Annotated in this window: 50 protein-coding genes and 1 pseudogene (1 of these 51 running past the window's edge); 29 read left to right on the plus strand and 22 right to left on the minus strand. The window is 53.7% G+C overall.

The genetic code is table 11. The features are described from left to right. The coding region (locus WCC56_RS02160; protein WP_424690802.1) for an MFS transporter at positions 1–1,259 on the plus strand (1,259 nt) is incomplete at its 5' end. Positions 1,260–1,513: 254 nt separating this feature from the next. Continuing rightward, the gene (locus WCC56_RS02165) at positions 1,514–2,701 is read left to right on the plus strand and encodes a sugar transporter (protein WP_424690803.1); all 1,188 of its coding nucleotides are present in this window, start codon (positions 1,514–1,516) and stop codon (positions 2,699–2,701) included. Between the two features lie 51 nt (positions 2,702–2,752). Here WCC56_RS02165 and rhaM read toward each other — a convergent pair whose 3' ends face one another. The 4 genes from rhaM to rhaB are packed head-to-tail and all read right to left on the minus strand — an operon-like array spanning position 2,753 to position 6,634. Beyond that, entirely contained in the window at positions 2,753–3,067 is a 315-nt protein-coding gene (rhaM, locus tag WCC56_RS02170) for an L-rhamnose mutarotase (RefSeq protein ID WP_424690804.1), read from the minus strand. Beyond that, positions 3,057–3,899 carry a rhamnulose-1-phosphate aldolase gene (gene rhaD, locus WCC56_RS02175; protein WP_424690805.1) on the minus strand — a complete coding sequence of 281 codons (843 nt, stop codon included), beginning with the start codon at positions 3,897–3,899 and terminating at the stop codon, positions 3,057–3,059. The genes rhaM and rhaD overlap by 11 nt, the downstream gene beginning before the upstream one ends. Positions 3,900–3,908: 9 nt before the next feature. Beyond that, positions 3,909–5,165 carry an L-rhamnose isomerase gene (locus WCC56_RS02180; protein ID WP_424690806.1) on the minus strand — a complete coding sequence of 419 codons (1,257 nt, stop codon included), beginning with the start codon at positions 5,163–5,165 and terminating at the stop codon, positions 3,909–3,911. After that, entirely contained in the window at positions 5,162–6,634 is a 1,473-nt protein-coding gene (rhaB, locus tag WCC56_RS02185) for a rhamnulokinase (protein WP_424690807.1), read from the minus strand. Before rhaB ends, WCC56_RS02180 begins: the two co-directional genes overlap by 4 nt. A gap of 299 nt (positions 6,635–6,933) precedes the next feature. On the opposite strand from rhaB, the gene rhaS reads away from it, so the two are divergent. Together rhaS and rhaR are read left to right on the plus strand one after the other, a co-directional pair. Further along, entirely contained in the window at positions 6,934–7,761 is an 828-nt protein-coding gene (rhaS, locus tag WCC56_RS02190; protein ID WP_424690808.1) for an HTH-type transcriptional activator RhaS, read from the plus strand. A gap of 8 nt (positions 7,762–7,769) precedes the next feature. Beyond that, positions 7,770–8,639 (plus strand): HTH-type transcriptional activator RhaR, encoded by an 870-nt coding sequence (gene rhaR / locus WCC56_RS02195; protein WP_424690809.1) that lies wholly within the window; start codon positions 7,770–7,772, stop codon positions 8,637–8,639. Between the two features lie 81 nt (positions 8,640–8,720). Here rhaR and rhaT read toward each other — a convergent pair whose 3' ends face one another. After that, complete coding sequence (rhaT, locus tag WCC56_RS02200; RefSeq protein WP_424690810.1) at positions 8,721–9,755, minus strand: L-rhamnose/proton symporter RhaT; 1,035 nt, start codon at positions 9,753–9,755, stop codon at positions 8,721–8,723. A 369-nt stretch (positions 9,756–10,124) separates the two neighbouring features. On the opposite strand from rhaT, the gene aldA reads away from it, so the two are divergent. After that, on the plus strand, positions 10,125–11,564 hold the full coding sequence (gene aldA / locus WCC56_RS02205) for an aldehyde dehydrogenase (RefSeq protein WP_424690811.1): 1,440 nt from the start codon (positions 10,125–10,127) through the stop codon (positions 11,562–11,564). Positions 11,565–12,147: 583 nt separating this feature from the next. Next, the gene (locus WCC56_RS02210; protein WP_424690812.1) at positions 12,148–13,191 is read left to right on the plus strand and encodes an acyltransferase family protein; all 1,044 of its coding nucleotides are present in this window, start codon (positions 12,148–12,150) and stop codon (positions 13,189–13,191) included. Between the two features lie 64 nt (positions 13,192–13,255). On the opposite strand, the gene WCC56_RS02215 is transcribed toward WCC56_RS02210, so the two are convergent. Then, positions 13,256–14,542, minus strand: a complete 1,287-nt coding sequence (locus WCC56_RS02215) for an MFS transporter (protein ID WP_424690813.1) — start codon at positions 14,540–14,542, stop codon at positions 13,256–13,258. Next, positions 14,539–15,966 (minus strand): M20 family metallopeptidase, encoded by a 1,428-nt coding sequence (locus WCC56_RS02220; RefSeq protein WP_424690814.1) that lies wholly within the window; start codon positions 15,964–15,966, stop codon positions 14,539–14,541. The genes WCC56_RS02215 and WCC56_RS02220 overlap by 4 nt, the downstream gene beginning before the upstream one ends. A gap of 159 nt (positions 15,967–16,125) precedes the next feature. Here WCC56_RS02220 and WCC56_RS02225 point away from each other — a divergent pair, with 159 nt between their 5' ends. Next, on the plus strand, positions 16,126–17,049 hold the full coding sequence (locus tag WCC56_RS02225) for a LysR family transcriptional regulator (RefSeq protein WP_424690815.1): 924 nt from the start codon (positions 16,126–16,128) through the stop codon (positions 17,047–17,049). A gap of 40 nt (positions 17,050–17,089) precedes the next feature. Here the strand turns inward: WCC56_RS02225 and WCC56_RS02230 are convergent, their stop codons facing one another. Continuing rightward, the gene (locus WCC56_RS02230) at positions 17,090–17,863 is read right to left on the minus strand and encodes a GntR family transcriptional regulator (RefSeq protein ID WP_424690816.1); all 774 of its coding nucleotides are present in this window, start codon (positions 17,861–17,863) and stop codon (positions 17,090–17,092) included. A 75-nt stretch (positions 17,864–17,938) separates the two neighbouring features. Between WCC56_RS02230 and WCC56_RS02235 the strand changes: the two genes are divergently transcribed. Genes WCC56_RS02235 through WCC56_RS02260 form a run of 6 tightly spaced genes read left to right on the plus strand, consistent with a single transcriptional unit; the run spans position 17,939 to position 25,507 of the window. Continuing rightward, positions 17,939–19,231, plus strand: a complete 1,293-nt coding sequence (locus WCC56_RS02235) for a M20 family metallopeptidase (RefSeq protein ID WP_424690817.1) — start codon at positions 17,939–17,941, stop codon at positions 19,229–19,231. 10 nt (positions 19,232–19,241) lie between these two features. Next, complete coding sequence (locus WCC56_RS02240; protein WP_424690818.1) at positions 19,242–20,837, plus strand: ABC transporter substrate-binding protein; 1,596 nt, start codon at positions 19,242–19,244, stop codon at positions 20,835–20,837. A 9-nt stretch (positions 20,838–20,846) separates the two neighbouring features. Next, a complete protein-coding gene (locus tag WCC56_RS02245) occupies positions 20,847–21,794 on the plus strand; it encodes an ABC transporter permease (RefSeq protein ID WP_424690819.1) in 948 nt (315 codons plus the stop codon). After that, positions 21,787–22,614 (plus strand): ABC transporter permease, encoded by an 828-nt coding sequence (locus tag WCC56_RS02250; protein ID WP_424690820.1) that lies wholly within the window; start codon positions 21,787–21,789, stop codon positions 22,612–22,614. The genes WCC56_RS02245 and WCC56_RS02250 overlap by 8 nt, the downstream gene beginning before the upstream one ends. Next, positions 22,614–24,278: a dipeptide ABC transporter ATP-binding protein gene (locus WCC56_RS02255; protein WP_424690821.1), complete on the plus strand. Its 1,665-nt coding sequence runs from the start codon at positions 22,614–22,616 to the stop codon at positions 24,276–24,278. The genes WCC56_RS02250 and WCC56_RS02255 overlap by 1 nt, the downstream gene beginning before the upstream one ends. Positions 24,279–24,280: 2 nt before the next feature. After that, entirely contained in the window at positions 24,281–25,507 is a 1,227-nt protein-coding gene (locus tag WCC56_RS02260) for a M20 family metallopeptidase (protein ID WP_424690822.1), read from the plus strand. A gap of 123 nt (positions 25,508–25,630) precedes the next feature. On the opposite strand, the gene WCC56_RS02265 is transcribed toward WCC56_RS02260, so the two are convergent. Beyond that, complete coding sequence (locus WCC56_RS02265; RefSeq protein ID WP_424690823.1) at positions 25,631–27,223, minus strand: ABC transporter substrate-binding protein; 1,593 nt, start codon at positions 27,221–27,223, stop codon at positions 25,631–25,633. 271 nt (positions 27,224–27,494) lie between these two features. Continuing rightward, positions 27,495–27,923, minus strand: a complete 429-nt coding sequence (locus WCC56_RS02270; RefSeq protein ID WP_424690824.1) for an OsmC family protein — start codon at positions 27,921–27,923, stop codon at positions 27,495–27,497. 194 nt (positions 27,924–28,117) lie between these two features. Here WCC56_RS02270 and pepT point away from each other — a divergent pair, with 194 nt between their 5' ends. Next, entirely contained in the window at positions 28,118–29,350 is a 1,233-nt protein-coding gene (pepT, locus tag WCC56_RS02275; protein ID WP_424690825.1) for a peptidase T, read from the plus strand. 74 nt (positions 29,351–29,424) lie between these two features. Here pepT and WCC56_RS02280 read toward each other — a convergent pair whose 3' ends face one another. Both WCC56_RS02280 and WCC56_RS02285 read right to left on the minus strand, forming a co-directional pair. Next, positions 29,425–30,204: a transporter substrate-binding domain-containing protein gene (locus WCC56_RS02280; RefSeq protein WP_424690826.1), complete on the minus strand. Its 780-nt coding sequence runs from the start codon at positions 30,202–30,204 to the stop codon at positions 29,425–29,427. Positions 30,205–30,226: 22 nt separating this feature from the next. Further along, the gene (locus WCC56_RS02285; RefSeq protein ID WP_424690827.1) at positions 30,227–31,396 is read right to left on the minus strand and encodes a methionine aminotransferase; all 1,170 of its coding nucleotides are present in this window, start codon (positions 31,394–31,396) and stop codon (positions 30,227–30,229) included. Positions 31,397–31,514: 118 nt separating this feature from the next. Here WCC56_RS02285 and WCC56_RS02290 point away from each other — a divergent pair, with 118 nt between their 5' ends. Beyond that, complete coding sequence (locus tag WCC56_RS02290; protein WP_424690828.1) at positions 31,515–32,363, plus strand: LysR substrate-binding domain-containing protein; 849 nt, start codon at positions 31,515–31,517, stop codon at positions 32,361–32,363. 14 nt (positions 32,364–32,377) lie between these two features. Here the strand turns inward: WCC56_RS02290 and WCC56_RS02295 are convergent, their stop codons facing one another. Both WCC56_RS02295 and WCC56_RS02300 read right to left on the minus strand, forming a co-directional pair. Next, positions 32,378–34,045, minus strand: a complete 1,668-nt coding sequence (locus WCC56_RS02295) for a methyl-accepting chemotaxis protein (protein WP_424690829.1) — start codon at positions 34,043–34,045, stop codon at positions 32,378–32,380. Positions 34,046–34,262: 217 nt separating this feature from the next. Next, positions 34,263–35,795 carry a carboxylesterase/lipase family protein gene (locus tag WCC56_RS02300; RefSeq protein ID WP_424690872.1) on the minus strand — a complete coding sequence of 511 codons (1,533 nt, stop codon included), beginning with the start codon at positions 35,793–35,795 and terminating at the stop codon, positions 34,263–34,265. A gap of 190 nt (positions 35,796–35,985) precedes the next feature. Here WCC56_RS02300 and WCC56_RS02305 point away from each other — a divergent pair, with 190 nt between their 5' ends. Then, complete coding sequence (locus WCC56_RS02305; RefSeq protein WP_424690830.1) at positions 35,986–36,420, plus strand: DoxX family protein; 435 nt, start codon at positions 35,986–35,988, stop codon at positions 36,418–36,420. A gap of 34 nt (positions 36,421–36,454) precedes the next feature. Here the strand turns inward: WCC56_RS02305 and hglS are convergent, their stop codons facing one another. Further along, a complete protein-coding gene (gene hglS / locus WCC56_RS02310) occupies positions 36,455–37,807 on the minus strand; it encodes a 2-oxoadipate dioxygenase/decarboxylase HglS (protein WP_424690831.1) in 1,353 nt (450 codons plus the stop codon). A gap of 97 nt (positions 37,808–37,904) precedes the next feature. Further along, positions 37,905–39,224, minus strand: coding sequence for an MFS transporter (locus WCC56_RS02315; protein ID WP_424690832.1), 1,320 nt, complete (start codon positions 39,222–39,224; stop codon positions 37,905–37,907). A gap of 287 nt (positions 39,225–39,511) precedes the next feature. Here WCC56_RS02315 and WCC56_RS02320 point away from each other — a divergent pair, with 287 nt between their 5' ends. Beyond that, entirely contained in the window at positions 39,512–40,435 is a 924-nt protein-coding gene (locus WCC56_RS02320) for a LysR substrate-binding domain-containing protein (RefSeq protein WP_424690833.1), read from the plus strand. A 12-nt stretch (positions 40,436–40,447) separates the two neighbouring features. Here the strand turns inward: WCC56_RS02320 and smrA are convergent, their stop codons facing one another. Next, on the minus strand, positions 40,448–41,020 hold the full coding sequence (gene smrA / locus WCC56_RS02325; RefSeq protein WP_424690834.1) for a DNA endonuclease SmrA: 573 nt from the start codon (positions 41,018–41,020) through the stop codon (positions 40,448–40,450). A 104-nt stretch (positions 41,021–41,124) separates the two neighbouring features. Here smrA and WCC56_RS02330 point away from each other — a divergent pair. From WCC56_RS02330 to uspE, 3 genes and pseudogenes are all read left to right on the plus strand, one after another. Next, positions 41,125–41,318: pseudogene (locus WCC56_RS02330) on the plus strand (cytochrome C biogenesis protein CcdA); the annotation flags it as partial. Positions 41,319–41,514: 196 nt separating this feature from the next. Beyond that, the gene (locus WCC56_RS02335) at positions 41,515–42,270 is read left to right on the plus strand and encodes an FNR family transcription factor (RefSeq protein WP_013202029.1); all 756 of its coding nucleotides are present in this window, start codon (positions 41,515–41,517) and stop codon (positions 42,268–42,270) included. Positions 42,271–42,557: 287 nt separating this feature from the next. Further along, complete coding sequence (uspE, locus tag WCC56_RS02340) at positions 42,558–43,508, plus strand: universal stress protein UspE (protein WP_424690835.1); 951 nt, start codon at positions 42,558–42,560, stop codon at positions 43,506–43,508. Positions 43,509–43,587: 79 nt separating this feature from the next. Here uspE and pntB read toward each other — a convergent pair whose 3' ends face one another. Together pntB and pntA are read right to left on the minus strand one after the other, a co-directional pair. Beyond that, the gene (pntB, locus tag WCC56_RS02345; protein ID WP_424690836.1) at positions 43,588–44,976 is read right to left on the minus strand and encodes a Re/Si-specific NAD(P)(+) transhydrogenase subunit beta; all 1,389 of its coding nucleotides are present in this window, start codon (positions 44,974–44,976) and stop codon (positions 43,588–43,590) included. Between the two features lie 10 nt (positions 44,977–44,986). Then, entirely contained in the window at positions 44,987–46,516 is a 1,530-nt protein-coding gene (pntA, locus tag WCC56_RS02350) for a Re/Si-specific NAD(P)(+) transhydrogenase subunit alpha (protein WP_424690837.1), read from the minus strand. A gap of 518 nt (positions 46,517–47,034) precedes the next feature. On the opposite strand from pntA, the gene ydgH reads away from it, so the two are divergent. Together ydgH and WCC56_RS02360 are read left to right on the plus strand one after the other, a co-directional pair. After that, complete coding sequence (gene ydgH, locus WCC56_RS02355) at positions 47,035–47,985, plus strand: DUF1471 family protein YdgH (protein WP_424690838.1); 951 nt, start codon at positions 47,035–47,037, stop codon at positions 47,983–47,985. Between the two features lie 227 nt (positions 47,986–48,212). After that, positions 48,213–49,604: an amino acid permease gene (locus tag WCC56_RS02360; RefSeq protein ID WP_424690839.1), complete on the plus strand. Its 1,392-nt coding sequence runs from the start codon at positions 48,213–48,215 to the stop codon at positions 49,602–49,604. Here WCC56_RS02360 and WCC56_RS02365 read toward each other — a convergent pair. Further along, positions 49,601–50,014, minus strand: coding sequence for a hypothetical protein (locus tag WCC56_RS02365; protein ID WP_424690840.1), 414 nt, complete (start codon positions 50,012–50,014; stop codon positions 49,601–49,603). The two genes, WCC56_RS02360 and WCC56_RS02365, sit on opposite strands and share 4 nt — an antisense overlap. Positions 50,015–50,188: 174 nt before the next feature. Between WCC56_RS02365 and rstA the strand changes: the two genes are divergently transcribed. From rstA to WCC56_RS02390, 5 genes are all read left to right on the plus strand, one after another. Then, on the plus strand, positions 50,189–50,917 hold the full coding sequence (rstA, locus tag WCC56_RS02370) for a two-component system response regulator RstA (protein WP_424690841.1): 729 nt from the start codon (positions 50,189–50,191) through the stop codon (positions 50,915–50,917). Beyond that, positions 50,914–52,215 carry a two-component system sensor histidine kinase RstB gene (rstB, locus tag WCC56_RS02375; protein ID WP_424690842.1) on the plus strand — a complete coding sequence of 434 codons (1,302 nt, stop codon included), beginning with the start codon at positions 50,914–50,916 and terminating at the stop codon, positions 52,213–52,215. The genes rstA and rstB overlap by 4 nt, the downstream gene beginning before the upstream one ends. Before the next feature lie 29 nt (positions 52,216–52,244). Beyond that, the gene (locus WCC56_RS02380) at positions 52,245–53,735 is read left to right on the plus strand and encodes a carboxypeptidase M32 (protein ID WP_424690843.1); all 1,491 of its coding nucleotides are present in this window, start codon (positions 52,245–52,247) and stop codon (positions 53,733–53,735) included. A 161-nt stretch (positions 53,736–53,896) separates the two neighbouring features. Continuing rightward, complete coding sequence (gene asr, locus WCC56_RS02385) at positions 53,897–54,361, plus strand: acid resistance repetitive basic protein Asr (protein ID WP_424690844.1); 465 nt, start codon at positions 53,897–53,899, stop codon at positions 54,359–54,361. A 285-nt stretch (positions 54,362–54,646) separates the two neighbouring features. After that, a complete protein-coding gene (locus WCC56_RS02390) occupies positions 54,647–55,462 on the plus strand; it encodes a trypsin-like serine peptidase (protein ID WP_424690845.1) in 816 nt (271 codons plus the stop codon). Between the two features lie 54 nt (positions 55,463–55,516). Here the strand turns inward: WCC56_RS02390 and WCC56_RS02395 are convergent, their stop codons facing one another. Next, entirely contained in the window at positions 55,517–55,849 is a 333-nt protein-coding gene (locus WCC56_RS02395; protein WP_424690846.1) for a YnfA family protein, read from the minus strand. A gap of 129 nt (positions 55,850–55,978) precedes the next feature. Here WCC56_RS02395 and WCC56_RS02400 point away from each other — a divergent pair, with 129 nt between their 5' ends. Both WCC56_RS02400 and WCC56_RS02405 read left to right on the plus strand, forming a co-directional pair. Continuing rightward, positions 55,979–56,329, plus strand: coding sequence for a DUF1283 family protein (locus WCC56_RS02400; protein ID WP_424690847.1), 351 nt, complete (start codon positions 55,979–55,981; stop codon positions 56,327–56,329). A 56-nt stretch (positions 56,330–56,385) separates the two neighbouring features. Further along, positions 56,386–56,679 (plus strand): DUF1161 domain-containing protein, encoded by a 294-nt coding sequence (locus WCC56_RS02405; protein WP_424690848.1) that lies wholly within the window; start codon positions 56,386–56,388, stop codon positions 56,677–56,679. A 59-nt stretch (positions 56,680–56,738) separates the two neighbouring features. On the opposite strand, the gene WCC56_RS02410 is transcribed toward WCC56_RS02405, so the two are convergent. Beyond that, positions 56,739–57,671: the 3' portion of an MDR family MFS transporter gene (locus tag WCC56_RS02410; protein WP_424690849.1), read on the minus strand. Its footprint extends 522 nt past the window's final position; 933 of the gene's 1,455 nt are visible here — the last part of the coding sequence; the start codon falls outside the window, past its right edge — the gene reads right to left on this strand; its stop codon occupies positions 56,739–56,741.

The following is a 57,671-nucleotide window of genomic DNA, read 5'->3' on the forward strand; positions in this document are numbered from 1 at the left end:
TCGCCGTCTATGGCATTGCCTTTGCCGTGAGTCTGGCGATGGGCGGAAGAATGGGTGACAACTATGGTCGCCGCCGGGTATTTACGCTTGGCGTGGTGGTTTTTGGCCTTGCTTCGCTGTTATGCGGTGTGGCGGATTCTGTCTGGCTGCTGCTTGTTGCCCGTGGCCTGCAGGGCATCGGCGCGGCAATGGTGGTACCGCAAATTCTCGCCACGCTGCACGTTTGCCTGCACGGTCGCGCTCATGCCCGCGCCATCGGCCTTTACGGTGGAATTGGCGGACTGGCCTTTATTATCGGCCAGGTTCTGGGGGGGTTTCTGATTGCGGCTAACCTCGGTGGCTATGGCTGGCGCAGCGTTTTCCTGATCAATATCCCGCTCTGTGTGTTGATTGTGCTGTTTGCCGCTAAGAGCATCCCGGAAACCCAAAAATCGCAAAAGGTTTCCATCGATATGGCCGGAACGGTCTTGCTCGCCAGCGCCATTGGCTGTTTGTTAATAGCGTTAGCACTGGGGCCTCTGCTGCACTGGTCGTGGCCTTGCATCCTGCTGCTGGCCGCTTTCCCCATACTGCTGCACCGTTTGTGGCGGGTGGAAGTGAAGCTGGAACAGCAGAACGGGCATCCGCTGTTGCCACCAAGCCTGATGCGCCTGAACGGCGTGCGCTTTGGGCTTTCTATCGCCGTGCTGTTCTTCTCCTGCTGGAGCGGCTTTATGTTTGCCGTGGCGTTAACGCTTCAGTCCGGCCTGGGAATGACGCCCTTCCAGTCTGGTAATGCCTTTATTGCTTTAGGCGTGGCGTATTTTATTGGGTCACTCTGCACAACGCGGCTGGCAGACAAAACAGGCAAGCTCGCCATGCTGCTGACCGGTTGTGGGATTCAAATGACCGGGCTGCTGGCCTTGGTGGCCACGTTCAAATTCGGCTGGCCAGAGGTTGGGGTTTATGCGCTGATCCCGGCAACGGCGTTAATAGGTTTCGGCCAGTCATTTATCGTCAGCTGCTTCTATCGAATTGGCCTGTCCGATGTTCCCAAGGATCATGCTGGCGCAGGCAGTGCGATGCTTTCAACCGTTCAACAGGCCGCGTTCGGTCTGGGCCCAATGCTGTTGGGAACCGTTTACAGCCAGGTGTTGCAGCAACATGGCAGTTATCAGGATGCCGTATTGATGACGCTGGCCGCGGAATGGATCGTAATGTTGCTGCTGGTGGTCAGGGCGGTGGCAACCCGACGGAGTTTGCAGGTTCAACCAGGCTAGAGATCGCACCGACGTAGAATGAACAACATAAAGAGCCCTGAGGGCTCTTTTTCGTTCCAGATAAGACGTTATCCGCGCAGGTAAAAGACCTTTGCTGCCTTTTTATTGGCGATGAGTCCGACTATTATTCTGATTTACAAAAAAGGGCACTTTTTCAGTGTCTTCTGTCGGATAAATAAAACACAATACGCAGGTAACTTCTTTGATTCCGCCCGATGTGGAATTAACTTTCCATCAACATGTCGTTAACTCCAATGCAATCAACCAATCCTGTTTCACGCAAAACAGCGTGGCTGCGTGTTTTCATGTTAGCCATTGCCGCGTTTATTTTTAATACCACCGAGTTTGCTCCGGTAGGTCTGCTGTCCGATATTGCGGCCAGTTATTCCATGAACACGGCACAGGTCGGGTTGATGCTGACCATCTATGCCTGGGTCGTGGCTTTGCTGTCCCTGCCGATGATGCTGTTGACGCGAAATGTTGAGCGGCGCTTCCTGCTGATTGCGATTTTCACCCTGTTTATCGCCAGCCACGTGCTCTCTACTTTTGCCTGGAGTTTCAACATTCTGGTGTTGTCACGTATCGGGATAGCCTTGTCCCATGCCATTTTCTGGTCAATCACCGCTTCGCTGGCGATCCGCGTTGCGCCCGCAGGGAAAAAGACTCAGGCATTAAGTATGCTGGCGACAGGAACCGCGCTGGCAATGGTATTAGGCCTGCCAATTGGCCGCCTGATTGGCCAGTATCTCGGCTGGCGTATTACCTTCGGCGTGATTGGACTGGTGGCATTGATAACCCTGCTGTGCCTGGCAAAATTATTGCCTAAGTTGCCGAGTGAGCACACCGGCTCACTGAAAAGTGTGCCGATGTTATTTAAGCGCCCTGCTCTGGTTTCGCTTTATTTGCTGATTGCAGTGGTGGTTACCGCGCATTATACGGCCTATAGCTACATTGAACCCTTTATTCAAAGCGTGGCTTCGATGGGCGCCAACTTTACCACCTTCCTGCTGTTGATCTTTGGCGCAGCCGGTATTGTCGGCAGCATCCTGTTCAGTACGCTTGGCAATAAATATCCGGCGGCATTCTTACTGGGTGCCATTGCGCTTATCACGTTATGCATGCTGTCACTCTATGTGTCGGCAACCCACTCGCTGGCGATATCAACGCTGTGTATTTTCTGGGGAATGGGCATCATGATTATTGGCCTGGCAGTGCAGGTTCGCGTGCTGGCGCTGGCCCCGGATGCGACTGACGTAGCCATGTCGTTACTCTCAGGAATTTATAACATTGGCATTGGCGGCGGCGCTCTGCTGGGGAATCAGGTCAGTTTGCATCTGGACATGCAGAATATTGGTTATGCTGGCGGCGCGATTGGCCTGTTATCTCTGGCCTGGTGTGCCTGGAGTATGCGGCGCTATCCGCAGTTGAGAATCAATGGCTAAGCTGTTTTGCAGGCAAAAAAAAACCACCTTTTCAGGTGGTTTTTTGTTTTGTTATTCCAGATAAAACACCGATTTGAGTTCGGCGCTGACCGGGCTGCCATCCGCGTTAGAAGGCATCAGTTGGCACATCGATTGCCACCAGCGCTGGCACACCTCGGTTTGTGCCACTGCATTCCAGCGTGCTTCTGATTCTATCTCCACCACGCCAAAAAGCAGATTGCGGGGGGCATCAAGAAAAATGCTGTAATGATGCGCGCCATGCTCCTTCAGGGTTTGTGCCAGTTCAGGCCAAATCGGATTGTGCCGCTGCTGGTACTCCTGATGTTTATCCGGATGAACCTGCATCACGAACGCTTTACGCAACATGAGAATGCGTTGCCTCCAGTGCCGCCTGCCACGGTTTGACGTTGAAACGTTCGCCCAGCGCTATCAGCTCTGCCGTGGTGATGCTCTGCTTCATCCCGCCCATCGACAGCACTTTCACCACCACCTCTGAGGATTTCTCAGCGGTATCAATCAGACCAAACGTCTCGTCCAGCGTTGGGCCTGCGCCGAAGATGCCATGGAAGGGCCACATCACCAGGCTGTGGGACGCCATCTGTTCTGCGGTTTTTTCGCCGATACCATCGGTGCCCGGCACCATCCAGGGCACAATGCCAACGCCATCAGGGAACACCACCAGACATTCGGTACTGCCTTCCCACAACAGGCGGGTGAAGCTGGCAGACTCCAGCTCGACCACATAACTCAGTGACATAAAGTGAGTGGCGTGGCAGTGCATAATCACGCGGTCTGCCCCGTTAGTGGCTTTGATGCGCACGCTGTGTGACTGGAAGTGTGAAGCCAGTTCAGAGGTTGGTAATCCGCCGTTGGTCAGTCCCCAGTAAATGCTGTAGGCACGGCCATCTTCGCTTACCCGCAGCAGCACCAGACTGTCGGCAGGATCAAGCTGAACGTTACGGAAGAATTTGCCAGAACCGGTGACCAGGAACCAGCAGTTCGCCAGCCCCGGCGCGGGTTGGGTCAGTTCTACGGTGCGGGGTTCACGATCGAAATCCTGAGCAAAAGGTTTCACCTCTTCGTCCAGCAAACGCAGGCTGACGTTACCGCCATTACGCTCATCCCAGCCCTTCAGCCACATGTCACTTGTTGCTTTAACCATGTCCTGCACAAACCAGGAATTCAGAATATTTTGCATGTTACGTCCTTAACGTTTGCTGAGAACTTGTTGTTCATAATGGCGGACATCGCCTAACCAACCGGCACCGGCTGGCACATCGTGACGCAGACAGTAGGCTTCCCATACGGCCTGCCACGGCAGAGATTTTTGCTCTTCATACAGCGCCATGCGAGTGGTGTAATCCCCTTCCAGCTCGAGCTTTTTCAGGGTGTCTACCGGCTCCAGCAAGGCACGCAACAGGGCTTTTTTCGCATTACGCGTTCCGATAACCCAGGCCGCGATGCGGTTGATGGAGGCATCGAAGAAGTCCAGGCCGATATGCACTTTGTCGAACAGACGCTGGCGAACAATCTCATTAGCAATCGCCTGGGTTTCATCATCCAGCGCCACGACGTGATCGCTGTCCCAACGGACCGGGCGGCTTACATGCAGTAGCAAGCGAGGGACATACAGCATGGCGGTGGAGATTTTGTCAGACACCTGCTCGGTTGGATGGAAGTGACCGGCATCCAGCGTCAGCGCCGTCTGGCGGCTGCTGGCGTAGCCGAGGCAGAATTCATTGGAGCCCACGGTGTAGCTCTCTGCCCCGATGCCGAACAACTTACTTTCTACCGCATCGTAGTGATGCGCAGGGTTCAGCTTTTCGCTGATGATGTCATCCAGCGAGTTCATCAGACGTTCACGAGGCCCGAAGCGGTCAATCGTTTGATCCTTCATGCCATCCGGCACCCAGATATTCATGATCGAAGGGGTTCCCAGCTGTTCACCGAAGGAAGCGGAAATTTTCCGGCTGGCCTTACAGTGATCGATCCAGTACTGGCGGATTTCCGGATTACTGTGTGCCAGGGTAAAGCCATCCTCACTCAACGGATGCGAGAAACAGGTTGGGTTGAAGTCCAGCCCCAGCTTGTTTTTCTTCGCCCACTCAACCCACTGGCTGAAATGCACTGGTTTGATGTCGATACGATCGACCGGGCTTTCTGCATCCAGATAAATAGCATGAAGATTCAGACGCTTTGGACCCGGGATCAGCGCCATCGCCTGATCTAAGTCGGCACGCAGCTCGGTGGCCGAAGTGGCTTTGCCCGGATAGTTACCGGTCGCCTGGATACCACCTGTCAACGCGCCCTGTGGGTTTTCAAAGCCTCTAACATCGTCCCCCTGCCAGCAATGCATGGAAACGGGCAGCTTATCCAGCTGGGCCATCGCGGCGTTGACATCAATGCCGATTTCAGCGAAACGCTGCTTCGCCAGCTCAAACGCCTGTTCGATTGCTCGGGTCATATACATAGCTCCTTTGCCTTGTGTGTCAGTGACTGGAAACGCGGCCAACTGCGGCGATAAACGTCACTGGCGTGAGGGGTGTAAGTTTTCAGAGAGAAGTTTTGTTTGATCAGTTTGCGCAGATGCGTGACATCATCGATGTCGCCGCTGGCAATCAGCTGGCTGCCAATGTTGCCCAGCGTAGAGGCTTCAATGGGCCCGGCGATAACCGGGATCCCGCAGGCATCAGCACACAGCTGGTTGAGCAACGGGTTCTGACAGCCGCCGCCCACGATATGTAGCCAGCTAAAGGCACTGCCACGCAGATCCTGAAGTTCGTGTAAAACCTGGCGATAAAACAGCGCCAGACTGTCAAAAATGCAGCGGGCAAGCGCCGCTGCGTCGGCTGGTGCAGGCATGCCTTGTTCAACGCAGGCATCCTGAATTTCCCGCACCATATTGGTTGGATTAATAAAGCGGTCGTCGTTGGGGTTAATTAATGAACGGCAGGCTGGCTGGCGCTCTGCGTCTTCGATCAGCGAACACAAGTCTTCAATGACCAGCTCACTGCACACGCGCTGGAGCAGCCACAGCCCCATGATATTTTTCAGCACCCGATAGCGCCCTTCGGCCCCGCCTTCGTTGGTGATATTCATCGCCAGAGCGGCTTCATCGGTGAAGGGTTGGAAGCTTTCAAACCCCATCAGCGACCAGGTTCCCGAACTCATCCACGCGGCATTGGTCCCGGCAACCGGCGCGGCCAGCACCGCACTGGCGGTGTCGTGGGTGGCTACAGCAATGACTGGCACTTGTTGCCCGCTGTTGCTGGTCCAGTGGCCGATTGGCGTACCAGGCTGCGAAGGCTTGCCAAACCAGTTGGCTTTCGCGCCCGTCCAGCGCAATAACGTTTCATCCCACTCGCCGCTATGGATGTTCAACAGCTGGGTGGTCGTGGCGTTGGTGTATTCCCAGTTCAGCTTGCCGGTCAGGCGATAGTGAAGGTAATCGGGGATCATCAGCGCATGCTGAACCTGTTCCAGCCACTCAGGTTGCGACTCTGTCAGGGCGCGTAACTGATATAACGTATTAAAAGGCAGGAACTGAATACCGGTACGTTGATAAATAACCGCGCGGGTTAACTCATCACAGGCTTGTTGCATCACGCCCTGTGTACGTCCATCCCGGTAGGCAACCGGCAAGCCCACTCTTTCACCCTGTTTATCCAGCAGAACATAGTCCACGCCCCAGGTATCAATGCCGATGCTGTCCGGCACAATCCCCTGTTCAACCAGCTTATTCAGCGAGGTGAGGATAAATGTTTCCAGCGCATCCACATCCCAGCACTGCCACTGATCCACCGTCACCAGACGGTTTACGCAGCGGGCAACCTCTTCCAGCTGAAGCTCGCCCGTGTGGGCATCAAAGCGGGCCAGCATCACACGGCCACTAGAGGCACCAAGGTCGATGGCAACACAATTTCGCAGGGTCATAACATGGGCTTCCTTTCAGTTCGATAGCCCCAGTCTAAAAGCCTGACAATCTGGCACCTTCCCGTAACTGCCAGCCGCTGTCGGCCGCTGGCAATCTGGCAAAGGTGAACGTGAATCAGCTCACACTTTTGTTTTTCCCTCGCTTTAGCCCCCAATGTGACACGCCGCGCAATTCTGCTATTCCCCTGCGTAATTCTTAGAAAAACAGCGCATTTACAGTTAATTACTGTCGAAAATTCAAGGTCAACGCCCAGCTGCGGACAGTAGACTTGCCCGATTACTGGCAAAGAGGACTGTTCATGACCGTATTACACAGCGTGGATTTTTTCCCGAGCGGCGGACTGCCGATAGCCATAGAACCGCGTGCCCCTCAGGGCGCTTTCCCTGAACACCACCATGATGATTTCCATGAAATCGTCATTGTCGAACAGGGTGCGGGTATCCATATCTTTAATGGCGAGCCCCGCCCTTTATGCGGTGGCTGCGTCTGCTTTGTTCGCAATCACGATCGGCACTTGTACGAAAATACCGACAAGCTGATCCTGACTAATGTGCTTTATCGTGGGCCGGAGGCCTTTCGCTTCGTAACAGGCTTCCAACATCTTCTGCCGCAGGAATCCGGCGGCAATTACCCCTCGCACTGGCGCATTGGCAATAAAGTGCTGGCACAGGCGAAAACGGTGATTGAGGCGTTGGCCAAGTCGTCAGACCCAACCAGTCTGGAAACTCAGGCAGAGCAAGAGATGCGCTTTATGCAGCTGCTGGTGTTGCTCCGCCGGGGATGCAGCGAATTACCGGATGACGATCAGGACAGCAGGATGCGAGGATTGCTTAACTGGCTCGCTGAACATTTCAGTGAGGAGGTTGACTGGGAAACACTGGCAAGCCGTTTCTCGCTGTCGCTAAGAACACTTCATCGCCAGTTAAAACAGCAAACGGGCAGCACGCCGCAACGCTATCTGAACCAACTGCGTCTGTTGCAGGCGCGTCATCTGCTGCGTCACAGTGAAATGCGCATTACCGATATTGCTTATCAGTGTGGATTTGGTGACAGCAATCACTTTTCTACACTGTTCAAGCGCGAGTTTGGCACCTCTCCGCGTACCATCAGACAAAATGATCTGTGAGGTGACCCTTGACTGCACCCCTTCGCCTGGCGAAAGCCGACTATTTCCCTTCTGAGCTAATGCCGGTGGCGGTCGCTGACCGCGCGCCGCAGCCCAGCTTCCCGCCGCATATTCATGAATTCAGCGAACTGGTGATCGTCTGGCGGGGTAATGGCCTGCATGTGATGAATGATAAGCCGTGGTTGATTACCTGCGGCGATCTGTTTTACCTGCGACCCGATGATTGCCACAGCTTTCAGTCGGTTAACGACCTGGTGCTGGACAACATCATCTACTGCCCGGAGCGGTTCAGTCTCGGCTTCGAGTGGAACAATTTCCTGCCGGAGAATGACGGAGCAGCCTGGCGACTGACTACACGCGGCATGGCGTTAGCACGGGGAGTGATTCAGCAGCTGACGCAGGAGAGCCGTAAAAGCGATCAGCTTTCCAGGCAACTCACTGAAACCTTGTTTTTGCAGCTGGTGCTTACGTTACAACGTCACCGTTATGCGGCAGACAGTGCCTGGCAGTTACCAGAAGGCGAGCAGTTAGATCTGTTAATGTCTGCTATTCAGGGACAGATTGCCACCCACTTTGACCTCAGTGCATTTTGCCATCAGCATCACCTTTCTGAACGCGCCTTGAAACAGCTGTTCCGCCAGCAAACCGGCATGACGCCGGGCCACTATATTCGTCAGCTGCAATTATGCAGGGCGAAGTATTTGTTGCGCAGCAGCGATTGTCTGATCGGGGAAGTGGCAGCGCGATGCGGCTTTGATGACAGCAACTATTTTTCGGCGGTGTTTACGCGTGAAACGGGGTTAACGCCCAGCGCTTTCAGACAGCAGTTTGAACAGGAACATCAACGTAAGACGCATTTTGCCCGACACGAAGAGTAAAATCCGCCGTTACAGACACCACTTCCCTGTGGTGCTGTAACTACTCAGAGCCTCCTTGCTCTGAGTTCCTCAGGATGCTCCTCAGGACATCAGGCCCATTCCCACGATATTGGCTGCCAGGATAATCACCGCACAGCCGCCGCAAAGTACGCTGACAGGACGACGACCCACGTTTTTCCACTCCTTCAATACCAGCCCTACCAGACCGCCACAAAGAACGTAGAAGCTCATGTGTAGCATCCAGCTGATGAAGTCATACTCAGCTGGAATGCTGGCGTGCCCCCAGGCATAGAAGAAGAACTGCAGATACCACATGATGCCACCCAGAACCGAGAGCAGCACGTTGCTGATCAGCAGGGATTTCGCCACAGAGAAATCTTTTTTGACCGACAGGTTCGATTTGGTTGCCAGACGAATGAAACAGTAGCCCAGGTTGACGATTGCGCCGCCGCCCATGATCACCACATAGCTTGGTAAGGCAGTATAAAGAGGGTCGATTCCCAGAGCAGCTGCCGCATCGTGCATGGGCTTTGCCGCATTCATCGCAAAGGACATCCCGGCCGAGAAGAAGCCGCACATCACCGCCAGAATCAGCCCCTTTTTCAGGTTGAACTCCTCGGCAGTAATGCCCATCGCACGCTCTTTTAATAAGCCAGCGCGTGAGACGATTATCACACCAATCAAAGCGACGAACACACCCAGCAGCGTCAATCTGCCGCCTTCAGAACCAAACAACTCAACGAAGCGGCCCTGCAGCAGCGGCGTCATGAGTGTACCCACTACCAACGTGATACCGATGGCAATGCCAATCCCCATCGACATGCCCAGATAGCGCATGGTCAGACCGTAATTGATATTCCCTATGCCCCACATGGCACCGAAGAGAAAGACAGGCAGTAGCTGAGAGAGAGAAAAGCTACTGTAATACCCCCAGAAGTTTGGCAGCAGTATTGCGCTTACAGCCCAGGGGAGAACGATCCAGGAAACGATACCGCCAACTGACCACATGGTTTCCCATGACCAGTGACGCACTTTTTTTAACGGAGCATAGAAGCAGGCAGCACTGGCCGCGCCCACCAGATGCCACAGGATGCCTGAAAGGATTGCTTGATTCATTATTATTTCCTTCGTAGGAGGGTGAGGTTCCCGGTATACGCAGTCTACGAAGGATCGAACCGCTGCCACCTTAGGCTGATTGCCCGCGCGGGTGAAAACCTGGCAAAATTCAGCGCCTCCTGCCGACCGCGATCACAAATCCCGTTTCTGATGTCCTTACGTGAAAATCCCCTCACCACCTGATAATCCCCTCATTTTTAAGCGTAAATTTGTTTTTACCCGATCCGTTACCGGGTTCTTTTTGATTCTGCCAACCCTGGCGGCTCAATGGCAGCCAGAGAAAGGTCATCGCGTGTTTCCTGCGGCAGTATTTTATAACGCAACATTTCATTAACCTCACCATAAAATAGTGTTTACGGAGAATTTGCCATGACCGCACGCCAACATCGCCTTTATATCAATGGCCAGTTTGTAGAAAACCGCAGCGGACGCTGGATTGATGTCATTAACCCCGCCACGGAAGAGTTGCTCTCTCAGGTGCCGGAAGGCAACCGTGAAGATGCCGATCGCGCAATTGAAGCCGCAGAGTCTGCGCAGGCTGGCTGGGAAGCTTTGCCAGCGGTTGAGCGTGGTCACTGGTTGCGTAAAATTTCTGCCGGCATTCGCCGCCGTGAAGCGGAAATTACCGCCACGATAGTGGCTGAAGGCGGCAAAACGCAGCAGCTGGCCCAAACGGAAGTGCTGTTTACCGCCGATTATCTCGACTATATGGCTGAATGGGCGCGCCGTTACGAAGGGGAGATTGTGCAGAGCGACCGGGTTAATGAAACCATCATGGTATTTAAAAAAGCCATCGGCGTGACCACCGGTATTCTGCCGTGGAACTTCCCGTTCTTTTTGATTGCCCGTAAAGCCGCTCCAGCGTTGATCACTGGCAACACTATCGTGATCAAGCCGAGCGAGCTGACGCCTAATAACGCCATGCTGTTTGCCGAGATTGTTGATGAGATCGGCCTGCCTGCCGGGGTATTTAACCTGGTCACAGGTTATGGACCGGAGGTGGGACAAGCGCTGGCCGCAAATCCTAAGGTTGGCATGGTCAGTCTGACCGGTAGCGTTAACGCTGGTATTGCCACGTTGAAAGCAGCGGCGCCTAATATCACTAAAGTTTCTCTTGAACTGGGTGGAAAAGCCCCTGCGATTGTGATGAATGATGCCGATCTTGAACTGGCAGTGAAAGCCATCGTCAGCTCCCGAATGATCAATACCGGACAAGTTTGCAACTGTGCGGAACGGCTCTATGTGCAGCAGGATGTTTATGACGAGGTGGTGGCTCGTCTGGCTAAGGCGTTTGCCGAAGTGACCAGCGGTGATCCTGCAATAAGGGACGACATCGATATGGGCCCATTAATTTCCGCTGATGCCCTGCTACGGGTTGAACAAAAAGTCGCGTTGGCAGTAGAACAAGGTGCGAAAATCGTGACCGGCGGCAAACGCAGCGGTGACCGGGGCTTCTTCTTCGAACCGACGCTATTGACCAACGTCACGCAGAAAATGACGATTGTGCAGGAAGAGACGTTCGGCCCCGTTCTGCCGGTTATCCCCTTCAGCACGCTTGAAGAGGCCATTGAAATGGCTAACGACAGCGAGTACGGCCTGACCTCTTCCATTTTCACCCGTGATTTGAACACCACTATGCAGGCGCTGAAACAGCTGAAATTTGGTGAGACCTATGTCAACCGTGAGCACTTTGAGGCGATGCAGGGCTTCCATGCTGGCTGGCGTAAATCCGGCATTGGTGGCGCAGATGGTCGCCACGGTCTTGAGGAGTATTTACAGACCCACGTGGCCTATCTGCAATCTCATTAATTCAGATTGTGTTTCCAGTAAAGAAGCAGCCGGTAGCGTTATACCGGCTGCAACCTGTCGTATCAGGCCATCCCGCATACATTCAGCCCCCTTATACCGCACTCCAGGAATAGTCCTATAGTTAAGCTGCGCTAACTATTCTTGATGATCGGGTGTGATCCCGCTTATTTTACCCTGTATTGCTTATCAATTACCCCCCCATAAAAGCCAGTCTTCGCGCCATGTTGCCTGAAATGGGGCCTCTGAAGCGGGAAAAGAAAAAAGCAATTATTAGCACCATTTATTACTTGCACGATTTATCCAAAATTAATTAAAGATACAGGTACAGGAAATTCCTAAACTAATTAATGTTGTATTTTACATATGGCAATAAATGATTAAATCGGGTTAATGTATCACCTCACACAGAGCACATTTGAGCTTATGTGTTGAAAGAAAGACGCACACAGCAATTTCATTACAGAGAGGCCAATAAAGGCCCAATGATTAAATCCATCAATAAAATATTCTAAAAATGGATATGCTCCCTGCCCCTCACCGTTCTGCGGTGAGGGGTTTCCTCCACAGCATCGGGGTCATTTACATGAAAAACAATTTACTCTCTATTACCTGGCTGCATGCTGCAGCCTGTTTGCTGATAGTACTCTGCAATGCAGAAAGTTTTGCCGGTAAATTAAGTGAAGTGAAATTTTCAGGTCTTGCCGGTTATGGTTCTTCTATTGGTCAATTAGGTGTATTTCTTTTTTTTATGAGCAGCGGCTATCTGATTTCAAGTTTGCACTGGAATGATTTTGCTGAAGGGAAAGTTATTCCTTTTATCAAAAAAAGGCTGGTTAAAATATTACCGGTGTATTATTTATTCACCTTAATAACAATTATCTTCTGGATTATTCAACCCGCCTGGTTTCCCTCTACTACCATAGGGCCTGTTGATAACCTTCTGTCACTCCTCTTTATTCCGTCAGTGTATATCAAAGAGCTGGGTTCGCTGACCCCTGTGCTCTCGGCGGGCTGGATACTGTGCTATGAAATGCTATTTTATCTCATCTTTTCAGTAGGATTGCTGCTGGCGCGCCGTGCCGGACTGACCTTCATTTTTCTCAGCGTGATCGTGCTTGCCGCCACCAGTTTATTGCTGAAGAGCGACAACCTTTGGGTCCATTTTTATACTAACCCGATTATGCTTTATTTTCTGAGTGGCGTTTTCTGTTACGCCTTACAGCCAAGGCTGAGTACACCCTGGTTCCACAGTGGCTACTCCCTGCTGATGGTCGGCTTCCTGGTAATCGTTTCTACCCTGCTGTTGCAAGGCTTCACGCAGCTTATCGTGTTGACCCTGAGTTTCTTTATCCTGACGTTTTTCAGCTTCCGTATCGGCAAGTCCTCTTCCACTGGGAAAGTATTAACCGCTGTGGGCATGGCTTCCTATTCAATTTATGTCTGTCATCGACTGTTAATGGGCGCGCTTGAAGAGATTCTTCATTTCTTCATTCCGGTAAGCAGCGGTCAAATAATGCTTTACCTGGCGATGGCCATTTTACTGGTTGGCTCAGTCGGGGTGGGTTACCTGGTCTACTGGATAATTGAACGCCGTGCTTCAGTGATCCTTCAGGTAAAAGCCGGATAAAAATCCATAAAAGTGCACCTCCAATTGCTCGTTTACCAGCGGGCAATAGAGGTGCATTTGATCGTTATGCCCTGATGCTTTTCAGGGACTGGGTTTTAAACAGCGCCCAGCCGCTCACCAACGCCAACACCATCAAATAATAGCTGGGTGCTAAACTCGTCCCGGTGGCGGTAATCAACAAGGTACAAATCAAAGGGGCAAACCCACCAAATACGGTCACAGCGATGTTATAGCTGATGGCCATACCGCTGGCTCTGGTGGTCATCGGGAACAGATCGGCCATCATTGAAGGCACCGTTGAGAAGTAAATCGACTTCAGCAATGCCATCCAGCCCACCAACAGCAGCAGCATCCCCGCAGTAGGACGATTAACCACCAGCAGGAAGGCCGGATAAATCGTCAGGATCAGCAGCCCAAGCGATCCCCACATCAGCGGCCTGCGCCCTATTTTCTCGGCCCAAAGCCCCATGATCGGCGTCACCACCGTCAGGATCACTCCGGCCAACAAGGTGGCACTGAAAGCCGCCGTTCCCGAAAGGTGCAGGCTTTTAGTGGCGTAAGTTGGCACATAATTCAGCATGTAATTGATCCCTGTCGAGATCACCATCAGGCCGATCGCCATCAGCATTAAACTCTTTTGCTGGCCAGCCAACATTTTCAGCGGCGAATGAGTTTTCTCCAGCGCAACGAAACTGGCTGGTTCATGCACATGGCGGCGTATATAGAGCCCGACCGGGCCAATCAATAGTCCAAAGGCAAAAGGAATGCGCCATCCCCAATCCTGGATCTGCGCTTCACTCAGCCACTGAGTCAGCCCCAGGCCAAACGCCGAAGCCAGCAACGTACTCGCTCCCTGGGTGGCAAACTGCCAGCTGGCAATAAACGCGCGGCGATGGGGGAAATGCTCCACCAGAAACGCGGTAGAACTGCCAAACTCGCCACCAGCAGAGAAGCCCTGAATCAGGCGAGCCAGCAGGATCATGATCGGCGCAATCATACCGAGGGTGCCATAAGAAGGCATCAGTACAATGATCAGCCCGCCAACCATCATCAGCGTCATCGACAGCATCAGCGCTTTTTTCCGGCCTGCGCGGTCAGCATAGGCACCCAATACAATCGCCCCTAATGGCCGGATCAAAAATGACACGCCAAAGCTGCCGAACGTCAGCAACAGCGAGACGGCAGGATCCTGGGTTGGGAAAAAGGCATGGGCGATGTAACTGGCAAAGAAACCGTAAACCGCGATATCAAACCATTCGAGTGCATTACCCACGCAGGTGGCAAACAAGGTTTTATACAGGTTAGGCGTAGTGCTCAGGGTTTCAGCCTGTGGCTGAGTGAGGCTGCTCATACCTTCCCCTCCCGCTGCTGATACTGATGATGACTGGCCAGCAGCTGCGCGCCCTTCTCGCCCAGTTCCCAGAACAGCTGAGTCATCATTTGCAGCCCTTCGCGGGCGATGGATTTCAGCATGTGTTCATCCACCGCATGTTGTCCGCAGGAGGGATAAGAGTGTGGGACCCATAACGTCGGCAAGCCGAGGACATTCGCGAAGACATCATTTGGCAGCGAGCCGCCCAGATTGGGTAACAGCGCCGGTTTTTTGCCGCTGGTGGTCGCCATCGCCTCAAGTGCCCAATTAACCAAAGGATCCTGCGGGTTTAACCTTGTGGCTGGGGACCCTCTCAGGACCTCAACCTCAACCTGTGGGAACCCATGGAGGTCAAGATGCTCGCGCAGATGCTGAGCGATATTTTCCCAGTCGGTCCCGACCACAAAGCGCAGCTGGCAAACCGCAGTGGCTTTCGCTGGAATGGCATTCATCGGGCGCGCCGGGTTACCGGTCAGGAAAGAGAGCACTTCAAACGTGTTCCAGCCATATAAACGCTCGGTCGGCGTCAGACCGGCTTCCCCCCAGTTCACCTCAATCTGCGGGCCATCAGTGCTGTCCAGCACATCGATATCGCTGAGGATTTTCCGCACTTCGGCTGAAATGGCCGGAGGCTTAAGGGCCGCAACCTGAAGCTGCCCGTGTTGATTGACCAGACAGGCCAATGCGTTAGCAAGCTGAGTGCCTGGATTAGTCAGCAATCCTCCCCAGTTGCCTGAATGATAGTCGCGGTCACGCGCAGTGATATTCAGCCTGACGTTAACCGCGCCACGGGAGCCAAGGAACAGCGTTGGACGTTCCGCATTCAGTCTTGGGCCATCAGAAGCGATAAAAATATCGGCGCTCAGCAACTCAGGGTTTTCAGCACAAATTTGCGCCAGCCCAGGCGAGCTGATCTCTTCCCCCATTTCAAACAGAAACTTGCAGTTAAAGCCTAAATTACCGCCACGCGCGGCAGAGATCTGCTCCAGGGCGGCGATGTTTACCGAGTGCTGCCCTTTATTATCCGCGCTGCCACGACCATACCAGCGATCGCCCTCTTCCGTTAGCCGCCACGGATCGAGCCCTTCGCGCCAGTTTTCATCATCCCCAAACACCACATCACCATGCCCGTAGCAAAGCAGCGTAGGTAATGAGGCATTTTCAATTCTGCTGGCCAGCAAAAATGGCCTTGCCTCTGCCTGAGGATTCTCAAGCTGGGTTAGCGTAAAACCCAGCGATTGCATCGCCGGGGCGATCTCCTCGTCATAATAGCGTTGCAGCTCAGGATCTCGATCGTTTCGTTGGCTCTCTGAGCGGAAGGCCACGCGCCTGGCCAGCACCTGTTTAAATTCGCCGCTGTCGAAATACGCTGTAGCCTGCGCCACCGCCTGTTCACCCGTCATATTCCCGCCCGTTGTGTTTGCTGATTTGTTGTTATGTTCTGCTTCCATCTAAGCTAAAATCGGGGTTTGCTACAATCATCAAAATATCAAACTAGCTTTGCTTTAAAAGCAAAGCTACCTTGCACAACCAGGCGGCATGCACCATCAGAAGGCAAAACGATGCACAGTACTGAAATCCGGTATTTTCTGGCCGTTGTGAATAGCGGTTCGTTAAGCGCGGCCAGCCAACAACTGTTTGTTGCCGTCTCGGCTATCAGTCGCCAGATCCAGAAACTGGAAGCCGAAATTGGGGCACCGCTGTTTGATCGTCATGCTCGTGGCATGGTGCTGAACGACGCCGGTAAGATCTTTGAACATCATGTGCGCAGAAGCCTCATGGGCATGGAACATGCGATGGCGGAGATCAAAGGCCTGAAAGCCGTCAGACGCACAGCGCTGCGCATCGCCTGTACAGATGGCATGGCTTTCAGTCTGCTGCCCACGCTTTGTTCGCAGTTTCGCCACCTTCATCCTTCGGTCAGTTTTAATCTGACGGTTGGCAGCGCGCTTGAAGTGGCCGAGTTCCTTCGCCAGGGTGAGTGTGACGTGGCTTTTCAGTTCAGTCTGCATCCTGAACGTGGCGTTGATGTGGTGGCGTCTTTCCCAGCGCCGGTGTTAATTGTGATGCACCAGTCACATCCGCTGGCTAAACAGGCTTTCACCCTGAAGGATTTGCAGGCTTACCCGGTGGCATTGCCCGATCAGGGCACCACGGTCCGACAGTTGTTTGAGCTCTCCTGCCAGATGAGCGGAACGTTTATCGAGCCGGCAATCACCTGCAATAATTTCAGCACGCTCTACTTTTTCCTGCAGCAGAACCCGCAAGCGGTCACCATCTGTAGCCAGTTTACCGTGCTGTATCAGGCGAAGGAGCACGGTCTGGCGTTACGTTCCATCGGTATCGATCAGCTCACTCAACGCACGCTTCAGGTACAAACGGTGAATGGCCGCCAGCGTTCTGCTGCCCTGAATTTGTTTCTCTCTTATGTCAGTGAACAACTGCAGCAGCAGAACGCTGTTTTCCGCAGCGAGTATGGCTTCTGAGGGGTAAGTTATTTTCATACTGGCGGCAACAGCAAAGCCTCTAGCGAATCTCATTAACGTACATAAAATGCTCGGTACTGAAGCGATGATGAGCGAGGATTACCGGAACCGCGCTCTGGTCGAAGGAGATTTCATCAATGACCATAATCGCGTGCGGTGCCTTCAGTTCCAGCAGGCTTAGATCTTCTTCTGTCGCTAAGGTCGCGGTAATTTGCTCTCTGACCGCTGCAACCCGCAAATCGTAGCGCTCAAGCAGAAAGCGGTATAACAATGGGGGCAGTTTATCCGCTGGCGGGAAGTCGACTAGCCGCGCTGCAGGCAAGACCAACGTTTCATGCATCGCCGCAATCCCTTCCACTCTGCGCACACGTTTCAGTCGGATAACTGCCGCTAACGGTTCAATCTGCAATTTTTCCGCTTCGTTTACGGTTGCCTCGCTCTGCTGATAGTCCAGCACCTGAGTGAGCGAGTGCAACAGACCCCCCTCTTTCCCATGCAGCCGGAAATACTGAAAGAAATAACTCAAATTATGCAGCGGAGCCCAACCTGTTACCACGGTGCCAGTTTTTCTTCTGCGCATCAGCATTCCCTCCGTGGTCAACGCGGCCAGAGCTTTGCGGATGGTACCCACAGAGACGCCAAAGTCTGCGGCAAGGGCATTCTCGCTTGGCAAGACCGTGCCCGGAGCCAGTTCGCCCAACAGTATCGATTCGCTGATATGCCGCTTAACCACTTCGTACAGCGGCGCCCCTTCTCCCTCCGATAATCGGCTGAAATTGCTCATTCCCTGTTCGTCCTTTGCTTTACCTGTCATAGGAATTCCTTTGTTGACCTGCGTCGTTAACTGCATTATCTATAAACTATATAGAAATACAACAAGGCAAATGCGATGCACAATAATTCCTCCTTTTCAGCTGCGCTGGCGTCAATAGCCGCGGATTCAGCCACTCTGCTCTCTGAGATGGATCAGATGTTGGCTGTGGATACCTGCTTCCCTCCGGGAGCGGGTTACGGGGAATTTGCCGATTTAATGGAAAACCTGCTCGCTCCCTTGGGCTTTTCCTTTCAACGCATCTCGGTTCCTGAACCACTTTGGCAAACACCGGATGGCAGCGCTCAGGGAGAACGCATAAACCTGCTCGCCAGTTTGCCTGGTGACGCGCCAGAGAGCTGTAATCTCTACTTTCATGTTGATACTGTTCCGCCAGGCGATGGCTGGACTGTTCCCCCGCTGGCATTAACTCAGCAGGACGGGAAGTTGCTGGGCCGTGGCAGTGCAGACATGAAAGGCACAATCGTAGCAACGTTAGCTGCCCTGCGCGCTGCGCAAAAACACCAGCTCAAACTGCGGTTTAATCCGGTGCTGTTACTTTGTACTGATGAAGAAGGCGGGCTTTATCCCGGCATTCGCTATCTGGCGGAACAACAGCTGTTTAGCGGCCACATGTTGAGTTTCAATGGCGGCGCAGTGCCACGCATCTGGTCAGGCTGTTTTGGCAGTATTGATGTACTGATTGACATCACCGGTCGATCTGCTCACTCCGGTGATCCTGTTGGCGGTATCAATGCCATTGAAGAGAGTTTGCCGCTGCTGAATGCGCTTAACAGCTTGAAACAGCAGGTTGAGCAGCGCCAGTCAGCGATGCCTTCGCCACCGCATTATCAAGGCAAGCCTTTGACCTCACGCCTGACGATGGCTTCAGCGCGCGGTGGCAGCAAAGGCTCGACAATTCCAGCCCGGTTCGAGCTGCTGGTAAACCGCCGTTATGCTCCAGAAGAACCTTTTGAACAAGTCTGGCAGGAGCTGAATGAGTGCATCAACAGCGCCATGACAGACAGTAACGCACTCAACGTCGCAACCCATTTGATCGGCCATCTTGCGCCGGTAAGCGATCCGACCGGGCCTCACTGGCCGCGCTGGCAGTCTGCACTGAGCCTCGGTTTTGGCTTTGACGCAAACGATTTCGCTGCCTGGGGATCGTCCACCAGTTCCGATATGGGCTGGGTGCAACAGGCCGGCGTTCAGGAAATTTTACTCGGCGGGCTTGCCCGACCAGATAACCGGATCCATGCCGCTGATGAGTTCACCACGCTGGCCGATGTTGTCGCCCTTTCGCAGTCCATTCTGGCCTATCTGGCCATTGATTTTTCGCCAACCCAGGGTTCTTCCACTTTGCCGTGAGGAAAAGAGTATGTGTGCAATGAAAGAGATTAACCGCCGTCAGTTTATCGCCAGCTCAACCGCTCTGACTGGAGCAGCACTGGTTCCCTGGTCTTTTACCGCTTCGGCGGCTACGGCCAGCAGTGAAACGCCGGGCGGCACCCCGCGTAAAGGGGGCATTTTGCGCATCAGCGTTGACCAGGCTGTCAGTATGCTCAATCCACAGCAGGCCAGGGTCAACCCTGAGTATCTGTTAAGCGAGTTGCTGTACAGCGGCCTTACTCGCCTGACCCAGCAGATGAAAGCAGAAGCGGATTTAGCCGAGTCATGGCAGGCCAGCGCTGACCTGACCGAGTGGACGTTCAAACTGCGCAGCGGGTTGAAGTTCAGCGACGGTTCTCCGCTGACCGCGAAAGATGTGGTTGCCAGCATTCAGGCGATCCTCGACCCGAAAAATGCTTCTCCTGGGCAGCACAACATCGGGCCAATTAAGAGCATCAGCGCCAATGGCGACAGCTCGGTGCTGATTGTCACTGAAGCCCCGTATGCCGATTTGCCGGTGATGCTGGCTTATCCCGATGCAAAAGTTTTACCTGCGGCAGTGGCGTCAGGTCAGTTGGATAAGCTGAATAAAGAAGCCTTCGGGGCCGGGCCTTTCAAGCTGGTCTCGTTCGACCCTGAACGAAAAATTGTCGTTAGCCGCAATCCGCATTATTACGATCCAGCGCGCCCTTATCTCGATGGCGTGGAGATAGTGGTTTATCCCGATGCCCTTGCCGAAGGCTCTGCCTTGATTGCCGGAGACACGGACTTAATGCTGTCCGCACAGGCCAGTGAATTTGATCGCCTGTCTAAGGCATCGGGTGTGTTGACTCTGCGAGTCTCTTCTGGACAGTTCCTTAACATCAATTTGGGCTGCGACCAGAAACCTTTTAACGATGTTCGCGTTCGTCAGGCTCTGGCGCTTTGTGTTGACCGTTCAGCAACCGTCGACTTTGTAGCGAACAGCTACGGGACGCCGGGGAATGACACGCCAATCAACGCGGCTTATCCCTTCTATAAAGAATTGCCTTTAAAAACGCCTGATTATGCCAAAGCGAAAGCGCTACTGGCTGAAGCTGGGTATCCTGGCGGCCTGGACCTGACCCTGGTGGCCTCTGATAAACCGTCATCGCGTACCCAGTTGGGGATTGCCCTGCGTGAAATGGTGAAACCCGCAGGTTTCCGCGTCAATGTGCAGACTATGGCCCACAGCACCTATCTGGATCAGGTGTGGAAAAAGGGTAACTTCTACGTCGGTTTCTACAACATGCAGCCAACGCCTGATGCCGTGTTCTCGCTGCTTTATACCTCCACGGCCTCATGGAATGAGACCCGCTGGAACAATGAAGCTTTCGATAAGGCTGTAGCTGCTGCGCGTGAAACCAATGATGAAGCCAAACGCGGCCAGTTATACGGCCAGGCACAGCAACTGATGCACGATGAAGTGCCTTCCGTTATCCCGGCCTTCTTCGACCTGCTCGCTGCCAGCCGCGACTACGTGGGCGGCTATCATTTGCATCCGCGTGGCGCCGTGTTCCGTCTGGATCACACCTGGCTGACCGCCAAAGCCCCAGTGCGTAAGTAAGGAGTTGCTGTGACCGCAAGTTATCTGCTGAAACGTTTGCTGCTGGTGGGCTACACGTTACTGATTGTGTCGCTGCTGGTGTTTGGCATCACCCAATTGCTGCCCGCCGATGCGGCTGTGACGTTGCTGGGACAAAATGCCACGCCAGAAGCGTTAGCTGCCGTGCGGGCACGACTTGGTCTGGATGCGCCAGCCTGGCTGCAATACTGGCACTGGCTCTCCGCCGCCTTGCATGGCGATCTTGGGAGGTCCATGCGCAACGGAATGCCTGTCGCGCCGACATTGCTTACCGCCCTTTCCCGATCGCTACTGCTGGCAGTCTGTGCACTGGTGCTGATGCTGGTCATTGCCATTCCTCTGGGGATTTGGGCCGCGGTCCGTCGCGGTAAAATGGCCGATGTGCTGGTCAGCGTGCTCTCTTATATAGGCATCTCTTTCCCGGAATTTGTTACCGCAACCCTGATGCTGTTGCTGTTTGCCGACGTCTGGCAACTGCTACCCGCCACCGGATATGTGCCGCTAACTGAAGATTTCTGGGGAGGCGTCAGTCATCTGATTTTACCTTCACTCACCGTGGCCCTGATCCTGGTCGCGCATGTTTCCCGCATGGTGCGTTCTGAAATGGTCGATGTGCTGCAAACCGACTATATCCGCGCGGCCTGGCTGAAGGGGCTGCCAAGAAAGCGCATCCTCTGGCGTCATGCCTTACGCAACGGCCTGCTGCCCACCATCACCATTGTGGCGCTGGATGTGGGATATCTGCTGGGTGGCATCGTGGTGGTCGAAGAGATCTTCGCCATTCCTGGGATAGGTCGCGAATTGATTGTCGCCGTTCAGGCCCGCGATCTTCCCACCATCCAGGGCGGCGTGCTGCTGCTGGCCGCTACCTACTCGATAGTGAATTTCCTGGCCGATCTGGCCTATGTAACTCTGGATAAGCGGATCTCCTATGCCTGATTTACTCAAGCGGCTTTTACGTTCACCGCAGGGCGCGGCTGGCCTGTTTATTCTGCTGTTAGCTCTGCTGATGGTGTGTGGCGGCTCGCATATTGCTCCTTATGACCCGGAAGCGATCTCCATTTTGGCTCGCTACAAAGCCCCAAGTCTGACGCACTGGTTTGGTACCGATCAGCTGGGCCGGGACCTGTTCAGCCGGGTAATGGTCGGGGCTCGCGCCACAATTTTATTGTCGGTTCTGGCGACCGTGCTGGCGATGGTAATTGGCTCTGTTGTTGGCACGGCAAGCGCCTATCTGGGCGGAAAAATCGATGAATTTTTGATGCGTACCATGGATGCAGTGATGTCGATCCCCAGCCTGCTTTTCGCCCTGTTAATTGTCAGCACGCTTGGGCAGAGCAGCCTGAACGCGGTGCTGGCTATAACCATCGCTTTTATTCCAGGCATGGTACGCATCGCTCGTAGCGTAGCGCTTGCCTCCCGCCAACAGGATTATATCCATGCGGCTACGGCTCGCGGAGAAGCTGCGCACTACATCATTCTGCGGGAAATGTTGCCAAATATTGTGGCGCCCATCGTGGTGGAAGCCACCATCCGTGTGGCCTTTGCCATCATGCTGTTTGCCACGCTCAGCTTTCTTGGGTTGGGCGCGCAACCTCCGCAGCCAGAATGGGGCCTGATGGTGTCAGAGGCGCGAGCCTGGTTCTTTAACGCGCCGTGGATGATGTTGATACCTGGACTGGCGATTGCTCTGGTCGCCATTGGTTTTAACCTGCTGGGCGATGGCCTGCGCGATGTGCTGAACCCAAGGAGCCATTGATGACTCTTCCTACTGCTGATGCGGTCCTTTCAATTGACCATTACAGCCTGGATTACCTGCTGCCTGGCGGAAAACTGCTGCATGTTTTGCAGGACATTTCACTGCAAGTAGGACGCGGCGAAGTGCTTGGGCTGGTGGGTGAGTCCGGTTCCGGCAAAACCACGCTGGGTTGGGCAATTATGCGCTGGCTGGCGGCCAATGCTCGCGAAAGACAAGGCAGCATTACCTTATCTGGCGTCGATTTACGGACGCTTTCCGCGCCAGGGTTGGCCGGGTTGCGCGGCGGCAAACTGGGGATGATTTTTCAGGATCCCAGCGCTTCATTAAACCCCACGCTGACGCTGGGCGAACAGGTTACGGAAGTGCTCAGACGCCATCGCCAGTTAACGGCGAAAGAGGCCCAGCAACTCGGTGAAACGTTATTAAGTGACGTGGATTTAAAGAACCCGGCACAGATGATGAAACGCTATCCTCACGAAGTGTCAGGCGGGGAAAAGCAACGCATTCTGATTGCGACAGCTTTTGCCTGCCAGCCGGAATGCCTGATTTTTGATGAACCCACCACAGCGCTGGATGCCATCAGTTCGGCACAAATTCTGAAGTTGTTCGCCCGCCTGCGAGAAGAAACGGGTGTCGCCTCGTTATATATTTCTCACGACCTTGCGCTGGTTTCCCAGGTAGCTGACCGTGTCTGCGTGCTGGAGCAAGGCAGAATTGTTGAACAGGCCGAGGCTTCTCAGCTATTTCATTCACCGCAGCATGAGTACACACGCAAGTTGATTGCCGCGGTGCCTGACCCGACTCAACGGTTAATCGCTGCCGAAAAAACCGCTGTTCACCCTTTGCTGTCGCTGGAGAAGGTCACCATTGATTATGGTCGTCACGGCTTGCTGGAAAAGCTTCTGCGCCGGAAAGCCAATACCACACGAGCCGCTTCTGACGTTTCCCTTACCGTTCATCAGGGCGAAATCGTCGGCGTTATTGGCGAGTCAGGTTCGGGTAAATCCTCCCTTGCCAGGGCGCTAACTGGATTGGTGCCCTTCAGCGGTCAGGTCGATTTTAGTGGCTATACGATCTATGGCCGCCAGCAGATGGATAAAGAGTACCGCCGTCGGGTGCAGATGATCTTCCAACATCCCGATGCCTCACTGAATCCCCGGATGCGCATTGGCGAAATCATCGCCCGGCCATTGCGACTGTATGGCTTGCCTGAGGGGGAAAGTGAGGCTCAGGCTGTCGCTCGCTTGCTGGAAGAAGTTCGCCTTCCTGCGGCTTTCGCCAGTCGCTATCCGCATGAGTTATCAGGTGGGCAAAAACAACGCGTGGCGATCGCCAGAGCCTTCGCTCATCCGCCCGATTTAGTGATCTGCGATGAAATTACCGCAGCCCTTGATGTATCAGTGCAGGCCACGGTTATTGAGTTGTTGCTTGATTTGCGCCGCCGTTACGGCACAGCGTATCTGTTTATCACCCATGACCTGAACCTGATCCGCCAGATTGCCCACCGCGTGGCGGTGATGTATCGCGGCGATCTGCTGGAAGTCCTGCCTGGTGATGCGATGGTCGAACAGGCTAAACACCCTTATACCCGTGCATTGCTGGCTGCTGTTCACACGCCATCGGCGGTGCAATCCGTATGCCCTCTTGCTAATCAGATGAGTTGATCATGACACCAGAACAGTTACTTAAGCGCATTGACCCGGAATTCTGCCTGAATTTCCTGGCAAAAATGGTTCAGCAAAAAAGCTACAGCGCCACCGAAGGAGAGCGTCAGCTGGCGGAATATATGGCCGGACAAATGCGGGAATTGGGGCTGGAATCTCAGCTACAGCCTGTACCAGGCAACCGACTGAATGCAATAGGTATTTTACGCGGCCAGGGCGATGGCGGTAACAGCCTGCTGTTCAATGGCCACCTTGATACCAATCCGGTGACTGAAGGCTGGACCGTCGATCCCTGGGAAGGCAAGATCGACGATGAGTTTATCTATGGCATCGGCGTATCGAATATGAAAGCTGGCGATGCGGCGTATTTCTGTGCGCTGAAAACCCTAATCGATGCTGGGGTAAAACTGAAAGGCGACGTGGTGCTGACCTATGTGGTCGGTGAACTTCAAGGTGGCATTGGCTCGATTGCCGCCATTGATCAAGGCATCAAAGCTGACTACTTTATAAACTCTGAGCCCACGGATCTGCAGGCGCTGACCCTGCACGCCGGTTCACTGATGTTTACCATTGAACTGACCGGGGATACGCGCCACCTCTCCAAACGTGAGCAGGCAGTGGATGCGATTATGGCCGCTGTAGAGCTTATTCCACAGATCAATGGCATGACGTTCAGCGGCGCGCAGAGTGACGAACACCTGAAGGTTAACCGGGGTCACATCGGGACGGTTCACGGGGCGCTTGGCCGCGAGCTTGAAGAGTGGCGACCGCCACAGGTAGCTGATTTTGTCCGTATGAAGGGATCCGCGCGATTCGCACCGGGACAAACTATTGCCGGTGTTCTTGCCGATATCCAGGCTGTATTGGATGCACTTTGCCTGAAACATCCGGGATTAAAAGCAACACTGTTTGATGACGGCGAGCGGGATAAACCCACCATGCTGCCCTTTGAAGTGTCACCAGAGTCACGCATTGTTAAGGCGATGAATCAGGCTTATCTGACCGTTCGTCAGCAGCCGCAGCCAACCGGCGTGATTACCCCACCAGCCTTTTATGGCACCGATGCCGCGCACTTCTATCAGCGTGCCGGGATGGAAGGCGTGGTCTGTGGGCCAGGCGGTAAATTCAATACCATGCCAGACGAGCGAGTCCACATTGTCGATTATCTGGATATGGTGCGGGTGTATCTTTTGGCCATCCTCGATATCTGTCAGCCAGTGGAGGAATAGACGCTGATGAACCTGCAAGCGCTAAACCGGTTACGCCAGAGGAGGGGAAGCGTTTTGGCAACCTGCCGGGGAAGTTGCAGGCTCTAAAATGGCGGCCCTTCTGAATAGAGGGCCGCACAGGTCTTACTTCAGATCAACCTGATAGAAGATGTGTTTGCCAAACGGATCGATCTCATAGCCGGTCACTTCTTTGCGTACCGGTTCAAAGATGGTCGAGTGGGCAATCATTACCGCAGGCGCCTGATCGTGCATGATTTGCTGTGCCTGGCGGTACAGCTGAATGCGTTTGTTATGATCCTGCTCGCTGCGGGCTTCGGTGATCAGCGTATCAAATGGCTTGTAGCACCATTTCGAGGAGTTCGAGCCACCATTGGCTGAGGTGCAGCTGAATAACGGACCGAAGAAGTTATCCGGATCGCCCGTGGCGGTCGTCCAGCCCATCAGCGCCGCCTGATGCTCACCGTCTTTCACCCGCTTCAGGTATTCACCCCATTCGAAACTGACGATTTTGGCCTGGATGCCCACTTTCGCCCAGTCGGCCTGAATCATCTCCGCCATGCGGCGCGCGTTCGGATTGTAAGGACGTTGAACCGGCATCGCCCAGAGTTCGATAGTTGTGCCCGGCTTAATCCCGGCTTCCTGCAACAGGGCTTTGGCTTTCTCTGGATCGTAGTCGTAATCCTTCAGATCCTGATCGGCACTCCAGACGCCTGGTGGCAGCAGATTCTTGGCCGCTGTTCCTGTTCCCTGGAATACGGCTTTGATGATCGCCGGTTTATTGATCGCCATTGTCAGCGCCTGGCGGACTTTCACGTTATCCGTAGGCGGCTTTTGCGTATTGAAGGCCAGGAATCCGGTGTTCAGACCCGCCTTCTGCATCAGAGTCAGATCGGTGTTTTCTTTCATACGTGGCAAATCGGCTGGATTTGGGAACGGCATCACCTGACACTCGTTCTTCTCCAGCTTGGCCAGACGCACCGAAGCATCAGGCGTGATAGAGAACACCAGACGATCCAGCTTTGCTTTGCCCTGCCAGTACTCAGGGAAGGATTTGAACAGGATGCGGGAATCTTTCTGATACTGCACCAGCTCAAAAGGTCCGGTCCCGATCGGCACCTGATCAACCTTCTCTGGCGTGCCCGCTTTTAACATCGCGTCGGCATATTCAGCCGAGAGAATGGAAGCAAAGTACCAGCCCAAATCGGCCAGGAACGGGGCCTCTGCATGGGCCAGCGTAAAGCGCACGGTATTGTCGTCCACTTTCTCGATATTCTGGATCAGAGAGCCGAATTCAAGGCTTTCAAAGTTGGCGTAGGTGCCGTTAGAGACGTTGTGGTAAGGGTTTTTCGGGTCTTTCTGCCGCATAAACGAGAAGATCACGTCATCAGCGTTGAAATCACGGCTGGGTTTGAAGGCTTTATTGCTCTGAAACTTCACCCCTTTGCGCAGGTGGAACGTGTAGGTTTTGCCATCGGGGCTGATTTCCCAGCGCTCTGCCAGACTTGGGATCAGCTCTGTCGTACCAACCTTGAAATCAACCAACCGGTTATAAACAGGTACGGCGCTGGCATCCACGCTGGTCCCTGAAGTATAGAGCTGCGGATTGAAGTTTTCCGGCGAGCCTTCCGAGCAGAACACCAGAGTTTTCGCCGCGGCCCCAGAAGCCACAACCAGCGTCAACGCGGCAACTGCCGTCCTTAGTACTGATTTTCTCATCTCCATCCTCGCTTTAGAGTGCTTTTTTGTCTGTCCTGAACAGCTAACAATCTAATCGCTAACTCTTTGGGGAGCCAGTAAAAGACGACTTTTTAACCATAATATTTGGTTATATTTCAGATAATTGAAATTTATTACCCGACAGGATCGACGAAATCCCGGCGTGGGAGGCCAGCGTGGCTTGAGAGATTGCAGGGAGAGAGGAACGGTGGCCGTTCCCTGCCGGGTGACAGGGAACAGAGAGTGGCGCAAACGCCAGCTGACTAACTTATCAGTTCAGCTTGTACTCAAGGGTGATCTCAGCATTTAACACCTGAGAGACCGGACAACCGGCCTTCGCCTGGTTGATGATTTCATCAAATTTACTGCTATCAATGCCCGGCAGTTTTACCTGGCTTTGCAGGGCGATTTTGGTGATCTTAAAGCCATCACCCGCCTTGTCCAGTGACACATCGGCCACGGTATCAATACTTTCCGGCGTGAAACCTGCATTGCCTAACATCAGCGACAGCGCCATAGAGAAACAAGCCGAATGGGCCGCGCCAATCAGTTCTTCCGGGTTGGTGCCTGGTTTGCCTTCAAAACGGGTATTAAAGCCATACGGCTGATCTTTCAGCGCGCCGCTTTCGGTACTGATAGTGCCTTTACCCTGCTTAATATCGCCTTCCCAGTGTGCCTGCCCTTTCTTATGAATGGTCATGACTGTCCTCCTGTTTGTTTATCATGAACATTCAGTATAGTGGCTTCTCAGCGCTTCGCCGGAGGAAGTGCCTTAACAGGTCATTTTCCGTACAGCGCCTTAAGCCCTTTCCGGCTGAGGGCTTTGACCTCAGCCTGACTCTCTGATAATTATAACAAATCCGTTTTACCCCCTCACAGACACAGGAAGACAGGATGACCCAGCAACTGGCCCGCCAGCTCAGCACCCGTTTTTATCGCTATCTTGCCGTCACCAGCCAGAGCGATGCCGCAGCGAAAGTCTTACCCAGCACGCCTGAACAACACGACATGGCGAAGATGCTGGCCGAAGAACTGCGTGAGCTTGGCTTACAGGACGTAGTGATTGATGAATTCGCCACCGTTACGGCGGTAAAACCGGGCAATCGCCCTGCTGCGCCTCGCATAGGTTTTATTACCCATATCGATACCGTGGACGTTGGCCTTTCTCCCCATATTCATCCGCAGACGTTGCGCTTCGAAGGCAAAGATCTGTGTCTGAATCAGCAGGAAGATATCTGGCTGCGCACCGCTGAGCATCCTGAGATCAACGCCTATCAGGGACAGGATGTGATTTTCAGCGATGGCACCAGCGTATTGGGAGCGGATAATAAAGCCGCTGTCACCGTGGTGATGACGCTGATGGAAAACCTGACACACGACACGCCACACGGCGATATCGTGGTGGCGTTTGTGCCAGATGAAGAAATTGGCCTGCGTGGTGCGAAAGCCCTCGACCTGAAGTCCCGCTTTGATGTCGACTTTGCTTACACCATCGACTGCTGTGAGCTGGGTGAAGTGGTCTATGAAAACTTTAATGCTGCGGCTGCTGAAGTCCGTCTGACGGGGGTTACCGCGCACCCGATGTCCGGCAAAGGCGTGCTGGTCAATCCGCTGCTGATGGCGATGGATTTTGTTGGCGAGTTCGACCGGTTCGAAACGCCTGAACATACCGAAGGCCGCGAAGGCTATGTCTGGTTTAACGATATGACCGCCAACTCGAACGAGGCGCGGTTGAAGGCTTCAATCCGTGACTTTGACCTGGCCTCTTTTGAGCAACGTAAGCAGAAAATCGCTGATGTGGCGGCTAAAATCCGCGAACAGTATCCGACTGGTAAAGTAGAATTTACCGTCACGGATACCTACAGCAATATCAGCAATGCGATCGGCGAAGATCGTCGTGCCATTGATTTGATCTTTGCTGCGCTGGAAGAGCTGGCTATTACGCCGAAGGTGACCCCGATGCGTGGCGGTACTGATGGCGCTGCGCTTTCCGCTAAAGGGTTACTGACGCCAAACTTCTTTACCGGTGCGCATAACTTCCACTCAAAGTTTGAGTTCCTGCCGGTTGATTCGTTTGTGAAGTCCTACCTCGTTGCAGAAAAACTCTGCCTGCTGGCGGCTAAATAAGTTGAAAAGCAAAAGGGGCGAATTGCTTCGCCCCTTCTCAATCTGCCCTTCTGCGTTATTTCACGCTCTGGCGATTACTCTTTAACGGCTACGTCAATGCCTGGGAAGAACTTCGCGGCCAGTTTGGTCACGGTGCCATCAGCCTGAACTTTAGTGATAGCGGTGTCCAGTTCCTGCTTCAGCTTGGCGTCATCTTTACGCAAGCCAAAACCGATCCCCACGCCCAGGATCTGCGTGTCGTCTACCGCACCACCCGCAAAGGCAAAGCCTTTACCCTGCGGCTTTTCCAGGAAGCCAGACTGACCAGCAGCCGACATCACCAGCGTGCCATCAAGACGGCCAGCAACCATGTCGTTGTAGACCTGGTTCTGATCCTGATAGGAGGTGATGGTGACACCCTGTGGTTCCCAGTGCTTCTTGGCATAGGTTTCCTGCACTGAACCCTGCAACACGCCGAGGGTTTTGCCTTTTAAAGACGCCACGGTAGGCTGCAGTCCGGAGCCGGTTTTGCCGATCAGCTGGCTTGGAATACGGTAAATAGGTTTGGTGAAGCCAATGCTTTTCATGCGCGCTTCGGTGATGTTCATCGCCGAGTTGATCGCATCAAATTTCTTCGCGGCCAGCGCCGGGATCAGCGCATCAAAGCTGCTTTCAACCCAGCTGCATTTGAAATTGCCCGCCTGGCAAATCGCTTTGCCCAGTTCGATATCAAACCCTTCCAGATCACCGGACGCGTTGCGGCTTTCGAATGGCGGATATTGCGACTCCAGACCATAACGCAGCGTTTCCTGCGCCAGAGCAGACATGGAAGACAGCAAGCCAACAGCCACAAACAGTGCATTCAGTTTCTTCATCAACTTCCCCTCAGGAGTATTATTAGCGAGGCTTCACCTGGCAGAGCGCCTGCGCGCCAGCCTTGAGTGTGGCCTCGTCTTTTGCGAAAGAGAGACGGATCAATTTATTGTCAGTACCGTCCGTGTAGAACGCCGAAAGTGGGATAGTTGCTACACCGTGGTCAACAATCAAACGTTTTACCATTTCGCTGTCGGATTCGTCACTGAAATCTGCATAGCTGGCCAACATAAAGAACGATCCGGAAGAAGGCAGCAGCTTAAACGGTGACTCTTTCATCAATTCCACCAGCAGATCGCGCTTGTGCTGATAAAACTCTCCCAGTCCCAGATAGTTAGCTGGTTCACGCAGGTACTCCGCAAACGCCACCTGCATCGGCGTATCGGCGGCATACATCATAAACTGGTGGACCTTAACCATCTCTTCCATTAACTCTGCAGGTGCCAGGCAATAGCCGACACGCCAGCCCGTCACATGGAAGGTTTTACCGAAGGAAGAGACGATAACGCTGCGTTGCGCCAGTTCTGGATGCGTAGCCATGCCCTGATGCTGACGCCCATCAAACAGGATGTGTTCATAGACTTCGTCGGACAGCACCACGATGTCGGTGTGACGGGTGATGGCCGCCAGTTCATCCAAATCGGCCCGTGACAACACCTGAGCGCTTGGATTATGCGGGGTGTTGATGATAATCATCCGCGTGCGGGAAGTTATTGCCGCGCGGACTTCATCCCAATTAATAGCGAAATCGGGCACCTGCAACTTCAGTCCAACCGGGACACCGCCCTGCAGACGAATCACCGGTGCATAGCTGTCAAAGGCCGGTTCAAAGAAGATCACCTCATCGCCGGTGTGTACCAGGCCGCCAATTGCCGCATAAATTCCCTGACTGGCACTGCCGGTAATCAGCACTTCGCTGCCTGCATCATAGTGCTGTCCATACAGCGTATGCACCTTGCTGGCTAACACGTCTTTCAGTGCGCCAAGCCCGGTCATCGGTGCGTACTGGTTATAGCCCTGCTCCATAGCTTTGGTGACGCCATTGATCAGCGCCACGTCACAAGGGAAGTTGGGCGCGCCCTGAGACAGGTTGATGGCGTTGTGCTGGGCTGAAAGCTGCCCGATAACGGCGAAAATGGTGGTGCCCACATCCGGTAATTTTGAACGCTGCTGTACAGAGGATTTGAGGGTCATGCTGTCTCCGTTGGAGGTGAAATGCGCAATCTCTCTATTCAACGTGAGCGCACTTGAGCCGACAAGCGAATTGTTGTCATAATAGCTATGACTTTTAAACATAGCTCAGAGGCTAACAATGTCACGGCGCTCGCTCCCGCTCAATGCAATCCATGCCTTCATTGTCACCGCCCGGCACCTTAATTTGACCCGCGCCGCCGGGGAACTTTGCATCACACAGGGTGCGGTCAGCCGCAAAATTGCTGCGCTGGAGAGCTGGCTGGGCTTTGCCCTGTTTGATCGCCATGCGCGCGGGTTAAGCCTCACCGCTCAGGGTGCTAGCTTACTTCCAGCCATGAAAACCTCTTTCGAGCAGATGATGCAAGCCGCCGAGCAGGCCAGTAAAACCCATGGCGTGATCCGCCTGAAAGCGCCGACCTGCGCCATGCGCTGGCTGGTACCCAGACTGGTAGCGCTGGAGCAGGCGCAACCCGATCTGCATGTCTCGCTGACCAGTACGGTCGACCACAGCACGCAGCTGGACAATCATGACGTGGCGATCCTTTACGGCAGCGCACCGGCGGGCAGCTCGCGATTATTTGATGAAGAGCTGACCCCGGTGATGGCCACCAGCCTGCAGCCTGAAGAGCCGATGGCGATCGGCGACCTGTCGCGCTTTACCTTTTTACACCCTACCGCAGATAGCCGTGACTGGCAGCTGTGGCTAAGCCAACAGCAGGCAGCCGTTTCACAGAAACGGAATCAGCATTTCGATACCATGGATTTAGCGATCAGTGCGGCTATTCAGGGGTTTGGCGTGACGGTGGCCGATGTGACGTTGATTGAGGCGGATCTGGCGATGAAGAGGCTGATTGCCCCGTTCAGTGAAACGGTGAAAACGGGCGCGGTCTACAGTCTGATCCAGCGCCCGTCTGAAGAAGCGCCACCGCAGCTTGCGGCTTTAGTGGCGTGGCTGTGTCGGCGGTGATAACCGCCAGGCTTTTAGAAGGAAACCCACTCATCTGCCGAAGCAGCAGCAGGCTTGGCCGCCAGCGAGCGAGTGACACCGGCTGCTGGTTTCACATAAGCCGCTGGTGATGGTGTGGAAGCAGAAGCTGGTGACAGGCGGAATTTAGACACCGACAACGTCAGTTCTTCCGTCTGGCGTTCCAGCTGGCTTGCCGCCGCCGACACCTGTTCCACCAGCGAGGCGTTTTGCTGCGTCACGCTGTCCATTTCCGTGATAGCGGTTCCCACCTGCGAGATGCCTTTGCTCTGCTCTTCAGAAGCGGAGGCGATCTGCTTCATGATTTCGGTGACTTCCTGTACGCCGCTGAGGATCTCGTTCATGGTGCTGCCAGCGTCACCCACCAACTGCGACCCTTTATCCACGCGGGACACCGAATCAGCAATCAGGGTTTCAATCTCTTTCGCTGCACCGGCGCTGCGCTGCGCCAAATTACGCACTTCGCTGGCTACCACGGCAAATCCACGACCCTGCTCTCCGGCGCGTGCAGCTTCTACCGCCGCGTTCAACGCCAGAATGTTGGTCTGAAAAGCAATGCTGTTGATCACGCTGGTGATCTCGGCAATTTTCTTCGAGCTGCCCGCAATGCCCTGCATGGTGGTGACCACATCGCTCACCAGCTTGCCGCCTTTGCTGGCTGTCACTGAGGCCGTCTGCGCCAATTCACTTGCCTGACGAGCGTTATCGGCGTTGAATTTCACCGTTGCGGTCAGCTGTTCCATGCTGGCCGCCGTTTCTTCCAGTGCCGCAGCCTGCTCTTCCGTCCGCGAGGAGAGGTCGTTATTACCGGAGGAGATTTCTGCCGCGCCACGGTAAATATTGTCTGTGCCGCTGCGGATGGCACTCACCGCTTCACGCAGGCTGTCCTGCATGGCTCGTAGCAGAGGAACCAGTTTACCCACGCAGTTACGCCCAATATCTTCCAGCGGATGGCTCAGGTCACCGTCAGCAATCAGGCGGAAGTGTTCACGCATTCCATCCAGCGGACGAACCAGCATTTTCACCAGATAGCGGTCGGTGAACAGAAGAATGACCAGACCGGCGATCACTGCCAGCACAATCACAATTTTGGTGACATCGGTCAGATGGTCAACGGTGACTCGCGTGCTATCCAGCTTTACGCCCGCAGCCTGATTGAATTTATCAACCGTGCTACCGAAATCCCGGCTTAATGCAGGTGTAACGGTCGTCGCCTGACGGCGGAAATCATCGAGATTACTTTGCTGCGCCAGCTGCATCTGCGGCTGTACGCCGTTATCGAGCAGCTTTTGCCAACTGTCGATCACCGCAGCTGAATAGCCAGGCTCCATCGGGCCGGGTGACTGAGCTTTAAAATCAGCCAGCAACTTAGACATGTTATCCAGTGCCTTCTGCACAGAAGCCATATCAGCCGCCGCCGTAGCGCTGCCCGACTGGCGGGACTCCACTGCGCGGGTCAGACGGGTGATCACACGGAAATACTGATCGTTTCCTTTGCTCAGGGTGGTCATTTGGTTGACCAGGTCACGATCAACCTCATTGCCTTTGCCCAGGGCATTCAGGGAATAAACGCTGTACATGCCTACGGCAGACCACATCAGGCAAAACAGCCCGAGGATCCAGAGCATCACGCTGCGGATGGTAAAGTTTCTTAACAGGTTCATAACTACTCCGTAACGGTATAAATGCGGATTTCATCGCCTGCACTAGCGGGCGCTTATCCGGTGTTATCGGCACGGAGTGAGAAAGTCTGAGGGGATAAACCCGGCTATTCAAAAACTTACACTGACATCCAGTTCAGTTAAGTCTTTGCTGCTTAAGCCATTTCGGGTAAATCGACGGGGATTATAGATTTACCCTGGAAATTATTTTGTTACGCAATTAGTCTTTTAACCGCACCATCCCCTTCATTAACAGACGGAATAACTGAGTGCGGCGGCGCATAAAGCGTTTTTCCAGCTTGACTGCCGCTTGTCCCTTCACGCCAAATCGCATGACTTTGTCTTCCCAGGGACGCCAGGCGGGCCAGTTTATTTCCCCTTCGAGTTGGTGAGTAAAGGCACTCGCATCCCGGGCAAAACTCAGCCAATAGTCGCTGACTGTTTTAGCAAATGCATGATCGTTCTCGGTAAACGGCCGATCGCTCATCTCTTCCCCAAAGGCATTCAGCGTGTCCATTGTGTAAGGAATTTCGTTACCATGCCAGGTGCCGTTCACATAGAGATCGCGCGCATTTTCAGAAACATAATCAAAATAGTAGCGCCAGGCAGGCATGCCGTTACGGTGCTGCGCCAGTGCGGCGATGTACCCCATCGTGGTGAAGGTCATGTCTCTGGCCACCTGGCGGCCCAGCTCACGATCATCGTAGATGCCGTCGTACAGCATGCGGATCATTTTCAGCCGCAGCCCGAGTCGCTGAGTCTGACGCACCCCGGCAATCACTTTTGCTGGGTCAACGCCGAAGTAACTGAGTACGCTAGCCTCATCGCTGTTGCTGCCAATCATCAGCGGCAACTTTAGCTGCTTAGCCGCGGTAAATACGCTGAGCATGGGTTCAGGTAATACACAGTCTCCTGAAATAGCGACCGGCCCGGTAGACAAGGATTTATCGAGCGGCCAGAAAGCTTCAGCGGGTAACGCTCGCAGCTGCTCCGCCGTCGCCTCTTCCAGCTTAAAATGAGAGGCAAGCTTCACCCCGGTTTCGAGCGCTTTTTGGCGAGGAACATCAGGCAGCGTATAAGCACTTTGAGCGATGCCCTTGTGAAACAGCCCGGCGGCTAGAGGCGAGGCGAAAAGCGAAAGGACACTTCTGGCCCCGGAGGATTCGCCAAAAATGGTGACATTACTGCTGTCACCACCAAAACTGGCGATGTTGCGCTGCACCCATTGCAGAGCGGCAATCTGGTCGAGCAAAGCGAAATTATTCACTACTTCACCCGGCGGATACTCTTTGTCCAACGCTGGATGAGCAAAAAAGCCCATATGACCCAGACGGTAGTTGAGCGTCACCAGCACCACACCGCGCGAAGCCAGCGGCAAACCGTTATAAGGAGCCAGACCGCCTGCCCCCATCACAAACCCACCGCCATGGATCCAGACCATCACCGGGAGAGGACGCGCAGGTTCAAGCTCGGGGGTCCAGACGTTCAGATAAAGACAGTCTTCACTAAAGTTACCCGGATCGCCACCGCCTACGGCCAGACAATATTCCCGGTTCTGCCAGCTGGCATTTCCCCAGGCGGTGGCATCACGCTCCCCCTGCCAGGGGGCAATGGGTTTTGGCGGTTGCCAGCGTAAAGCGCCAACGGGAGGTGAAGCATAGGGAACGCCTCTGAAAACAAAAATGCCGTCTTCAAGACTTCCGCGAAGCCGTCCCTCCGCTGTGCTGGTCCTTAATAAACGATCGTGTTTCATCATCTCATCCTGAAATAGCCTGCTAACCATTATTTGCAGCCATGAGACGAAAGTCCAATCTTTGCGGCCATTTGCAGATTATGCTGAACGGGCCACAAGAGAAGAAAAAGAGAGTTTCAGAGAAGTTGAGTTTCATCGTTTACCGTTTTTGATTATGTTTTCCTCTCCCCTTATTTGAAAGGATTTGACCATGTTTTCGGCCCTGAATACTGGATTTTCCCGTCTGACCGACCATCCTGACCTGGGCAAATTGGTGCTGCGCCTGACCTTTGGTATTTTGCTGCTGTTTCATGGCGAATTCAAAGTGATCCATGGCGTAGGCTGGATTGCCACTCTGCTGAAAGCGCATGGCCTACCCGGCTTCGTCGCTTATGGTGCCTATATTGGCGAAATTGTTGCCCCGATCATGATAATCATTGGCCTGATGACTCGTCCTGCCGCTTTTGTGATTGCGGTGAATCTGGTGGTCGCCACGCTGCTGGTAAAAACTGGCGCGATTTGGGGCCGGACCAACGTAGGGGCCTGGGCACTGGAAGGCGAAGCGCTTTACCTGTTTGGTGCGGTGGCGATTATGTTCCTTGGCGCGGGTAAATATGCGCTAATAAAAAATCCTCGTTTACAGTAAAAAAAGTCGGGGCAAGACTTTTTGCCCCTCTTTATCAGTTCATCTGCGTCACACCGCATCTCGCCAGACTGGCTTTTTGCCTCTGTGCATACAGCGCAATTTCATCCTGCACTGTCGCTCCTAACGCTTTTTCAAACTCGGCCTTGCTGCTGTGGCCCTGAGTTCTGGGTTGATTTTCACTGCCCAGATTGGACTGGAAGATCCCTGCGGCACTGACCGGCAGGAAATCTTCATAAATCATCGGCGTTGCGACGATCAGTCCCTCTGCAAGCAGCGACTCAACAGGCAGCTGTGCAATTCTCTCTGGAGTGGATCTGCCCTTTTCGCTCAGGCGGTAAGTAAACCAGGCAAGCTGTTGCTCTCTTAAGCTTCTGGCATCATCTGGAAAATCCCGAAAAACTTCGCCCAGTTTCTGTTGGTGAATGGGGTTCTCACTGCCGGTTTCACTCACTTGCAGCAAGCGATCGTACAGTTCACGGCCTTTGGCGGTGAGTGCGATGCCACGCTGCTCGATTTCTCCAAATCTGGCGGTGTGTGTTCCCTGCTGAGCGTCCCGGAAACGCACAACCTCATCAAGCGCTTTGAAACTGGTCTGTCGCAGCAGGATCGGGACTTCACGACGAGGCGGGCCTTCAATAATCACCTTCGGCGTGATCCCGGCTTCGGGCATCAGCGATTGCACGCGATCGATATCCAGCGTCCGTGGCGTCAGGTGATTGATATGGCAACCGGGAAAACAAACCACATCAGCAATCAGACGGTGCTGCTGAAGCAGAGCCTGATAGGTAGCTTGATCAACGGTGGTTTGCTGATGCCAGCGGAACGTTTCCAGCACTTCAGGAATAAACTCTTCGGCCTGCTGTGCGGTCAATCCGCCCTGCTGCTGATGCAGATTGACCAATTCGCGGCAACGCGGCGTGAAGATATCACGTGCGGCTAAAATTTCAGCGGCCTGCTGCTGCAAAGCGGGATCGTCAATCAGCTCTAAACGGAGTAAGGAGGTAAACAGGCGGAAAGGGTTAGCGTTCAGCGCTTCATCCTCTACCGGACGAAAGGCGGTGGAATGGACCGGCACACCGGCCTGCGAGAGGTCATAATAGCCGACGGGATACATGCCCATAATGGCAAAAACCTGCCGCAACAGGGACAGTTCAGCTGCCGTGCCAACGCGAATCGCGCCGTGACGTTCCACGCTGAGCCTTGAGAGCTCATTGTCACGTTCCAGCTGCTGCTTCAGGGTCGGATTTTGCGCCAAAACCTCTGCATTGACCTGCGAAACCAGCTTCAGCAGCGTGCCATATTGCGGCACTTCCTGCTGATACATCTCCGACATTGCACTGGCAAACCCTGCGCGAAGGCTGTCGGCGGATACCCATGAACTTTCCATTTTCTGACCCTTATTGCAGTGATGCAGTCAGAGTACTGGAAAGCGCCGGAGCCGGAAAAAATTATTGTTAAACTGTGATCCTGTCCGACATTGGCAGCTAACGAAGGTAGCCGTAACGGTATTTTGCCACCAGCAGCAAGGAGGTCAGCACCGCTGGGATCGCCAGGCTTGAGAACACGTCGGTGATATTCCAGCCCATCGACAGCATCTGCGCGCCAGCAAAAGCACTGAGAATGGCTCCAATTCGCCCTACGCCATGCATCCAGCTGGAGCCCGTAGCGCGGGCGTGAGTGGGATAATAGCTGGCCGAAAGGGCATTCATGCCGGTATTGGCCCCGTTCAGGCAAAATCCGCTGCAGAAAGCAACCAGGCTGAGGATCAGCGTGTGGGCCGGAGCAAAACCAATGGCTACGGTGGCGATAGCGCCGGTGAAGTAGATTGCCGCCAGCGCCAGGTTGGCATTAAACCGATCCATCATCCAGCCGGCAAAAAGCGACCCTACCGTGCCGCCAGCCTGATACATCGCGGTGACCAACGCCGCCTGTGTGACCGTCATCCCCATATCTTTCACCAGCGAAGGTAACCAGCTGCCGATCAGGTAGACGAGGAACAAGCCCATAAAATAAGCGCCCCACAACAAGGTGCTGCCCAGCAGGTAAGGACGGCTTAATACCAGACGGGCCGCGCCTTGATGTTGTGGCTTTTCAGGCAGGACGAACTGGCGTCCGCTCAGCGGTTGGTCCGGCGCCATTTTAGCAACAATCTGGCGGATTCGCTCAGCCGGAGCCTGCCTGGAAATCAGGAAACGCACGGACTCCGGCAGGCCTTTAATCAGGATGGGCACCATTAGCAGCGGTAACAGGCCGCCCACCACTAACACCGCGTGCCAGCCAAAATTGGGGATCAGCCAGGAAGCAGCAAACCCACCGCCCGCCGCGCCAAAGGTGAAGCCACAGAACACCACGGTGATAATGAAGGCGCGTTTACGTTCAGGAGAGTATTCCGCCACCAGCGTGCCAACATTGGGCATGGCTGCCCCCATTCCCAGCCCGGTCAGGAAGCGGAACAGCATCATCTGGTCGACGTTTTGCGACAGCGCAGTCATCAGCGTCCACAGGCCGAAAAAGAACACGCTGCTGATGATCACCACCCGGCGACCAAAACGGTCAGCCAGCGGCCCTGCCAGCATTGCTCCTAACGCCAGGCCAATCAGTGCGGCACTGATCACCGCCCCAAGTTGATGGGTGCTCACGCCCCAGTCACTTTTCAGCGCCGGTGCAATAAACCCCATCAGGGCAATGTCCATGCCGTCCATTGCCACTACGGCAAAGCACAGGGCAATGATCCTTTGCTGGTAACGGCTGATGCGACCTTGGTTAATCAAGGCACGAACATCAATCGCAGCGGTACTTTCCACGTTAGCGCTCCATGGGCCAGCAGCATTCAGGGGCTGGCGTCGTTTCCTGAAAAAAAGTGTCGGTTATGATAACGGATTGTCCGCCTGTTGACCTGGCTAATTGATGATGACGGGGTTTGTCATTCGCCCATTTGATAAAGAGCTTTGATATAAAACCCGTCACACCGAGCAGAAAAGTGATGGAAAACTGTGCAAAAGCCTCAAATGTTAACTAAATTTTGCAATAAGGTTAACAGATCTCTTTACTGCGCCTTGCCAGTTGGCTGGCCTGCTACTTACGCTGGATTATGGATAAAAATTACCTGTTTAATCAGCGCATTCGCTTGCGCCATCTGCATACCTTTGTCGCCGTTGCTCAGCAAGGGACTTTAGGCCGTGCCGCCGAAACGCTGTCGCTCAGCCAACCTGCGCTGTCTAAAACCCTCAACGAGCTGGAGGAACTGGCGGGTGCTAGACTGTTCGATCGCGGGCGTTTGGGCGCAAAGCTAACGACGATGGGCGAGCAGTTCTTAACGCATGCGGTCAGGATCCTTGATGCGCTTAATCACGCTGGACAGTCCTTTAGCCCGGCCGATATTGATCAGCCTGCCGTGCTCCGTGTCGGCGTGTTAACGACCGTGGCGCTGGGCATGCTGCCTTCGATACTGGATCGCTTCCATCAGCTACAACCCCAGGCAATCGTTCAGGTCGCTACCCTGCACAACAATGTGTTAATTGCCGGATTGAGGGCCGGGGAGTTCGACGTGGGGATTGGCCGCATGGCCGATCCTGAGATGATGACCGGGCTGACCTATGAACTGCTGTTTATGGAAAACCTGCGGCTGGTTGTGCGGCCTGATCACCCGCTACTGAGTGACAACGTCACACTGTCTAAGGCGCTTTCCTGGCCAGTAGTGATCTCGCCAGAAGGCACGGCACCAAGGCGTCTGGCAGATGAGATGATTAAAGAACAAGGTTGTCGCCTGCCTTCAACCCTGGTGGAGACGTCCGCGACTTCCCTCGCCCGACAACTCGCCCTGCGTTACAACTACGTCTGGTTTGTGCCTTCCGGCGCGATCAAAGAAGATTTACTGCATCAGTCGCTGGCTGCCTTGCCAATTGCCACACACGGGCCTGGCGAATCTGTTGGCATCATCACCCGCACCGGCGCACCTCTGAGCCTGAGCGCAGAAGTGCTGCTGGCTACCGTCCGTAAATCCCATTCTGGTTAGCCAGCGCTAAAGTTAACGGCTGCGTTTGGCGTGGCGCTCCCGGTTTTCCAGCCGGGCCTGCTCCGTTTTCTTCAGTCCTACATAGCAGGCACCGCTACCACCGTGTTGCGGTAGCGCGCAGCAATAGGCCTGCACCAGCTCAAACTGCTGAAGCCAGCGATCCAGATAGCTGCGCACAATATTGGCGTGGGAATCATCCTCACGGCCTTTACCGTGCACGATCAGCAGATTGCGGTAGTTCTCCTGCTCTGCCAGCAACATAAAGCTGTAAAGAGTCTGGCGACAGGCCTCCACCGGTTGTCTCAACAGATTTAGCGTGGCGCTGGCAGGATATTTCCCCTGTCGTAGTTTTTCGAGGACGCCCTGCTGGATCCCCTCGGCTTTAAACTCCAGTGGCGTATCGCGCGGGAGAATGGTGAGAAAACCGCTGGTAAGAGGATTATCTAACTGCTGCTCTTCCAGCGCGGTGCGGGGAGATTTGGTTGAGGGGGATTTCAACCAGTGAACATTGGCACAATCCTTAAGCGGCTTAACGTCTTCCATTTCCATCGCATCTTTAAACAGATCCTGCTCGTCAAGATTCATTTTGCGGTCCCCCGGAGGTCATAAAAACGCAGGTGGAGAGAGGCTCCACCCAGCAAGTTTAGCAAAAGTCTGGCCGGAAGCGATCCCCTTAACCCTCCAAACCTAAAGGAGCGTCAATTTCGATTTATACCCTGTCTGCCGGCCTGAGTAACTTTCTTGCCCCGGCGAGCGCTTCGCCAGGTTTACCCTTCTTTGATATCGTCGGGTTGTCTGGACCCGGACGGTTTTATCCCTCTTTGCAGGGATTTTGATGCTTATCATAAAAGTAGAACAACCTGCTCGCGTGACGGAAAAATGAAATACAAACCACTACCCTGACGCTCCAGGAGCAGGTATTCAGCCTGATGAATGATTAAAGTTAATATATTCAATGGGATGAAATTTTGTACAGCATCCCTTCTTTTTATATGGCTAAAACTGCTCGGATCAGTTCCCTTCTGTAACAAAAAAATGTTAAAATTGATTCCAGTCAATAATCAATCGAGCGTATCTCTATGATCCCGGAAAAGCGTGTTATCAACAGACGTATCCAGTCTGGCGGTTGTGCGATTCACTGTCAGGATTGCAGCATCAGTCAGCTCTGTATTCCTTTCACGCTGAACGAGCATGAACTCGATCAGCTGGATAATATTATCGAACGCAAAAAGCCGATCCAGAAAGGCCAGACGCTGTTCAAAGCTGGGGACGAGTTGAAATCGCTGTACGCTATTCGTTCCGGAACCATCAAGAGTTATACCATCACCGAACAGGGTGACGAACAGATTACCGGTTTCCATCTCGCGGGTGACCTGGTGGGCTTTGATGCCATTAACGGCGGTCAACACCCTAGTTTCTCCCAGGCGCTGGAAACGGCGATGGTGTGCGAAATTCCTTTTGAAACCCTCGATGACCTGTCAGGTAAAATGCCCAGCCTGCGCCAGCAGATGATGCGTCTGATGAGCGGCGAGATCAAAGGCGACCAGGAGATGATCCTGCTGCTGTCCAAGAAAAACGCTGAAGAGCGCCTGGCGGCCTTTATTTATGGCCTCTCCCGCCGGTTTGCCGAACGTGGCTTCTCACCGCGCGAGTTTCGTCTGACCATGACCCGTGGCGACATCGGTAACTATCTGGGCTTAACGGTAGAAACCATCAGCCGTTTGCTCGGCCGTTTTCAGAAAAGCGGTATGCTGGCGGTGAAAGGCAAATACATCACTATTGAAGATCATGATGTGCTGTCGCAGCTTGCCGGTCAAAGCCGCGCAATAGCCTGATGATTCTCAGCCGGGTTGCTCTGCCAACCCGGCTTCGTTTTCCCCTTCCTGCAGCAAATCAGCATTCACCTCTCTAAGCTCCAGCTTTATATAAAAGAAGAAAAGAGAAAAGCACCTCAATCCGTTCGACTTGCCTGGTTTTTAGCCCTTTTCCCGTTGCTGAGTTCCTTGTGAATAGCCTGCTTATTATTTGTTATAATATTGATCCGCCTATAACTTTTTCCTTCTGCACCAGGCGCTATTGGGCTATCTTTAAGCTATCAAGATCAGTGTCTGGAGAACCCGTTATGACCAAGTATCAAAACATTCTCGTTGCGATCGATCCGCAACAAGACGATCAGCCTGCGCTCCGCCGCGCTGTGTACCTTAACCAGCGCCTTGGTGGCCGGATCACCGCTTTCCTGCCTATCTACGACTTCTCGTACGAAATGACCACCCTGCTGTCGCCAGATGAACGCACAACGATGCGCAAAGGCGTGGTCAGTCAGCGCACCGAATGGATCCGCGAACAGGCCCAGTCTTATCTGGATGCGGGTGTGGCCATTGATATTAAGGTGATTTGGCATAACCGGCCTTACGAGGCGATCATTCAGGAGGTGCTGAATGGCCGTTACGACCTGGTGCTGAAGATGGCTCATCAGCACGATCGCCTGCAGGCGGTGGTCTTTACCCCAACCGACTGGCATCTGCTGCGTAAATGCCCCTGCCCGGTATGGATGGTGAAGGATCAGCCCTGGCCGGAAGGCGGTCGCGCAGTGGTAGCCGTTAACCTCGCCAGCGAAGAACCTCATCACGACCCACTGAATACCAAGCTGGTGAAAGAGACGCTCGAGCTGGCGGATTTAGTCAACCATACCCAAGTTCACCTCGTTGGCGCCTACCCTATCACTCCAATCAATATCGCCATTGAGCTGCCAGACTTTGACCCAAGCGTCTATAACGATGCGATCCGTGGTCAACATCTGCTGGCAATGAAAGCGTTGCGGCAGAAGTTCAGCATTGATGAGAAGTTCACTCACGTAGATAAAGGCTTGCCTGAAGAGGTTATCCCGAATTTAGCTGAGCATCTTGATGCTGGTGTGGTGGTGTTGGGCACGATTGGCCGCACCGGTATCTCTGCCGCTTTCCTGGGTAATACGGCTGAGCAGGTCATCGATCATCTGCGCTGTGATTTGCTGGCGATTAAACCAGACGGTTTTGCCTCGCCGATTGAACTTGATGATGATGAGGACGATTAATCACCGTCTTTAAAGATCAAAAAAGGCCGGGAATACCCGGCCTTTTCTCTGTAAACCCCAGCCAGACGGGGGTTTTCTTTTACAACGCTTTCAGAATGGCATCAACGGTAGCTTTCGCATCGCCGAACAGCATCTGGGTGTTCTCTTTAAAGAACAGCGGGTTCTGGACACCAGCATAGCCGGTGTTCATTGAACGCTTAAACACCACCACGTTTTGCGCTTTCCACACTTCCAGCACCGGCATACCAGCGATTGGGCTGCGGGGATCTTCCTGTGCAGCCGGGTTCACCGTATCGTTGGCGCCAATCACCAGCACGGTATCCGTGTTGCTGAAGTCGTCGTTGATCTCGTCCATTTCCAGCACGATGTCATAAGGCACTCGGGCTTCAGCCAGCAGCACGTTCATGTGCCCAGGCAGACGACCGGCAACCGGATGGATACCAAAGCGAACTTTGATCCCACGGGCGCGCAGCTTTTCGGTAATTTCCGCAACCGGATATTGCGCCTGCGCTACCGCCATGCCGTAGCCCGGGGTGATGATCACCGAAGTGGAGTTCTTCAGCATCTCTGCCGTGGCCTGCGCATCAATTTCGCGATGTTCGCCCACTTCATCGGTTTCACCCGTTGAACTGCTGTCGGTACCAAAGCCGCCGGCAATCACGCTGACAAACGAACGGTTCATCGCCTTACACATAATATAAGAGAGGATCGCCCCGCTTGACCCCACCAACGCACCGGTCACAATCAGCAGGTCGTTGCTGAGCATAAAGCCCGCCGCTGCCGCTGCCCAACCTGAATAAGAGTTAAGCATTGAAACCACAACCGGCATATCCGCGCCACCGATGGAGGCCACCAGATGCCAGCCGAAGGCCAGTGCAATCAGCGTCATAATCAGCAGTGCAAAGATCTGAACGCCAGTGCTGTCCGTGCGGACAAAGGCGATCAGCAGGCAAAGTGAAACCACCAGCGCCAACAGGTTCAGCTTATGACGATGGGGCAGCATCAACGGGCGTGAGGAAATTTTTCCGCGCAGTTTGCCAAACGCTACCAAAGACCCCGTGAAGGTCACCGCACCGATAAAGATGCCGACAAACACTTCGGTCAGATGGATGTTTTCCAGCACCGCATCCAGGCCAGGGCCGTGATCGAGGTAGCTGTTAAACCCAACCAACACCGCCGCCATACCGACAAAGCTGTGCAACACGGCAACCAGTTCTGGCATTTCGGTCATTTCGACCTTTTTCGCCAGACGAATACCAACAGTGCCACCGATGACCATGGCTATCAGTACCCAGCCAACGTTGCCGCTGTCCGGGCCAAGCAAAGTGGCCAACAACGCAATCGCCATCCCGCTGATGCCGAACAGGTTGCCCTGTTTTGCCGTTTCATGTTTCGCCAACCCAGCCAGGCTGCATATAAAAAGAATTGCGGCAACAATGTATGCTGCAGTCACTAATCCGCCAGACATTGATTACCCCTTAGTTCTTACGAAACATTTTCAGCATGCGCTGAGTGACGGTGAAACCACCGAAAATATTGATACTGGCAATCAGTACCGCAACAAATGACAGGAAGCTGACCCAACCGCCATGGCCGATTTGCAGGACAGCGCCGACGACGATGATCCCTGAAATCGCATTGGTCACTGACATCAGCGGCGTATGCAGCGCATGACTGACGTTCCAGACCACGTAGTAACCGACAACACAGGAAAGTGCGAAGACGGTAAAGTGCGACAGGAACGCGGCAGGAGCCACGTTGGCGAACCAACCAAACAACACAATAGCCAACGCGAAAAGCGCATATTTGCGGAAAGGAGAAACCGGCTTCTTCTCTACTTTTTCGATAGATTTTGCCGCTGGGGCCGCTTTCGGTGCAGCAGAAACCTGAATTGGCGGCGCAGGCCAGGTCACTTCGCCTTCGCGGATAACCGTAACACCGCGGATGACCACGTCTTCGAAATCAACGGTGATTTCGCCGTTTTTCTCTTTGCACAGCAGTTTCAGCAGGTTGACCAGATTAGTTCCGTAAAGCTGGGAAGACTGGGTAGGTAAACGGCTTGGCAGATCGGTATAGCCAATGATTTTCACGCCATTTGCGGTAGTCGTCACCTGATCGGCTACGGTCAGTTCACAGTTGCCGCCAGTTTGTGCCGCTAAATCGACAATCACGCTGCCCGGCTTCATCGAAGCCACCATCTCAGCGGTAATCAGCTTTGGAGCCGGACGGCCTGGGATCAGCGCTGTGGTGACAATAATGTCCACCTCTTCAGCCTGGGCCGCAAATAACGCCATCTCTGCCCTGATAAAGGCTTCTGACATCACTTTGGCGTAACCGTCACCGCTGCCGGCTTCTTCTTCAAAGTCCAGCTCAAGGAACTCGGCACCCATACTCTGCACCTGTTCTTTTACTTCAGGGCGGGTGTCGAAGGCGCGGACGATAGCGCCAAGGCTACCCGCAGCACCGATCGCGGCAAGGCCTGCCACACCAGCACCAATCACCATTACTTTCGCTGGTGGAACTTTACCTGCGGCGGTGATCTGGCCAGTGAAGAAGCGGCCAAATTCGTGCGCGGCCTCAACGATAGCGCGGTAGCCAGCGATGTTAGCCATGGAACTCAACGCATCCAGTGACTGGGCGCGGGAAATACGCGGCACGGCATCCATCGACATGACGGTCACTTTGCGGGCTGCCAGTTTTTCCAGCAGCTCAGGATTCTGTGCTGGCCAGATAAAGCTCACCAGCGTACTGCCTTCACGGGTCAGGGCAATCTCCTGGTCATCCGGTGCGTTGACCTTAAGAACGATATCGGATTGCCAGACGGTGGCAGTGTCTACCAGCGTGGCCCCTGCTGACGCATAAGCAGCATCATCAAAACTGGCCAGTTTCCCGGCGTCGTGCTCAATCGCGACACTGAAGCCGAGTGCTAAAAGCTGCTCTACCGTTTTCGGTGTGGCAGCGACACGCGCTTCGTTGGGCAACCGCTCTTTGGTTATTCCAATTAGCATAATATTCCCTTTCATCAGAGGTAAGATGATGGTTGGTCCTGCTGCAACAGCCAGAATGACCGGTGCAGGATCTGTTTCAAACTGTTTATAACCTACTGAAAATACGAGCTGCGATCCAGCCACAGCCCGACACTTCGCAACTTTTCATATAAAAATTCAGAGACAAGTGGCAAAAGCATCACTTTGATGCTGTATTTACTCGACAAATACGCATAATCTGCTAGCAAAAAACACCCTGACTCGTTTATTGAGAATGCAAAAACATATTATTTAACAATGAATTAACGATATAAGTGATATCAATAACCTGCTTAGGTGGTAAGCCGGGGGCTAACCACGCAATTTAACAATTTTTCAATCACCTCATCCCTTCTACGCTCACTGGCGACAGCGCACCGCTCAAAATGGCTGAGACAGCAGGCATTATTACATGCAATAATCGGCTGCTAATCTGTTACACATCAAGAGTCCAGCACGTTTTCGTACTCATTTTTTGCGTAAGGCGAAGGATTATTTTTATGAAGCTGAAGAACACCATTCTGGCGTCAGCCCTGTTGTCACTGACATCACTCTCCGCTTTTGCGGCACAGGAACTGTCTCCAGAGAAAGCGGCCACGCTCAAACCCTTTGATCGCATTGCGATTTCCGGCCGTTTTAATGCAATTAATGACGCCAGCGCTGCCGTGTCTAAACGGGCCGATGAGCTAGGTGCGGCTTCCTACTATATCCAAAGTATCAGCGATACTAATGGCAATGGCGGAAACTGGCGTGTCGTCGCTGATGTTTATCACAACGACGCCGCTCAAGCAGCGCCGTCAGACGACCGTATCATCAACGGTGTCCGTGAATTGAAAAAGGCAGATGCCTACAAATTAGAACCCTTTGATACCGTTTCGATCAGTGGTTTCTACCGTAGTCAGCCTGAAGTTAACGATGCCATCACCAAAGCGGCTAAAAAGAAAGGCGCTGCCTCTTTCTTTATTGTTCGTCAGATTGATGCCAACAGTGGCGGTAACCAGTACATCACTGCCTATGTCTATAAAGCGGATGCAGCAGAGCGTAAAGTTCAGTCTCCTGACCTGATCCCTGCTGACTCTCAGGCTGGTAAAGTAGCCCTGGCAGCCGGTGGCGCAGAAGCCGCTAAAGTGCAGATCCCAGGCGTTGCCTCTTCCGCAACCCCAAGCGCCGATGTGGGACGTTTCTTCGAAACGCAGTCCTCTTCCGGCCAGCGTTACACGGTTAAAACACCTGATGGCAAAAGCGTGCAGGAAGTGAATGCCGTGACTGCTGCTCAAATGCAGCCGTTCGATAGCGTGACCTTTACCGGGCATTTCGGTACACCAACCGAAATTTCTGAAGCTGTAGGCCAGGCCGCTATCAAGAAAGGCGCGAAGTACTATCACGTCACGCGTCAGTGGTCGAATCAGAGCGGTGGTAACCTGACCGTGTCTGCTGACCTCTTCAAGTAATCTCCCTGAGAGACGGCTGCCAGGCCGTCTCTTCTCTTTGCATACTTTCCAGCACTTTTCTGCATAACCAGTCATAAACCAGCCTGTTCGCATTGCATCTGTTGCGCTCACTCCGTAGAATCGCCGCCGTCTTCAGTGGATCCCTTCACCGCATCCGCGCTTTACTCGCATTAAAAGCGATGGATCTTCACTGAACTGGTTTTTTATTCTGCTATCGGGATGTTTTTTTGGACAAAAAATTAGGTCTTACCGCGCTCACCGCTCTGGTGCTCAGCTCGATGCTTGGCGCAGGTGTTTTCAGCCTGCCGCAAAACATGGCGGCAGTAGCCAGTCCGGCAGCGCTGTTAATTGGCTGGGCAATCACTGGCGCAGGCATTATTTTGCTGTCACTGACGTTGCTGTTACTGACACGTCTGAAACCCGAGTTGGATGGCGGCATTTTCACCTATGCCAGAGCAGGCTTCGGCGAGCTGGTAGGATTTTGTTCAGCCTGGGGCTACTGGCTTTGTGCGGTGATAGCTAACGTCTCCTATCTGGTGATCGTTTTTTCCGCGCTCAGTTTCTTCACCGATTCACCGGGACACGTGGTGTTTGGCGATGGCAACACCTGGCAGTCTGTGCTTGGTGCCTCGGTGCTGTTGTGGATGGTCCACTGGTTGGTACTGCGCGGCGTGCAAACGGCAGCCAGCATCAACCTGGTCGCGACACTCGGAAAATTGGTGCCTTTAGGACTGTTTGTGGTGCTGGCTGCCATTGCGTTTAATTACGACCGATTCCATTTTGATTTCACTGGCCTGGCGCTGGGTACACCGGTCTGGCAGCAGGTGAAGGACACCATGCTGATTACGCTGTGGGTATTTATTGGCGTGGAAGGTGCCGTTGTGGTTTCTGCCCGTGCCCGTAATAAGAAAGATGTTGGGCGAGCCACCTTGCTGGCGGTGATGGCGGCATTAATCGTTTACCTGCTGGTCACCCTACTCTCTTTGGGCATCGTGCCAAGAGCTGAACTGGCTGAGATGCGCAATCCCTCCATGGCGGGGTTGATGACCAGCCTGATCGGTTCCTGGGGAGACGTGATCATCGCCGTGGGCTTGGTTGTGTCGGTTTGTGGTGCATACCTGAGCTGGACGATCATGGCTGCTGAAGTTCCGCTGATGGCCGCTGAACATGGGGCTTTCCCCCGCTCTCTGGCCAGGCAGAACCGTCGCGGTGCCCCTTCGGCTTCTCTCTGGCTCACCAACATCAGCGTGCAAGTGTGCCTGGTGTTAATCTGGCTGACCGGCTCGGATTACAACACGCTGCTGACAATCGCCTCAGAGATGATCCTGGTGCCGTATTTCCTGGTCGGGGCTTATCTGTTCAAGGTGGCGCGTCAGCTCAACCGGCCTGGCGTAATGGCTATCGCCAGCGGAGCCAGCATTTACGGTCTCTGGCTGCTTTATGCCTCAGGCCCGCTGCATTTACTGCTTTCTGTGGTGCTGTATGCGCCTGGCGTGATGCTGTTCCTGTTTGCCCGCCGCGGTGGACGAGGGACGGAGAAGCTCAACGTGCTGGAAAAAGGGGCAATGGCTTTGCTGGTGATAGCGTCGCTACCCGCGATGTGGACGCTGGCTAGCTAGTGCGAGAAGGCAGGAAGGTTGACCGTTAAGCGGTCATCATTCTGCTGCAGGGTAAGCGGCTTGACGTACTCCTGATGGACGAGGTCAAGCTGCCGATCCGACAGCGAATAAGGCAGAAGAATATCAAACTGTTCAATGTGTTGTTGTTCAGCGAGGGTTATCAATCGGGCGATATTGATCTCATCACTGACCTGGGTCGAAATGATTTGTAACGCCAGCGCTTTCAGCCTTTCGGAAGGGATTTCCGGCAGGTCCCGGGACTTGCGGGTCACCACACCAAAAATCGGGATAACCCCGTAAATCGCATCCATGAAGCTCCAACGCTTTTTGCAGGAAGCGGCGAGAAAATCGATATAATTGAGGCAGATATAATCACTGCACCCGGCAGATGCCAGCTTTTTATCAGACACTCTCGTTCTCCTTTCTCTCAAGATTATTCCCCTGAGTCGCCACAGCAACCCGGCGCGTATAATGGCATAGTATAGGGTGCTTATACTATACATCTGACGTTATTTAGCCGCGGGTAATAGTAGTTAAGTTTAACAAAGAGTAATCTTGCCTTTCCCTTTCAGAAAAACAGCCCTATGAACAAAATCGTGTTTGTCGAAGATGACCAGGATGTTGGCGAGCTGATCGCCGCTTATCTGAGTCGCCATGATATTGAAGTAATTGTTGAAAGCCGTGGCGATAGGGCCGAAGCCACTATCGCTGCTGCCATGCCAGACCTGGTGATGCTGGACATTATGCTGCCAGGCAAAGACGGCATGACATTGTGCCGTGACCTGCGAGCCGGGCAAAACTGGTCAGGGCCGATTGTGCTGCTGACCTCCCTCGACAGCGACATGAACCACATTCTCTCTCTTGAGATGGGGGCCAATGATTATATTCTGAAAACGACGCCGCCAGCCGTGCTGCTGGCGCGCTTACGTTTGCATTTGCGTCAGGCTGGCAACAGCAGCCAGAGCGATGAGATAGCCCCTAAAGTGGCGGGTCAGAATGCTCTGCGTTTCGGCTCCCTTTCTATCGATCCCGTCAATCGTCAGGTTTCGTTGAATGAGGACGTGGTCGCTCTGTCCACCGCTGACTTTGATCTGCTGTGGGAACTGGCTACGCATGCCGGTTCGATCCTCAACCGTGATGCCCTGCTAAAAACGCTGCGTGGCGTCAGCTACGATGGTCTGGATCGCAGCATCGATGTAGCCATCTCCCGCCTGCGTAAAAAGCTGCTGGACAGCGCCACGGAACCCTATCGAATCAAGACCATCCGTAATAAAGGCTACCTTTTTGCTCCACACGCCTGGGACGCTAAATGAAAAAGCTGTTTATTCAGTTTTACCTGCTGCTGTTCGTCTGTTTTCTGGTGATGGCGATGCTGGTCGGCCTGGTCTACAAATTTACCGCCGAGCGCGCCGGTCGCCAGTCGATGGACGACCTGATGAAAAGCTCGCTCTATCTGATGCGTAGCGAACTGCGTGAGATCCCGCCGCGCGACTGGAACAAGACCATCGACAATCTGGAGCTGAACCTCTCGTTCAAGCTGCACATTGAACCGATGAGTAAATATCAGCTTGATCCGCAAACCCTGCGTCGTTTGCGTGCCGGTGAGATTGTTGCGCTGGATGATGAATACACCTTCCTGCAGCACATTCCGCGCAGCCATTATGTGCTGGCGGTTGGCCCTATTCCCTACCTGTTCTTCCTGCATGAAATGCGCATTCTGGATATCGCGCTATTAGCCTTTATTGGGATCTCTTTGGCTTTGCCGGTATTTATCTGGATGAGGCCACACTGGAAAGACATGCTGAGGCTGGAAACAGCGGCCCAGCGGTTTGGTCAGGGACATCTGAATGAACGTATTCATTTTGACAGCGCCTCCAGTTTATTACGGCTTGGCGTCGCTTTTAACCAGATGGCCGATAACATCAACACCTTAGTCGCCAGTAAAAAACAGCTGATTGACGGCATAGCTCATGAGCTGCGCACGCCGCTGGTGCGCCTGCGTTACCGGCTGGAGATGAGCGATAACCTGACCGATGCCGAAGCGGCGGCGCTTAATCGGGATATTGGTCAGCTGGAGGCGCTGATTGAAGAGTTGCTGACTTATGCCCGACTCGATCGCCCTAAGGTTGATCTGAATTTGCAATCGCTGGATTTGGCCGAGTGGCTGCGGGAACGGCTGGATGATATCCGATCGGTTCAGCCAGATGTTGATATCGAGCTGGATATGCCGCAACGCCAGAATCTGGGCGTGGCTGATGCGCGGTTAATGGAACGCGTGCTGGATAATCTGGTTAACAATGCGCTGCGTTATGCCGACAAACGCCTGCGCGTAGGCCTGTGGTTTGATGGTGATGTGGCCTGCCTGCAGGTGGAAGACGATGGGCCGGGCATTCCACTGGAAGAGCGTGAGCGAGTCTTCGAGCCCTTCGTCCGTCTTGACCCCAGCCGTGACCGTGCTACCGGAGGCTGTGGACTTGGACTGGCGATTGTCCACTCCATTGCTCAGGCATTTGATGGCTATGTGCTGATTGATGCCAGCCCGCTCGGTGGCGCCAGCGTTCGCTTTTGCTGGCCAGTTAATTTACCCTTATCTTCACCTCGCGCTGCCTGACAGCGCCATAAAACCTTCAAGGGAGCTCCATGTCATCTGCCTACGCTAATTTAACCCGGACCTTCACTCGCCTTTCGCGGTTCAGCCACCTCTCCGCCATTACCGGCTGGGATATGATGACAATGATGCCACCAGGCGGCAGCAGCGCTCGCGGCGCAGCCCTGGCAGAACTGAGTGTGCTCCAGCATGAAATCCTGACGGCCAAAGAAGTGGGTCACTGGCTGGATGAAGCTGAGCAGGCTTCGCTGAACGATGTTGAACGCGCCAATCTGTACGAGATGCGTCGCGCCTGGCAGCAGGCCGCCCTCCTTCCGGCCTCGCTGGTTGAAGCGAAGTCTATTGCCGGTTCCCGCTGTGAGCACGCCTGGCGTCAACAGCGCCCGGCCAATGACTGGCAAGGCTTTGCAGAGAACCTGAAGGAAGTGGTAAAGCTAAGTCGCGAGGAAGCCGAAATCCGCGCTCAGGCAAACGGCTGCTCCCGTTACGATGCGTTGTTAGATATTTTCGAGCCAGGGATGACCAGTGCGAAGCTGGATAAAACCTTCGGAGAGATCAAAGAGTGGCTGCCTTCGTTGCTGCAGCGCATCGTTGATAAACAAGCTCAGGAAACCGTGGATGTGCCGGTGGGTCCGTTTGCCGTTGAATCCCAGAAGCAGCTTGGCCTGGCGGTGATGAATCAACTGGGCTTTGATTTTAACGCTGGCCGACTGGATGTCAGCGCGCACCCGTTCTGCGGGGGGGTTCCTGAGGATGTCCGTATCACCACTCGCTACAACGAAAACGAATTTATCAGCGCCATGATGGGCGTGATCCACGAAACGGGTCACGCCCGTTATGAGCAGAACTTACCGAAACAGTGGGCAGGCCAGCCGGTTTCCCATGCGCGTTCCACTGCTATTCATGAATCGCAAAGCCTGTTCTTTGAAAAGCAGCTCGGACGCAGCGCCGACTTCCTCAGCCTGTTACTGCCACAGGTAAAACTGTTAATCGGCGATCAGCCTGCGCTGGAAGAGTCTAACTTTATTGCCCTGAATCAGCGGGTGAAGCCAGGCCTGATCCGCGTTGATGCCGATGAAGTAAGCTACCCGGCGCACATTATCCTGCGTTATGAAATCGAACGTGCGTTGATTGAAGGCGAGATTGAAGTCGACGATATTCCTGAACTCTGGCAGCAGAAGATGCAGTCGCTGCTTGGGCTGGATACCACCGGCAATTATCGTGATGGCTGTATGCAGGACATTCACTGGACTGATGGGGCTTTTGGCTACTTCCCGACTTACACATTGGGTGCAATGTACGCCGCTCAGTTGTTCCAGGGCGTAAAAAAGGCGCTGCCGGACGTCAATGAATTACTTCGTGATGGCAACCTGCAGCCCGTGTTCGACTGGTTACAACAGAATATCTGGCAACATGGCAGCCGTTTCAGCACCCGTCAGCTGATTGAGAACGCTACCGGAGAAGATCTCAACCCGCAGTACTTCCGTCAGCACCTCGAAAACCGCTATTTAAACGACTGCTGATCCTCCTTAAAGGCAGGCTACAAGCCTGCCTTCCGCTGTTTGTACAATCCGTTACACGCCGATACCAATCACTCACTGAAAGCCTTTCCCCCTTCTCATATAGTTGCTTCACCGGCCCCGCAGTGGGCTGACACATGAACTAAACTTTTGAGGGTTTTTCAATGAAAAAATTATTTGCTCTGGTTGTAGCCGCTGCAATGGGTCTGTCTTCAGTTGCTTTCGCTGCTGAAACCACCGCTGCACCAGCAACCACTTCTGCTGCAACTACTGCTGCTCCGGCCAAAGCGTCTACTGCCAAGCATCACAAAAAACACAAAGCAACTGTGCAGAAAGCCCAGGCTGCTAAAAAAGTACACCACAAGAAAGCCACTAAGCCAGTAGCTCAGAAGGCCCAGGCTGCTAAGAAAATGCACCACAAGAAAGCCACTAAGCCAGTAGCTCAGAAAGCCCAGGCTGCTAAGAAAGTGCACCACAAGAAAGCCACTAAGCCAGTAGCTCAGAAAGCTCAGGCTGCTAAAAAAGTGCACCACAAGAAAGCCGCTAAACCAGTAGCTCAGAAAGCTCAGTCTGCTAAAAAAGTCCACCACAAGAAAGTTGCCCCGAAAGCCGCTGCTCCTAAAGCGTAATTGATGAAGCGGGAGCGCTGCTCCCCCCTCAATAGACTTTCACTCAAACACCCGGATAATGCCGGGTGTTTCTTTGCTGGAGTATCGGATGATGGTGCGTCGCTATTTATTCGAAATTATCCTCGGCTGTATGATCCTTTGTGGTGTAATCGCCGCCAGCTTTTACCTGTAATTTCGTAGCGTGCTGATATTCCAAATTAAACTCCCCTTTAGTTGACTATACGTCTATAGTTATTATCACGCCGTGGTTAACTCCCCTTACTCATTCTCCACTCAGAGAGAGACATGCGACTGACAGCTGTTTTTTTAATCGGATGTTTAGCCTTTTCGTTTTATGCCCACGCAGATGATGATGATGAAAGCCCAAGCGCGGCGGACGTCAAAACGCTGTTCTTTGGTAAAGACGATCGCAAAGCTGTGGCTGACACTGCCAGCCAACCCTGGGAAGCTATCGGCCAGCTGGAAACGGCAAGCGGCAATCTCTGTAGCGCTACCCTTATTTCGGCTCATCTGGTTCTTACCGCTGGTCACTGCCTGCTGGCACCTCCGGGTAAAGTTGACAAGGCCATTGCCCTGCGCTTTATCTCGAATACCAAAGGCCGCTGGCGCTATGACATTCATGATATTGAAACCCGTGTGGATCCAGAACTCGGCCACAAATTAAAAGCAGACGGCGACGGCTGGATTGTCCCTTCTTCTGCTGCACCCTTCGATTACGGTCTGATCATATTACGCAATCCTCCCTCCGGAATTACGCCGATCCCTTTATTTGATGGCAGCCGAAGTGATTTAACCGATGCATTAAAAAAAAAGGATCGCAAAGTGACCCAGGCAGGTTATCCGCTGGATCATCTTGAAACACTTTATTCTCATACCGATTGTCTGGTGACCGGCTGGGCGCAGAAAGGCGTGCTTTCTCATCAGTGCGACACCTTGCCCGGTGATAGCGGCTCCCCGCTCTTACTGGAGGTCAATAATGCGTGGCAACTGATTGCGGTTCAAAGCTCTGCCCCGGCAGCAAAAGATCGTTATCAGGCAGATAACCGGGCGATTGCCGTAACGGCCTTCCGCGATAATCTGGAAGCCTTAGCCCAGGAATAAGTTAAACGGGCCAGTTTCCTCAGCATCTTCTGCAGGTCACTTGCCCGCTGCCCGTTAAGTTCGTCCCCAACCCGCTACAATAATCAACATGCCGCTGAAGGCAACAATAGCGCCCAGCCAGTCATACTGACTCAACTTTACGCCATCAACAAAACGTAACCACAGCAACGCCGTCATCACATACACCCCGCCGTAAGCGGCATAAACCCTCCCGCTCGCCGCTGGATGCAGGGTTAGCAACCAGACAAAAGCGGCAAGGCTGATCGCCGCTGGCAGTAATAACAGCACAGACCCGCCTTTTTTAAGCCACAGATAGGGCAGGAAACAGCCTATAATTTCTGCCAGCGCAGTGAGGAAAAACAGTAAGGTTGTCTTAAAAAACAGCATCTATTCACTCTCTGAAACCTAAACGAAGACGCGGCTGACTGGTGAGCCTTTTCCGTCAGATGATATACTACCTGAAGCAGGCGTAAGCCGTTAAGCGTTGCGATAAACATGAAAACCAAGGAAACGACGATGAAACAATGGCAAAAACATCTGAGCAAGGCTGCTCTGCCGCTGGTGCTTTTTGGCGCTTTGTTCAGCATCCAGCAGAGCGCGCAGGCGCAAACTGACAGGTTGATTATTCAGGATGGAAATAACGCTCTGAGCAACGAGCAGGCTCGTCAGGACAAAGAGCAGTGGGATGAGACCAACCGTCTGCGCAGTAAAGTGAACACCCGCGTTGAGAAAAACTTCGACAAGTATGATCGGGCGGCTGATGTCCGTGATGCCTGTGACCAAAGCCTGAACGTGAATGCGTATTGGGAGCCAAACACTCAGCGCTGTCTGGATCGCCGCTCTGGTCGCCAGATCATCGCGCCTTAAGCTACGCTTCTTGTTAGCGCAGTTTTGTTAGCTCACGCAAAAAAAGGGATGACATAATGAAACACACTAAGTGGATGTTAGCCGCACTGATGGTTGTGGCACCGCTTGCCGCGCAGGCCTCCTGTGAAACGGTTAAAGCGGACATTAATCAGAAAATTGTTAACAACGGTGTGCCAGCGGGCGATTTCTCTCTGGAGATTGTGCCTAACGATCAGGCAGACCAGGCCGGTGGCCAGGTTGTCGGTCATTGCGAAAACGACACACAGAAAATTGTTTATAAGCGCAATGGCGCTGACAACGACTCGGTGCCTGCCAATACCGGCACTTCTCAGGATGCTCCTGCCTCCTGAGCCGTTGGGGGCGAAAATCTCGCCCCCTTCACTGCCTTAAAATCCCCCACCACTCACTCTCAATGCGGTTTAGTAGCCGGGATAAACCTCGCAATCACTAAGCTTGCTACAGCAATGGCCACCGAGACAGCAAATACCCAATGCAGTGACAACGCAATCTCACCAATCATCTGTTGTAAAGAATCGGTGGGCAACGCTTCACGTTGACTCTGCGACATAATTTGCTGCACCGGATCGGTGTAATCCGGCAGGCGGACAAGCAGGTTATAGTTCAACACCGCCCCTAATACCGCCGTCCCAAGCGCTGAGCCTAACATCCGGCTGAACATGATTGACGCAGTGCAAATCCCCCGGATATGAAACTCAGCGGTGTTTTGCACGGCAATCAGGAAGGTGGTGCTGGTCATGCCCATGCCAGTGCCAATCACAAAGGCTGAAATCCCGGCGTGAAGCACCGAACTGTTGCTGTGCAACGTCAGTAACATCGCCGTACCGATAATCAGCAACACAGAACCCAGCTGCGCGGTAAACCGGTATGAGGTCCGCTGCATGAGTCGTCCACTTAGCGTACTGGCTAACGGCCAACCGATGGACATCATCGCCAGCGCACTGCCTGCCTGCAGCGGCGTACCGCCATTCACGCCCTGAATCCAGGTCGGCAGAAAGGCACTGATGCCCATCATCGCCGCGCCAATCACCAGATTTCCGGCATTACCGGCCACTAAGGTGCGACTGCGCCAAATCGCGAACGGGAACAGCGGTTCATCTGCCCTTCTTTCATGCCTGACTAGCGCAAAACCTGACAGCAAGGCAATCGCCAGTAAAACTACCGTCCAGTAGCCCAGAGACTCTGCCTGTAAAAGCGCGGTCAACATAGCCGTGACCGTGAGCATCAGCCAGCCGCTGCCAGCCAGATTCAACTTCTGCGTCTGTTCCTTACTGGACTCAGGGAACCATTTGGCGAGCATCAACATCGAGACAATGCCAATCGG

Origin of the sequence: Erwinia sp., from assembly GCF_049696395.1 — a bacterium.
In the GTDB taxonomy this organism is placed as follows: domain Bacteria; phylum Pseudomonadota; class Gammaproteobacteria; order Enterobacterales; family Enterobacteriaceae; genus Erwinia.

Excerpts from the sequence above, each read along its gene's own strand:
- WCC56_RS02165 (WP_424690803.1), top strand. The coding sequence starts at position 1,514 with ATGCAATCAACCAATCCTGTTTCACGCAAAACAGCGTGGCTGCGTGTT.
- rhaM (WP_424690804.1), bottom strand. The coding sequence starts at position 3,067 with ATGTTGCGTAAAGCGTTCGTGATGCAGGTTCATCCGGATAAACATCAG.
- rhaD (WP_424690805.1), bottom strand. The coding sequence starts at position 3,899 with ATGCAAAATATTCTGAATTCCTGGTTTGTGCAGGACATGGTTAAAGCA.
- WCC56_RS02180 (WP_424690806.1), bottom strand. The coding sequence starts at position 5,165 with ATGACCCGAGCAATCGAACAGGCGTTTGAGCTGGCGAAGCAGCGTTTC.
- rhaB (WP_424690807.1), bottom strand. The coding sequence starts at position 6,634 with ATGACCCTGCGAAATTGTGTTGCCATCGACCTTGGTGCCTCTAGTGGC.
- rhaS (WP_424690808.1), top strand. The coding sequence starts at position 6,934 with ATGACCGTATTACACAGCGTGGATTTTTTCCCGAGCGGCGGACTGCCG.
- rhaT (WP_424690810.1), bottom strand. The coding sequence starts at position 9,755 with ATGAATCAAGCAATCCTTTCAGGCATCCTGTGGCATCTGGTGGGCGCG.
- aldA (WP_424690811.1), top strand. The coding sequence starts at position 10,125 with ATGACCGCACGCCAACATCGCCTTTATATCAATGGCCAGTTTGTAGAA.
- WCC56_RS02210 (WP_424690812.1), top strand. The coding sequence starts at position 12,148 with ATGAAAAACAATTTACTCTCTATTACCTGGCTGCATGCTGCAGCCTGT.
- WCC56_RS02215 (WP_424690813.1), bottom strand. The coding sequence starts at position 14,542 with ATGAGCAGCCTCACTCAGCCACAGGCTGAAACCCTGAGCACTACGCCT.
- WCC56_RS02220 (WP_424690814.1), bottom strand. The coding sequence starts at position 15,966 with ATGACGGGTGAACAGGCGGTGGCGCAGGCTACAGCGTATTTCGACAGC.
- WCC56_RS02225 (WP_424690815.1), top strand. The coding sequence starts at position 16,126 with ATGCACAGTACTGAAATCCGGTATTTTCTGGCCGTTGTGAATAGCGGT.
- WCC56_RS02230 (WP_424690816.1), bottom strand. The coding sequence starts at position 17,863 with ATGACAGGTAAAGCAAAGGACGAACAGGGAATGAGCAATTTCAGCCGA.
- WCC56_RS02235 (WP_424690817.1), top strand. The coding sequence starts at position 17,939 with ATGCACAATAATTCCTCCTTTTCAGCTGCGCTGGCGTCAATAGCCGCG.
- WCC56_RS02240 (WP_424690818.1), top strand. The coding sequence starts at position 19,242 with ATGTGTGCAATGAAAGAGATTAACCGCCGTCAGTTTATCGCCAGCTCA.
- WCC56_RS02250 (WP_424690820.1), top strand. The coding sequence starts at position 21,787 with ATGCCTGATTTACTCAAGCGGCTTTTACGTTCACCGCAGGGCGCGGCT.
- WCC56_RS02255 (WP_424690821.1), top strand. The coding sequence starts at position 22,614 with ATGACTCTTCCTACTGCTGATGCGGTCCTTTCAATTGACCATTACAGC.
- WCC56_RS02260 (WP_424690822.1), top strand. The coding sequence starts at position 24,281 with ATGACACCAGAACAGTTACTTAAGCGCATTGACCCGGAATTCTGCCTG.
- WCC56_RS02265 (WP_424690823.1), bottom strand. The coding sequence starts at position 27,223 with ATGAGAAAATCAGTACTAAGGACGGCAGTTGCCGCGTTGACGCTGGTT.
- WCC56_RS02270 (WP_424690824.1), bottom strand. The coding sequence starts at position 27,923 with ATGACCATTCATAAGAAAGGGCAGGCACACTGGGAAGGCGATATTAAG.
- pepT (WP_424690825.1), top strand. The coding sequence starts at position 28,118 with ATGACCCAGCAACTGGCCCGCCAGCTCAGCACCCGTTTTTATCGCTAT.
- WCC56_RS02280 (WP_424690826.1), bottom strand. The coding sequence starts at position 30,204 with ATGAAGAAACTGAATGCACTGTTTGTGGCTGTTGGCTTGCTGTCTTCC.
- WCC56_RS02285 (WP_424690827.1), bottom strand. The coding sequence starts at position 31,396 with ATGACCCTCAAATCCTCTGTACAGCAGCGTTCAAAATTACCGGATGTG.
- WCC56_RS02290 (WP_424690828.1), top strand. The coding sequence starts at position 31,515 with ATGTCACGGCGCTCGCTCCCGCTCAATGCAATCCATGCCTTCATTGTC.
- WCC56_RS02295 (WP_424690829.1), bottom strand. The coding sequence starts at position 34,045 with ATGAACCTGTTAAGAAACTTTACCATCCGCAGCGTGATGCTCTGGATC.
- WCC56_RS02300 (WP_424690872.1), bottom strand. The coding sequence starts at position 35,795 with ATGAAACACGATCGTTTATTAAGGACCAGCACAGCGGAGGGACGGCTT.
- WCC56_RS02305 (WP_424690830.1), top strand. The coding sequence starts at position 35,986 with ATGTTTTCGGCCCTGAATACTGGATTTTCCCGTCTGACCGACCATCCT.
- hglS (WP_424690831.1), bottom strand. The coding sequence starts at position 37,807 with ATGGAAAGTTCATGGGTATCCGCCGACAGCCTTCGCGCAGGGTTTGCC.
- WCC56_RS02320 (WP_424690833.1), top strand. The coding sequence starts at position 39,512 with ATGGATAAAAATTACCTGTTTAATCAGCGCATTCGCTTGCGCCATCTG.
- smrA (WP_424690834.1), bottom strand. The coding sequence starts at position 41,020 with ATGAATCTTGACGAGCAGGATCTGTTTAAAGATGCGATGGAAATGGAA.
- WCC56_RS02335 (WP_013202029.1), top strand. The coding sequence starts at position 41,515 with ATGATCCCGGAAAAGCGTGTTATCAACAGACGTATCCAGTCTGGCGGT.
- uspE (WP_424690835.1), top strand. The coding sequence starts at position 42,558 with ATGACCAAGTATCAAAACATTCTCGTTGCGATCGATCCGCAACAAGAC.
- pntB (WP_424690836.1), bottom strand. The coding sequence starts at position 44,976 with ATGTCTGGCGGATTAGTGACTGCAGCATACATTGTTGCCGCAATTCTT.
- pntA (WP_424690837.1), bottom strand. The coding sequence starts at position 46,516 with ATGCTAATTGGAATAACCAAAGAGCGGTTGCCCAACGAAGCGCGTGTC.
- ydgH (WP_424690838.1), top strand. The coding sequence starts at position 47,035 with ATGAAGCTGAAGAACACCATTCTGGCGTCAGCCCTGTTGTCACTGACA.
- rstA (WP_424690841.1), top strand. The coding sequence starts at position 50,189 with ATGAACAAAATCGTGTTTGTCGAAGATGACCAGGATGTTGGCGAGCTG.
- rstB (WP_424690842.1), top strand. The coding sequence starts at position 50,914 with ATGAAAAAGCTGTTTATTCAGTTTTACCTGCTGCTGTTCGTCTGTTTT.
- WCC56_RS02380 (WP_424690843.1), top strand. The coding sequence starts at position 52,245 with ATGTCATCTGCCTACGCTAATTTAACCCGGACCTTCACTCGCCTTTCG.
- asr (WP_424690844.1), top strand. The coding sequence starts at position 53,897 with ATGAAAAAATTATTTGCTCTGGTTGTAGCCGCTGCAATGGGTCTGTCT.
- WCC56_RS02390 (WP_424690845.1), top strand. The coding sequence starts at position 54,647 with ATGCGACTGACAGCTGTTTTTTTAATCGGATGTTTAGCCTTTTCGTTT.
- WCC56_RS02395 (WP_424690846.1), bottom strand. The coding sequence starts at position 55,849 with ATGCTGTTTTTTAAGACAACCTTACTGTTTTTCCTCACTGCGCTGGCA.
- WCC56_RS02400 (WP_424690847.1), top strand. The coding sequence starts at position 55,979 with ATGAAACAATGGCAAAAACATCTGAGCAAGGCTGCTCTGCCGCTGGTG.
- WCC56_RS02405 (WP_424690848.1), top strand. The coding sequence starts at position 56,386 with ATGAAACACACTAAGTGGATGTTAGCCGCACTGATGGTTGTGGCACCG.